Source organism: Paenibacillus uliginis N3/975 (assembly GCF_900177425.1).
Classification (GTDB): domain Bacteria; phylum Bacillota; class Bacilli; order Paenibacillales; family Paenibacillaceae; genus Paenibacillus_AQ; species Paenibacillus_AQ uliginis.
The window spans coordinates 1,978,438-2,036,108 of record NZ_LT840184.1; the positions used below are offsets into that span (position 1 = coordinate 1,978,438).

Below are 57,671 nucleotides of genomic sequence, written 5' to 3' on the forward strand. Positions count from 1 at the left end.
CATCCGTAGCTTTGTCTACATTAACGTAGCAGTTTCCGCCAACATTAAAGAATTGTTTTCCGGATAAAAGCGAGGTGATTTGTTCGGCAGTCATTCTTTTTTTTATATTATAATTTCTGCCGTGAAAGCTGACCAACCCGTGGGTTCCGGTTTTAAAGAACAGAATGTCCGTCTCGACCACGAAGTCCTCATACACATTTCTGGATTCTGGTGCGCACCTCATCATTCTGATTCCCCCTTATTCAATTATCATTATTTGATAACGCTTTCATTCTAACACGTTTTCCGGGTGCATAAAAGGGATTTTTAAAATTTAACAAAAAAGTACCCTATGCCTTTGACAGCATAGGGTACCTTTGAATATTACTTCGCTGAAGATTCACCCGTCTCACTAGCGGCTTTATCTTCTTTCTTTTCAAGACTGTTTGTAATTTTCGCTTTGTCTTTCAATTCTTGCATATATGCAACGGACTGTTCGTTCACTTTCGTAGAAACGAGCTGTTTGCGAATATCCTCTTTTTTATCTTCATACGTTGGGTTTGTTGCTTCTTTGCGGTCTGTCACTTTAATGACGTGGTATCCAAAGGAGCTTTTTACCGGTTCAGTGGTAATGTCACCCTTTTTCAGCTTAAAGGCTGCATCTTCAAAGGCTTTATCCATACCGGAGTCGCGTGCGAAGAAATCAAGGTCGCCCCCGGTTTCCTTCGTAGCGTCTTGGTTTTTCTCTTTGGCAATGGCCGCAAAGTCGGCACCGTCTTGCAACTGCTTAATGATCTTCTGGGCTTCCTCTTTCGTCTCGACGAGAATATGGGAAGCACGAACTTCCTCAGGTGTGGCAAAGCTGTCTTTATACTGGTCGTAAACTTCCTTTACCTCTTCATCTGTCACTTTCACTTTGTCGCCCATCAGTTGAGTCAACTCAAGCTGCATTTTAGTCTGGTCTTTCAGCACGTCCATGGTCATTCCACTGGAGCTCATAGCTGTATTGAAATCTTCCTCCGATGGGAACATGCTCTTTAAGGATTCGATTTCTTCATTAATTTGAGCATCTGTGATCTTGATGGATTTCTTGTCAAGCTCTTGCTTGAGCAGTTCCTCTGTGATGAGAGCCTCTAGGGTTTGCTCTCCACCAGCCTTAACAAGTGAGTCGTACAATTTATCTTTTGTAATGTCGACATTATTTATGGAGGCTACTGCTTCCTTGCCGCTATTCTTAGCAAATGGATTCACGATCAGGACGACAATCAGTGCGGCCGCCAATAACAGAGATGCGATCATCCACCCTTTGCTTCCGCCGCCGTTTCCGTTTCCTGATGTCGGGTCTTCGTTTACATCGTGAATGTCAGATGCGGATGGTTGGACCGCAACATCATCCAGTGGAATAAGTTCTTCCCGAGCAGGTTCCAAATCAGAAATTTCATCGGAATCTTTGTCTAGATCCGGCGTTTCCGGCAGGGTTTCATTCTCATCAGGTGTGACAGGATCTGGCGTTACATTGGGGTTCTGATCCTGGGCTTGTCCCATATCATCCTCCGGACGTCCGCTGTTCGTTGGCTGTAGATCATCATTTTCTTTCATTAAAATCATTGACTCCCTTCAACTGCTTCTAATAATGAGTTGTTATTATCTTTTATCACTTTACCAGATAAACAAACGCCTTACCTTAAGAAATGATAAAAATATTTGAAAATATAAACCAATATTTAGGATATATAGTTTTTTATAGCACTAGGATTCCGCTCAGTAATGAGATAAATGTATGGATGATCTTTGAGGGAGCGGAAACGAATAGACTTAATGCCGGCATTTTCATATAATGAAATTAACTAAAAAACGACTCTTTGTTGATTAGCCCCCGGGAGGTGCTTCATGCTGCGAGATCAGCATAGCATTTCCGGGGTTGTTGTATGTTGAAAGTATAGAAGATAACCGTCATGAAAGGATGATCCATCATATGAACCAACCTGAAAAAATTAAACTGACTTCTTATTCTTCAAAAGGGGGATGCGGCTGCAAAATCGGACCTGCGGATCTGGCCGAAGTTATTCGCACACTTCCGCCTACGGAACACAATCCGAATTTACTGGTCGGTTTGGATACAAGTGACGATGCAGGTGTATATCGTTTGACGGATGATCTTGCTATAGTACAAACCGTCGACTTCTTCACTCCGATCGTTGATGATCCGTATTCATTCGGTCAGGTTGCAGCAGCAAACGCGATCAGTGATATTTACGCAATGGGCGGCAAACCGCTTACAGCGTTAAACATTGTAGCATTTCCGATCTCGACACTGGACAAGCAAGTTCTCTCTGATATATTACGCGGAGCGGGAGATAAGCTGAAAGAAGCAGGGGTGACTCTTGTCGGAGGACATTCCATTGATGACAAAGAGCCGAAATTCGGCTTGGCCGTTACCGGTATCGTTCATCCAGACAAGGTTCGGACCAACGCAGGAGCGAAGCCTGGCGACGCACTTATCCTTACAAAGCCGATTGGTGTAGGTATTTTGACAAGCTCCATTAAGAAGGATCTGCTCAGTGAAGAAGAGATTGCTCGGGTGACTTCAGTAATGGCGGGGCTTAACAAGACAGCTGCTGAAATCATGGAGCACTATAATGTGCATTCTTGTACAGACGTAACAGGTTTCGGTCTGATGGGACATTCACTTGAAATGGCAAAAGGCAGCGGGGCAGGTATCAGAATCGTAAAAGACCAAGTGCCTGTACTTCCGCGTGTCCGTGAGATGGCCGAAGCTGGAGTGATTCCCGGCGGTACGAAAAATAACCACAATCACGTCAGCGATTCTGTAGATTTCCCTGAACAGATGGACCAAGTTGACCGCTGGATTTTGTGTGATGCAGTAACTTCAGGAGGTCTGCTGATTGCTGTTGAGGAGAGCGAAGCAGGAAAGCTGCTTCAAGAACTTTTGGATGCAGGCGTTGAGGCAGGCTTGATCGGACGTGTAACGGCCGATCATCCGGGAAGAATTGTTGTCGAATAACAACCAGAGTGGTCCTGCATGGATCAAAGGAGCGGAGCGTACGGATATGTTTCAAGACATCAGTGTAGAGGAACTGCTTGAACTTCAGAGCAGTAAAAAAATCAGTCTGATCGATGTTAGGTCTCCATCGGAGTTCAAGGAGTCAACCATACCAGGCAGCAGTAATATTCCGGTGTTTAATGATGAGGAAAGAGCGGAGATAGGGACCCTGTATAAACAGGTTAGTGTCGATGCGGCCAAAGAGCGCGGTCTGGAAATCATGTCTGCTAAGCTTCCAGCATTTGTGAAGGAATTTAAGGGCATTGAAGGCAATAAGGCGGTATTCTGCTGGAGGGGCGGTATGCGCAGCCGGACAGCAGCCACCGTGCTCTCCCTGATGGATATTCATGTGTACCGGTTGCAAGGCGGGATTAAAGCGTATCGTAAGCTGGTCGTCGAAACGCTGGAGCAGACGAAACTGGACTCAGAGGCTTTTGTGCTTCATGGATTCACCGGAACCGGCAAGACCGCTGTTCTGCAGCAACTGCAGCAGGAAGGGTATCCGGTCATTGACCTGGAAGGTTTATCGGGTCACCGTGGGTCGATCTTCGGACATATCGGTCTCAGCTCCCGCAATCAGAAGACATTTGACTCTCTGCTGCTTGAACGGTTAAAAGAAGTTGGAAGATCACCATATGTTCTAATTGAAGCGGAAAGCAAACGGGTCGGTAAGGTTGTCATCCCGGATTTCCTTATTGAGAAGAAGGAGGCCGGTACGGCCATCGTTATGGATATGCCTATGGAAGAACGCGTCTCGCAGATTATGAAGGATTATCGACCAGCCGAATTCAAAGATGAATATGTGGAGGCCTTCAAGCGGATCAAAGAGCGGATCCATACACCTGTCGCCGCAGAGATTGGACGCTGTCTTGCCGAAGACCGGTATCCGGAAGCTATACAATTGCTGCTGACACATTATTATGATCCGAAGTATGATCATTCTTCCCGTCATTATGACGAGAACACACAGATTGTCCTGCACGTCGGCAGCATCGAAGAAGGACTGCAGGCAGTTAAGGATATTTTGGATGGGCGGTTCTGATTCATCATCGATGTAAGCACATCTCCGACTATCGACTACAGATGAAGGGGGATATGACGTGATATCCTATGTCATTGTCATTGCTTTAGCGTTAATCGGAGGTGTAGCCACTGTCATGGTAGGCTTATCTCAGGAAAACAAGAAGTCTAGCCCGAAATATGAGGGCAGGACGAAAACGAACATGGTGAGACTTGTACTGCTCTATGTACTTGCTTTGGCCGCATTTGTGACCATTTGGGTTATATACAATTGACTTGTGAGGTTAGCTGCGAATCAACTTAAAAAAAGAGAGCCCTATTCATGATTCATGCGGGCTCTCTTTTTTCGTTATACTCGTAAAGCGATTCGGAGGAGCAGTCATCACCATACCATCGGAAAAGGTAACGGTTTTTTCTGATTCAGTCATGTTATAAACCACATAGGTCTTATGTCCGTTTTTATTGAACACAGCATATAGCGGATAATCTGAGGTAATATCCGGGTCTTGGGTGCCCAAGGTATGCAGATTGTGAATCCAGTGATACGCGTTTGCCTTTGAGTTACCTTGCTCCGGTACGATGGAACTCGCTTGTGCAGCGAACATATTTGCAGCTTCCGTAGGGTTTGAAATAGCCAAGTACATATACACGAGATCTTCCCATGCATTGAAGTCCGTTCCCTTGTTTTCATTAACCATAGTTTCATAATTCCTGCCGGCATAAGAAGGATACTGGGTCAGATAAAGAGAAGAACCCGTGATTGGCAGCCAATTCACTCCGTGAACCTCTTCCGGATTGGCAGTCCACATCGTTGAATCTCCGGTCGTTTTACCACCCCAGATGATGCTCGCGTTAGATCGTGTAAAGCCGGAAGAAGCATTCGTGCCAGCCGTATCAAACCAGTATTCATTAATAGCATTCATTTCTGTTGTATATAAATAGATGCCGAGATCCCGGGTATCTGTATCTCCGGTTGCTTCTCCCCACAAAATAAGCGCTGCCCAGGCGTTCATGGTCTCAGCAGAGGAACCGTTGTTGTTCCCATCACCGAATCTGCCATGACCCGAAGACCAGGAATGTCCTGCATAGGGATCAAAGTTGCGAAGAAACGGGAACAGCGGGTCGTTTCTGTCCATGCTCGCAATATCCCGAATCAGCAATTGAACCATGGGACCATACTGACTGTCGCTGGCCCACCTTTTGTCCGTCCTTGCGATTTCGGCAGCTGCTTTCAAAAAATATCCGTAGTGAATGTGATGATCATTCAGTTCTATATCCGTACCGTAACTTGCGGGATAACCAATGAGTGTGCCCCACTGGCTGTTGTAGTAGAACAACTCGGAGACATTGGGATTACCCGAGATATCGCTGGCTTTGAACCAATCCTCCAAACGTGACCTGATTTTACTTCGAAATCGTTCTGCGGCTATCGTATCTCCTATTTGTTCCGCAATCGGTACAAGAGCTGTCAGCTTGCCAAGATGCTTTCCAACCGAATATGTGTCAGGAGCGCCATAATAGTCTTCATCTTTAGCTTCTTCTATATATTGAGCGAGCTTGTCCCGATCGTAGGAACCTTTGTCCGGCAGAGAGGGAAGCACACCTGTAAACTTCATTTTTGTTTGAAAAGAGCTACCTTCACCCGTCTTCATTTCGCCGCGAACCGATGGATATATGTATGGAAGAAGATGAGTGCTGGATAAATGCTTCCATTGGTGGGGGTATAAGGCGAAAATGGTCCCGCTTCGGCTCCCTTCTTTTGGTTCCGTATCATATGTATACGTCGTTGTGACCTCACTGGTTAAAGGGTCATATGTCCAACTGACCTCGGTATCTGTAACATGTGAATAAGCATATTGTCTGTACTTTTCAAGAATTGCAGGTTTGTTATCCGGTAATGCGGCAATAGAGAAGTAGTCCTTGCCATGAAGCGAATTGGTGAGCTTACGGCTGCCAATACCGCTCCAAGTACTGCCTGTCGGTCCATAAAGCCCGTAATGGGCACCATCAATGGTTACCCCTATAGCTGAACTGGACGCATTTCCGTACCAGATTTCCGGAGTGGAGTGGAATGAAATTTGCGGATCTCCGTCTGTATAAGTGAAATATACAAATGGCGAACCGTGACCATATGTAACCTTCATTGACTTCGTCCCGGACTTGTACTCGGCTCTGACAAACCAATCGTTATAATCATCGACCTTGGCATCCGGAAAGGTGGCTACACCTGAATGTCCAACCGTAAAATCACGAGTATCATCCAACGTGCCCGAGATCGCAGTGTTGTCTGCTGATATTCGCGGGCTCGGATTAAAAATTTGTATGCCGCTTTCCTCGTTCTTTATCGCAAGAGGATGGGGGTATTGTGCTTCCGAATAGGTATCCCATGCAAGGCTACTCCACCAGTCATTCGTAGGCATTTTACCGGTCACCCTGGATGTTTTGTAAATGTCAGGCTGGGCTTCAGCGGCTCCAGGCGGAAGAACAGTAGTATAAGATCCAGCTCCGGTAAGCACTTCTCCTGTGTCTGCATGGGCCGAAGCGGTCAATGAAACACATATAACTGCTCCTAAAGCGGCAGTGATCCAGCGTTTGTATTGCATATAAACCTCCTAAAAAAGTTTTTCGATGAAGTTGGTGATAATAATTAGATTTTTACGAAAAAATAAACATATTGGAAAGAGCTGTACAACAGCTGGGGAACATGATACTATCTTGTTTCTGGTCCATATTATAAATGAGACAAGCATAGGGAGATGACATCATGAGTCACAACCATACATATTCTAATACCCGGATCAGACGGTATTGGATCTTATCTTTTCTTTCGTTTCTTGCTTTTGCAGGAGTAGCCGCCATGGTTGTGTTAGATAGAGTGTTCGGGTTCGACTCCTTTTTCATAGAGCTTGTCCGTGGATTTGAACAGCCTTCGATAACGGATATCGCCAAAGGCTTCTCATACATTGGTTCCACAGTTCCCATTATTGTGATTTGTGCCGCCGTATCTGTCTTGTTGTATGCGTTGCGGCTTCGGAGAGAAATAATGCTCTTCTTTACTGTAGTGTTGGGATCTCAAATATTGAATATGGTATTGAAAATGTCGTTTCGCCGAATAAGACCCGATATAAACCGTTTGGTAGAAGTAACCGGATATAGTTTTCCGAGCGGACATTCAATGGCCGCCTTTGCATTATACGGGATATTAACCTATTTGCTGTGGAAGAATTTAAATACCGTATTACGCAGAGTTTTTGTTCTGATTTTATTCAGTGTGATGATTTTGGGCATTGGACTAAGCCGAATTTATCTGGGAGTTCACTACCCAAGTGATGTGTTTGGTGGGTATTTGGCAAGTTGTTCATGGTTAATGTTCTCTATCGGTATGTACGAGTCTCTAAGAAGCAGAAACTGAATAACAGTGGAACCCCAAGGGTAATTACTTCGTATATGAGATGGGTTACTGCAAAAGGTCAGTTCTTATCCATTATACATGAATAGTGACGATAGAAATATGTTAAGGAGGGCTGTCGATGGCCTTCGGTGCAAGAATGTTTAAGACGGGATTGGCTGTAACTTTGGCCCTCTACCTGACGATGCTGCTCGGCATTACCTCGCCGGTCGGTGCTGCGATCGCTGCGATATTTGCAATGCAGCCTTCAATTTATCGGTCTTGGAAGTATTTCCTTGACCAATTGCAGACCAGCACGCTTGGTGCTATTATCGCGATGCTTGGAGGATATTTTCTTACCAATCAACCTATCTCCGTAGGACTTGTGTGTATTCTGGTTATTATGATCTGTATTAAATTGAATATGGGAGAGACGATCGGTCTGACGCTGGTCACAGTCATTTCGGTCATGGAAGCATCCGGACAGTGGGATTTTGCCATCAACCGGTTCTTTTTGACACTGATAGGTATCGTTTCAGCATTTCTGATTAATATTTTGGTCTTTCCCCCGAAGCCGAGAGAGCAATATTTCAAGCAAATCAACAGCGTATTCGGTAAAATGTCACTGCTGCTCCGAACCGCTATCTCCCACGAAATCAAGGACTCCGTTTACCGGGATGAATTGAACGGTCTGGAGGGGACGATTAAATCTCTGACTGACAAGTACAATTTGTTTGAGGAAGAGCAGAAAAAAATGAAGCGTGCAAAATTCAGCCACTCCAGACAGCTGGTTGTGTATAAGCATCTGCTAAGCTCGCTCCAAAAAGGGTATGAAGTGCTTAACGCCGTGGAGAATCACTATTTTCAGGTTCAGCGTAGTGAGGAAATTGATGAGCAGTTTGATGCGAATCTCGAACGGCTCATCAAATTCCATGAGCATATATTGTGGAAGTTTGAAGATATACTGAAGCCTAATGGGGATGAGGCCGAATGTATGGCAGAGCAAAACGAGGCTTTTATGGATCAGGTGATATGTGGGGCGGGTTTGCAGCCTGGGGGATTCCGGTTGACAATTGTTGCAGCGGCAATGTATGACTATGGCCATACATTAGAGCGGTTAAACAGAGTTGCGGATCACATCAGCCGCTTTGTAGAGGATAAGGATAACGGAGGAATACTAGCCTGGCTCAAGAAATAAGGGAAATAAAGACGGCGTTATACGAATCATAATGAAGTACGATTATATAAATAAACAGGTGGGTACCGTGAAGTCCAGCCTGTTTATTTATATGTAAACGCAAAAAAACCGGCTAGTTTAGCCGACTTCTGGGTAACCATATTGATTAATGTGGTGTAGACTGATAAAATAAATCTTGGTCTGATTGTACAGATATATCAACGATAAGTTTGTTTCAACCTAATTATATCACGAATTAAGCACGCTGTCAACCAGTAAATAGGGGGATGAAAAGATGGCTATCAGCGATCAGGATTGGAAAGCCGAACAAACGCGGGTAACGGATGTCACGGCTAAAATCAGCAGTAAAATTACTCAACTTGAGGCAGATGTCGGTTTAGTGCGTGGGGATGTCATTAACATGCGTAAAGAATTCTGGGATGAGGTGACCGTCAATTTCAGTAACCCTGATGATTTAGGTGAGACGTCAACCAACCTGCGGCAGCAGGCCCAGGTTCTTTCCGAAAGAGAGAGATCCCACCTCCAGTCCAGCAAAGCTTTGAAAAAATATAAGAAGCTCGTTTACTCACCTTACTTTGGGCGGATTGATTTTCGAGAAGAAGATATGAATCAGGAGGAGCCTATTTATCTAGGGATCGGCTCATTTATGGACGATGACTCGGAGACCTTTCTTGTGTATGATTGGCGTGCTCCGATTTCCAGCTTATATTATGATGGAGCACCGGGAATAACCCGGTATGAGACACCTTCCGGTACTGTAACGGGAGAGATGAGCCTGAAGCGGCAGTTTGTTATTCATGATGGAGTCATTGAGGTCCTATTTGACACAGGAGTGACCATTGGCGATGAGCTTCTGCAGCAGGTGCTCAGCCACAGCGCTGATGACCGTATGAAAAGCATCGTGGCTACGATTCAAAGAGAGCAGAATGCAGTCATTCGGAATGACAAGACACGTATGTTGATCGTTCAAGGTGCTGCCGGGAGCGGGAAAACCTCGGCTGCCCTTCAGAGAGTTGCTTATTTGTTGTATAAGTACCGGGAGGTGCTGCAGGCCGATCAGATGATACTGTTCTCGCCGAACCCCCTTTTTAACAGTTATGTTTCAACGGTTTTGCCAGAGCTCGGGGAAGAGAACATGCAGCAGACAACATTCCAATCTTATCTGGAGCATCGGCTCGGAAGGGAGTTCGAGCTGGAAGATGTGTTTACGCAGACCGAGATTTTGTTGAACGCACCAGATACACCGGCTCACCGGGCGCGGCTGGAGGGAATAGCTTATAAGTCTTCCGTGCCTTATCTGGATGTTATTCGTTCGTATAAAGACCTGTTAGAGAGAGAAGGCATGATGTTTAGGCCCGTTGTCTTTCAGGGCAGAGTCATCATAAGTGGCGATGAGATGACTGCTCAATTCTATGGTTATGACTCGGCAGTTAAACTCGCCGGAAGACTCGACTTAATGAGAGAGTGGATGCTGAAGCGTTTATCCGATTTTTCGAATGAAGAGAGAAAAGCTTCATGGGTTGAGGATCACATCGAGTTGATGGATCCGGATGATTATCACCGCGCTTATCAAACTATGAGGCGGAAACAGAGCAAGAAGGAAGTCAGCTTTAACGATTTTGATCAGGAGAGGGAGCTTCTCGGGCGCATGGTGGTCAGTGACCGTCTCAAACCTTTGCGACGTTGGATCAAGCGGTTCCGGTTTGTTGATGTTAAAGGGTTGTATCGAAAGCTGTTTGCGGACGAACGGTTGTTCAGACGTTTGGCCGGAAATGAAGCGGCTTTGCCTGGCAGTTGGACTGAAGTGTGTAGTCAGACGATGCAGAAGATCGAACATAAGGAACTATTTTATGAAGATGCAACTCCGTTTCTTTATTTGAAAGAGCTGCTACAAGGCTTCCGGACGAACACATCGATCCGCCATGTTATCGTGGATGAGGTGCAGGACTATTCAGCATTTCAGCTGGAGTTTCTTAAAAGGTTGTTCCCGCGTGCAAAAATGACGGTTCTAGGCGACCTCAATCAGGCCATTTATGCTCACGGTGAAGCGCTGGGAAGTTTGGAGAACCTGGTCAGCCTATACGGAAAAGAAGAGACAGAAGTGATCAACCTAACACGGAGTTACAGGTCCACTTACGAGATCGTTGAATTTACACGGAAGATGATTCCGGGGGGAGAGGTCATCGTTCCGTTTAACCGCCCTGGCGAGGAGCCTTGCGTTATTCCGGTGAAGACAGAAGCTGAATTGACGAAGTCGGTCATATCCGATATTCGCAGTCTTCATGACAAGGGATATCACTATGTGGCAGTCATTTGTAAGACGGAAGAGGAAAGTCGGCGTGTTCAAAAGCAGCTGTCGGCGGAAATTCCGGTAAGACTCATTACAAAGAACACGCCTGCATTTGAAAAAGGTACACTTGTCGTGCCGGCCTATTTGGCCAAAGGCGTGGAGTTTGATGCTGTGATTATATATAATGGATCGAATGAAGTGTACAGCAAAGAAAGTGAGCGGAAATTGTTTTATACTGCTTGCACGCGCGCGATGCATGAGCTTCACATTTACCACGTGGGTGAAAAGAGTACTTTTCTCCCCCAGAATTAATGTTAAATAAGGTTGTCCCAAAAAACAAAAGCAGGTCATCTGAGGATTCATTCCTGGGCGGCCTGCTTCGTTTTATGGCTCAGGATGTTTATGATTTGAATAAATAATAAATTTTTCCTTGAAAGCGAAATCACATATCAGAAAGTTCACAAAATCTTCACAATCACTTTGAACACACATTGAGGCTTTTAACTAACCTATTCATTTCACTGCTTATCCTGTCGAAAGATATATATGGATGGGAAACTTACATAAGGATAGGTGCTGTCAAATGAAAATTAGAACGAAATTAATAATCTCCTCAACCGTTGTAACTACGGTCATAACTTGCATGATCATAAGTGCATTTATTTCTTCAAAAGCAACGGAACGGAAATTCACATCGATCATCGAATTGGATCAGCAGATTGTCTACAATCTGAATGAAATGCAGTTGTATTTTGCGGGTATAGCGAATGATGAACGAGGATTTTTACTGTCTGGAGATCAGTTATTTATAGACGATCTGAGAAAGAAACAAGATTCTTTTGTTCAGTTATTAGAGGAGACGAAAAAGATGTCGGCTTCAGAGCCTGCCGAGTTAAAGAGGTTTCATCAGATCTCTATGGGATATTCCATTTACAATGATGCGGTAGAAGAAGTGTTAATCAAGGCAGGTCTTGGACAGAAAAAGCTCAATCCTTTTATCAATTATAAGGAGGCCTTTGGGCTTGAAAGGGAAATTCGCAAATCCTTTGAACCTGTGATAAAAGAATTCACGGAAGAAAAAGATAAAGAGATGGCAGAACGACAGGATGCAATCAGCAAACAGGCTAATATTCAAAACGGAATTATTCTGGTTGTTGGTATAGCCGTGGTTGTATATAACGCACTTCAGAGCTTTTTCCTAGTGCGATCGATTTCTCCCCTAAGTCGGATGCGTGAGCAACTCTTGAAGATTGCAGAAGGTGGAGGGGATCTGATAACGCAGGTCAGCATCCAGACGAAGGATGAGATCGGAGAAGTGGCTGGTGCCTACAACAAGCTGAATGAAGGATTCCGGGAAATTGTACTCCAGGTTCAAGATGCTGCCAGTCAGGTGGCGGATTCTACTGTGATGCTCAAATCCAGTTCAGAGGAGATCCGTCAGGCTACACAACACACCTCGGGTATTATGGAGGAGTTGGCGGCCGGGGTAGAAAATCAGCTTCAAGACACGGAGGCTACTTCAGCCGTTGTCTATGAAATGGCAGGTGGAATGAAGCAGATCGCAGAAACGGCGCAGGCAACCGCAGAGCTTTCTAGAAAAACGAATGAACTTGCGGGAGAAGGCGAACAGGCTATCATTCATACGATGCAGCAGATGGAAAATATACGCAGTAGTGTAAGTCAGTCAACTGAGGCTGTGAAGGAATTGGGCCAAAAAGCCGCAAGTATTGGAGCTATGGGTGACATGATTAAGGATGTGGCGGCCCAGACGAGCTTGCTTTCCCTGAATGCTTCGATCGAAGCAGCCCGGGCTGGTGAGCATGGAAGAGGTTTTGCTGTAGTTGCTTCAGAGGTGAAAAAGCTGGCTGAACAAACAACGGCATCATCAGAAGAAATCAGTCAGTTTGTTGAACAAATTCAACGTGACATCATGGATCTGACACTGGTAATGGAGAACGGGCTTCATTCCGTCATGGAAGGTATGAACGTTGCTAGGGGAGCTGAGGATGCTTTTCAAAATATCGAGCAATCGATTGGGGAGCTGAACGATCAAATCAACAGCGTAAGTGCAGCCACGGAACAGCTGAATTATGGCGCGGAGGGAATTGTTAAATCGGTTAGACGGATTTCTGAGATTACGGTAACAACGGCTGGAGGTACTCAAAGTGTCAGCGCTGCAACTGAAGAACAGCTGGCCTCGATGGAGGAAATCACAAACAGTATTCAGACGTTAAATGAACTTTCAAATCATCTGCAGCAACTCATGTCCGGTTTTAAAGTGTAATCAATTGTAAACCACCTTTTTGCCATGAATATTACGTGAGAAAGAACCCACAATATACAATGAAGCAAATGATGTTAAAGGTGGTCTTCTCATGGAAAACAAGAAATGGGACTTGGTTGCCCTAGCATCCATACCGTTAATCATGACGTTAGGCAATTCTATGCTAATTCCTATTCTGCCCCAAATTTCAAGAGCTTTGGGTATTAGCTCGTTTATGGTCAGTATGCTGATCACGGTTTATGCCGTTGTTGCCATACTGCTTATTCCCATAGCCGGGTATCTCTCAGACCGTTACGGGCGCAAAAAAATAATTATACCAAGCTTGATTATTGCTGCTGCAGGAGGCGGGGTTTCAGCGGTTGCCGCCTGGCTGATGGATGGAATGGGTGCTTACACCGTAATTTTGGCAGGAAGGCTGCTTCAGGGTGTAGGAGCGGCTGGTGCCTTTCCCATAGTGATTCCACTTGTAGGTGATATGTTTAAGGAAGAAGAAGGAGTTAGTAAAAGTTTAGGAATTATCGAAACATCGAATACGTTTGGTAAAGTTGTAAGTCCGATATTGGGAGCCTTTTTGGGAAGTATTATCTGGTATCTTCCGTTTATAGCGATACCCGCGTTATGCTTAATCTCTATTCTATTGGTCATATTTCTTGTGAAACCGCCTAAGCATAAGGAAAACAAACAGTCAGTCCGTGAATTTTTGAAAACCACGAAAGAGGTTCTTCATGAAAAGGGCCGATGGCTGTATGCGATTTTTGCAATTGGCGGTATTGCTATGTTTGGAGTGTTTGGAGTTCTCTTTTATTTGTCGGAGATTCTGGAATCAACGTATCAATTAAAGGGTGTCCTGAAAGGTCTTGTTCTGGCTATACCGCTCGCTGGGCTCTGCTTGGCTTCTTTTTTGGCAGGGAAATTTATAGGAAATAATAAGATAGTTATGAAGTGGACCGGTTTTACGGGAATGACACTGCTCACAGCCTCATTGATCATAACGGGATTCAGTGATCAGATATATTTTGTCATAAGTCTGATGACTCTTGGAAGTATTGGTATCGGGCTTACGCTTCCATGTATGGACACCCTTCTGACCGAGGGTGTGGAGAAAGAGCAGCGAGGAACGATTACATCACTTTACAGCAGTATGCGCTTCATCGGGGTCTCATTGGGGCCACCCGTTGTATCTCTTTTGCTTGGAGCCAATCATTGGGTACTGTTTATTGTGCTGGCCGCAGCGTCGGGGATCGGAGCGCTATTAACTTTCTTTGCCGTGAAGCCTGAGGAGCAAGAACAGGGTCATGGCGGAGGAAGCTCTCGGAGGATGCAGTTTAAAAAGCCACATGGATTGAGCAACAAAAACCTTGCCCGTAAGTAGCAAGGTTTTTGTTGTTCTATTTCGTGAGAAATGTTCATGTTCAACAAGCTGAACAATCAGATGGATTGATCTGCTTCGGTCGGGTTGATATTTGGTTTTCGGGAGACGGAACTTTTGATGAGAGCTGCCGCGTATATGATGATTAATAAAACCATGGCAATGGCAGAATAACGATACATAACGGTGTAGCTGGAGTATCGGGCAATCGCTCCTAGAATCATGGCACCGATGGCCACCCCGAAGTCTAAAGAATTTAAGAACATCCCATTGGCCATACCACGCTGCCGGGCAGGAACTTCCTGTATCATCCAGGTTTGCAGTGAAGGTTGCATGGAGCCGAAGCCAAGGCCGTAGCAAATGGCGGAAATCAGCAGACCTCCGGTCGAGGAAGCATAAGTAAGGAGCACAAGACCAGCCATCATAAACAAGGCTCCTGGAATTAATAGTGCTTTGTGTCCATAGCGGTCATACAATCGGCCTGAAACGGGACGGATCAGAATAATGGCAAGGGCATTAAACAGGAAAAAATATTGCGGATTGGACAAATGAACTTCATTTCCGTATACAGCGAGAAAACTTAGAAGACCACCGTAGGTGACAGATGTCAAGAAATTTAAAACGGAAGGGAGGAGCAAACGGCGTATGACGGAAGTTTTCCCGCCTTCCTGAATAGGTTCAGGTACCGGCTCTTTATGGTTTTTAGGTGTTCTCGAGGTAAGTAAAAAAGCTAACGGAAATATGAGAATGTTTATGGTTGATGTGATTATAACAAGCGGAGTGAATCCTCCGCCCTGTAGAAGAGTTAAACCAATCATAGGTCCAATGGACATGGCAAGGGTGGTAGACAAGCCGAAATAACCCATTCCTTCACCGAGGCGTTTAGCCGGTATTACATCAGAAGCCATCGTCGGGAAGGAAGTGCTGGTCATGCCGAAGCCGATGCCGAATAAAACGCGCATAAGCAGCAGAACACCAATGCCTGTGGCCCAGTAATAGCCAATAGTTGCAAGCAGGGATATAAAGAGGCCGATGTAAAGCAGCTGCCTGCGTTTTCCCTTTTCCAGAGCTTTACTGGAAAACAGCCGGGATGCAATGGCGCTAAAAGCAAATACGCTTGTGATGAGACTAACCTGTGTCGGGCTGGCCCCGAAGGCTTCCTTGGCATAAGCCGGCAGTGTGGTTAGAAGCATCTGAAGGGTGAGAAACAAGAACAGATTGCTTAGCATTAATGTGACGAATTCTTTGGTCCACAATTTGTTTGTTTTGATTAGGTCATTCATGGATTTTATCTCTCCTGTTATGTCTGATTTCGTTCGATGTTTACGTTCATACGAGAGATGATGTCCCAGAACAGTTCTATCTGCTTCGGATCAATACCTTCGGCAATAATACGGCTGCACTCCTGCTCTAAGGGAGTTGTGGATGCGATCAGCTCTTTGCCGGTTTCCGTAATATGCAGCAAAAAGGCTCTGCGGTCATGGGGTGAAACTTCTCTCCGAATGAGCCCTTTTTTTCCTAATAAATCGAGTATGCGTGTCGTAGTTGGCTGATCTTTATCGGCTCTTGCAGCAACTTCTTTTTGATTCAACCCTTCGCTGATTGCGATCTGGTTTAGCACAGACCACTGTTCAGGTGTAATATCAAAAGGCTTTAATTTGTGTGCAAACAGATTCGTCGCTCTACGGTAGGTGAAACCGAGCTGAAATCCGATCGAAGGATTGTATTCAGTATTGTTCAAGAAATAATTCACCGCTTTCAGTTATTTTTCAAAAAAATATTTGTCTAAACAATTATATTCATAACAAGTTATGATTGTCAATAAATTGCCTATGTTTATGTGATTAAATTGCCCATATTTATGCGATATTTATGTGATGAAAGAGAGATTTGTCCTAGAGTCAGTTTGATAGCTTATTTATAATTCTAAATCTCAATAGGAAAAAGGAGGAGAGACACTTGGGGGAAAGCAAGCGTAAAAAGTCTAATCATTCCGGTTCACAGCCAAAACCGTCAAAATCCGTAAAGCCATTGTCACAGCGTAAAAGGGTGTTCACTGGAATCATTTTGGGTCTCCTCGTTGTTGCGGCTATTACTACATTGTTTGTCCTGAATAATAAATCAGGCGGAGAAGAGAGCATGAAATACCCTGATCTCAACCAGGTCCAGGCCGGTGAAGTGCCGAAAGACTTTGATGTTGAGAATCAACCAGTTTTGGGGGACTCATCAGCGCCGTTTCAAATCGTAGAATTTTCGGATTATAAATGTCCTTACTGCAAAATGTGGACAGAAGAGGTATTTCCCCGATTGAAAACAGAGTATATTGATACAGGGAAAGCCAATTTTGTATATGTTGATATGGCGTTTCTCGGTCCGGACTCCATCCTTGCCGCTTTAGCTGGAGAGACACTGTATCAAATGGATCCGGCTTATTTCTGGAAGTATCATGAACTGATGACGGAACGACAAGGTGACGAAAGTAAGGAATGGGCGACCTATTCTTTTATTACTGATCTGGTAGAGCAAGAAATGCCTGAAGTGCCATTGGAACAATTTAAAGAAGATCTGAAGTCTGAAAAGTATATCAAGAACATCAAACGTGATTTGGATATCGCGAATAAGCAGGGGGTTCAAGGAACTCCGACGGTCTTTGTCAATGGTGTAAAGTTTGAAGATCCAACGTTTGAAGAAATACAGGCATATATCGAGAAAAACGGGAAGTAATGAAGGTTCGATTATTTTCCGGTAATGAAGCCAGACGCGAGAGAATGCGTCTGGCTTTTTGTCATGAAGAATAATGGGAAGAAAGTAGTGCTACCTAAAAATAAATCGTTATTGTAACGGATTTTTACAGGGTTTGGATCATAAATGTGGAATAAGGATGAGGGAGCGAATTACCTGTTTGAGTTTGTTTGCTCTCATTAAACACAGCCTTAACAATTAGGGGCTACTATAGAAATAAATCCATAAGACGATCAGGAGGAGTTCAACATGACACAAATTATCAACTTTGCACACCGGGGAGCATCTGGCGTATGCCCAGAGAACACGATGGCGGCATTCCGCAAGGCACTGGAGCTCGGAGCAACAGGAATCGAGACAGATGTCCAGATGACCAAGGATGGAAAGCTGGTTCTAATTCATGATGAAACGGTTCTCAGAACGACTGGTGAACAGGGATTTGTTAAAGATTACACGTTCGAAGAAATCCAGAAGCTCGATGCGGGTTCCTGGTTCAGTGAGGAATTCCGTGGAGAGCGGTTGCCTGCGCTTGAGGAACTACTTGAGCTGACAAAAGATCGGGGTACCATTGTAAACATTGAACTGAAAAACGGGAGCATCCAATATCCGGAGCTGGAAGAAAAGGTAATCGCCAGTATCCGAAGTTTCGGGATGGAGGATCGGGTTGTCATCTCCAGCTTTAATCATTATTCACTCGTAAAATGCAAGTCCATTGCCCCTGAAATCCGTACAGGTATTTTGTATGTTGAAGGACTGTACAAGGCTTGGGAATACGGCCAATCTGTAGGCGCCGATGCGCTGCATGCTCTAAAATATGCTGTGCTACCTGAATGGGTTGAGGAAGCCAAAGCATGCGGTATCGTGTACCATCCGTGGACTGTTAATGAACCGGAAGAAATGAAGCGTCTGATTGCGGCTAAAGTAGCCGGTATTATTACCGACTACCCGGATCGGCTTGACGGACTGCTTCGTACTGAAGGAGAGTGAATATGTGAAAAAAACGTGGCTGTTAGGATTCGGTTTTTTCAGTATCAGTATTACCTGGGCATTATATAACGCTTTTGTCCCCTTTTTTCTTGAGGACTACATATCGAGCGTTGCATGGATCGGTTTTTTTATGACCATCGATAATTATTTTGCTCTATTCTTACAGCCATGGATAGGCAGTCGCAGCGACCGGACTCATACCCGCTTCGGAAGAAGAATGCCATATCTGCTCATCGGCATGCCGCTAGGCGCCTTGTTTACAGCAATCATTCCATTTCACACCGGAATGGTAACTTTGATTCTATTTATGGTGCTGATGAATCTCGCTATGAGCCTTTATCGTTCTCCAACGGTTGCGCTCATGCCCGACATCACAGCCGAGAAAAACCGTACCCGGGCCAACGGTGTTATTAACTTTATGGGGGGCCTCGGTTCCATCATTGCATTTGGTGCCGGATCGGTATTGTTTAAAGCGCATCCTTCGTTCCCGTTCATTGCGGCGGCTTGCGTCACTCTGATCTCCATGTTTATTCTGATGCGCTTTATTAAAGAGAAGCGGGATGCACCGGGTTATGTCGCACAAGCCGAGGCCAAAACAAAAATATCGTTTAAGGGTCAGTTAAATCGTACAACGATTCTCCTGCTCTTAGCCATTTTCTTTTGGTTTGTCGCTTATCAAGGTGTGGAAACCCTTTTTACCTTGTACGGCAAAAATGAAATGGGACTGACGAAATCAGAAGCGTCGTTCTCGCTGACATTCTTTTCACTTGCTTTTGTACTATTTGCTATTCCAAGCGGGTGGCTCGGAAGCAAATTTGGGAAGAAGCGGGTAATATTTATCGGCGTTGCCGGACTCTTGGTCGTATTTGCATCCGTCCCGTTGATCGATTCATTGCTGGTGCTGCGGATATTGCTGACGATCGGAGGTTTGTTCTGGGCGTGTATCAACATTAACTCTTACCCATTCATCGTATCTACCGGATCGGAAGAGAGTATTGGTACACGCACTGGGATGTACTATCTTGTATCCTCACTTGCCGCCATTTCTTCACCGCCGCTGCTGGGTCAGCTTATTGATGCATTTGGATATTCAGTTCTGTTCTATTGTGCAGCGGGGAGTATGTTGATTGCACTGTTCTGTGTATCCATGATCCGCCATCCGGAGACGATGAATCGGTCTGGGCATGGGGACACAGCAGTTAACTCTTAAATCGGAGGGGAAGGATAATGAACCCCCCATATCGTAAAAAAACCACCGTTCTAATTTGAAGTGCACCCCTTAAAGTAGACATTTGAAAACCCATATGGGAAACCGATGATACTTTAGGGGGATTTTGAACATTTACGACATTATTATCGTCAAAACTTAAACGAAAGGAGTCTCCTGTGGAAACTTTTGCACAATCTGCATTTGTAATGGCGTTATTGATATGTGTCGGATGGCTATTTATCAAAACAACAAAACTGAATGAGAAACACAGCCTGAATAGTAAAATATTGCGTTGGACAGGTTATGGACTTATTGTGATGACTATTTTTCTTATTGTTTATGGAGTACTACAGAACTTCGCTGCGGAATCTCATAGTTATGGACACTAGGTTTAGCTTATTGAATTTAGTCACGAGCAAAAACATTTTACTATAGAGTGTAGAGATATAATTTTGAATTTCAAAACGATATTGATATTGAAAACAGGAATACGGGAGAATTTGTCGAGGCCGAGTAACGGTGACTTTAACGAAATAGCACCAAGGTATAATAATAAAAAAAATCCGATAAATATGCTGGCTATTGTTTAAAAATGACGAAACTCTTGGTACAATAGCGGAAGCAAAATATAAGGAGGCGTAATATGACACAAAAGATAAGAGTGGGGATTGTAGGATACGGAAACTTGGGCCGCGGGGTAGAGAAGGCCATAAAGCAGAATAGTGACTTCGAACTGAAAGCCGTATTTTCCAGACGTGATCCTGAAGGGGTATCCTCGGAAGCGAAAGCGGTACATATATCTGAACTGGATAGTTATAAAGAACAAATCGATGTACTGATCCTTTGCGGTGGTTCGGCTACTGATTTGCCGGAACAGGGTCCGGCCTTGGCAGGACTGTTTCATACAGTAGACAGTTTTGATACACACGCTAAAATTCCTTCTTATTACGAAAGTGTTGACGCATCCGCACGCAAGGGCGGTAAAATCAGCGTGATCTCAACAGGCTGGGATCCGGGATTGTTCTCCTTGAACAGATTGCTTGGAGAAGCAGTACTTCCAGAAGGAAACGAATATACTTTTTGGGGTAAGGGTGTAAGTCAGGGCCATTCTGATGCCATTCGCCGTGTTGCCGGCGTGAAGAATGGTGTGCAGTACACGATTCCTCGTGAAGAAGCTGTTCAGCGTGTACGCAGCGGTGAGAATCCGGAGCTCAGCACCCGCGACAAGCATCTTCGTGAATGCTATATCGTAGCTGAAGAAGGAGCGGATCAAGCTGCGATTGAGACTGAAATTAAAGAAATGCCGAACTATTTCGCTGATTATGATACGGTAGTAAACTTTATCAGTGAAGAAGAGCTGAAGCGCGACCATTCCAACATGCCACACGGGGGTACAGTGCTGCGCAGCGGCCGTACTGGAGAAAACAGCAAGCAGATTATCGAATTCGGTCTGAAGCTGGATAGCAATCCCGAATTTACCGCAAGTGTGCTCGTGGCTTATGCACGTGCCGCTTTTAAGTTGGGACAAGCTGGTGACGCCGGTGCGAAAACCGTGTTTGATATTCCATTCGGACTGTTGTCTCCGAAATCACCGGAGCAGCTTCGTAAGGAACTTTTATAATAGTAGGTATATAACGGATTTAATCTGCGCCCGTACCCTTCAAGGGGGACGGGCGTTTTTCTGGATGAGTGAACGATAATTTCATAGATTGTTTAGAGCTTGCAGACAAATGAAAAGCAACTCATAATGGAATAAAGATTGCAACAAGAAATGAGCCTATTTTGCGTTATAAGCTGGGGAGGGATGTTGTGCAGCTGCTGGCCATGCTAACGATGCTGATTGATCATGTTGGATTTGTCTTTTTTTCTGGACAGGAAATTTGGAGAATCATCGGGCGTATTGCATTTCCCCTTTATGTCTATGGTCTTGTTCAGGGTTATATCCACACTTCATCAAGGCCTCGCTATATGTTTCGTCTGGGTATGATCGCTTTATTGTCCCAAATTCCGTATCAGCTTGCGATCAATCCCTATGGATTGAATGTGGTCGTTTCACTGTTGGCCGGTGCGGTTGTGCTGCACATATTGGACCGCTCTGATTCCTTGCTGCTGTCCATCGGAATTGTCGCTGCCGCAAGTATCGTTATGGAGATGTTTCCCTTTGATTACGGCGCCTATGGTCTACTGCTCATTCTGATATTCAGGTACTCTCCGGCCTACTTACTTGTACCGTGGCATCTGATGCTGAATATGCTGTATCTTTTCTTAAATAGTTGGGAACTGCAGCTGTGGAGTTTGCTGCCGACCATACTGATTGCTTACGGCCCGCTCGTGTGGAAGCGGATTGAGTCGTTCCGCGTGCCTTCCTGGATATGGAGATCGTTTTATCCGCTGCATATGTTACTACTCGCCACAATACAGCTGTGGAAATAACTGGAATCGGAAGATATTACATGACTATAAAGCTTTAGCTGGAGCTGCATTTATTAAGGAGAGGATTTAATGCTAAAGGTTGGAATCGCGGTATGTCTGTTGTTGCTTGCTGTGGCAGGATATTTAGCTTTTCGGAATTCAAAATTGATTGCCGAAAAGAAGCAGGCAGCATACATTTCAGTGCCTTCCTCTGAATATACACTTTATATGACGAGGGAATTAACCGAAGAGGACCGAAGGACTATGGTGCCGCTTGGGATCATGGAATACCGTGACTTGAACGGAATAATGAAGGCTGTTTTGTGCAGAGTTACTCACGAAAGCAGCGGGGATTTGAAATTAGAAGAGGCAGGAACGATAATGATGAGACATATGATTCAGGCTCATCAAAGAGGAACGTTTATCGGTTATCGTTCGGAAGTGGAAGCTTTGCAGAGTGAGGATGAAATACGAATGGCGGATCGGCTCTCTGAAGCTGCCAATCGTTCAGAGGCGGCTGCAAGCCAAACGAAATAGGAACTGTTAAAATAACAATGCTGTGGATAGGGTCAACCTCCCCTCTGACGGGGTAATGAACAGGAATAAGGCCGAAAGGAGATTTTCCGTATGAAAACGATAACCATCGGAAAGACACTGATCTCCGTATTATCAGGCGATATTACGGCTTGGACGGGTGACATTATCGTAAACGCAGCGAATTCCGGCCTCTTGGGCGGTAACGGTGTTGACGGAGCCATTCACCGGATAGGCGGTCCTGAGATTATGGAGCAGTGCAAGGAAATCCGAAAGCTCCAGGGGGGATGTCCTCCAGGTCACGCAGTAATTACGGGTGCAGGAAATTTGGACGCCAAGCATGTTATCCACACCGTCGGTCCAATTTGGGAAGGCGGAGGCCGTGGTGAAGCACAAACCTTGGCAGATTGTTACCGAAGTAGTTTGCAGCTGGCGAATGAAGTGGGAGCACGAAGCATTGCGTTTCCCAATATTAGCACTGGTATTTACGGATATCCCAAATCGCCCGCTTGTGATGTTGCTTTGAAAGCGGTCTCTGAATTTCTCAGAGAAGATCGGCAGGATAACCGACTCGAGCAGATTGACTTTGTATGTTTCGAATCGGACAATACGGATTTGTATGTTCAGTGGTTGGAACACTATGTTTAACAGGCTGTCTACAACATTATTACGGGGCTTGCGGAGCGCAGCCCCGTTTGAAATTGTTAACTACATATGGTATTTGCCGTTGGGCTCATCCAGCACCCATTCCAGCATGGTGATCATATCATCAAGCCGCGAATGCTGCTGGTTTAAATTGCGACGCTCGACACTATCTTCAGGCAGGGAAGCTGCTCTGGACTGAAGCATTTTCTTTTGCATGGATAATTCGTTAATCTTGGATTGTATCTGATTCCCGGTACGCATATTCATTCCTCCGTAGGTATAATAGTCATGACTATTATACCTCCAGAAACGATATTCTTTAACAACAAAGGAGAAAGAACAGCATGAATATGAAAAAGAATGCCGCAGAAAAAGCAGTTGAATATATTCAGGATGGCATGAAGGTTGGTCTCGGTACCGGATCTACTGCCTATTGGGCCATCGTCCGAATCGGAGAACGTGTGAAGGAAGGGCTGTCCATTGAAGCGGTTGCTACGTCTAAGACTTCGGAAAAGCTGGCAATCGAGCACGGAATTACACTAACCCCCCTTCACCAAATCGGCAGACTTGACCTCACGATTGATGGCGCGGATGAGCTCGACCCGGAGCTTCGCTTGATCAAGGGTGGCGGAGGTGCTCTGCTTCGAGAGAAAATTACCGCCTTCCACAGTGATCGTCTTCTTATTGTGGCCGATGAGAGTAAGTCAGTTTCTTCATTGGGGAACTTTCCGCTGCCCGTTGAGATTGTACCTTTTGCGAGGGAGTGGACTTACGCTGCATTGGAGAGATTGGGCTGCAGCGTGCGGCTTCGGCTGGAAGAAGCGGGAAACTTGTATGTAACGGATAACGGCAATTACATTGCGGATTGTGAATTTGGTATAATAAACTCTCCTGAACAGCTGGAGCAGGAATTGAGGGGAATTCCGGGTGTTGTGGAACATGGCTTGTTCATCGGCATGGCAGACATAGCTTTTATCGGGCGTAGTGACGGGTCTGTGGATGTCATGGCAATAACAACAAAAAACAACTCGGGATAAATGATTTCGGAGGTTAAAAAAGCATGTCGGATAATCAGGAACATGAAGATTTGTCATTATACTTATTAGTAGTGCTTTCACGGGCATACAACTCCGTGATGGCTCACTCTAACCGGAGCATTCAAAGTCACGGGCTCAACTCAACTGAATTTGGCGTACTGGATGTGCTGTATCACAAAGGACCGCAGCCACTGCAAAAAATTGGCGAGAAGGTACTCATTTCTAGCGGAAATATTACGTATGTAGTGGACAAGCTCCAAAAAAAGAATTTGCTCATCAGAAGAGCATCGGCAGAGGATCGCCGTGTAATTTACGCTGAATTGACCGATGAGGGCAGGGAGCTGTTTGAACGTATATTCTCCGTACATAAAGAGAAGATTGCGCACGCGGTAAGCGGCCTGACGGATGAAGAGAAGCTGCAGGCGTCAGCTCTACTCAGGAAGCTCGGTACTACCTCACAGAAATTGCAGTAATATGAGATTGAGATACTATTTGGAATGGAGTTATGACGATGATAAAACAAATTTCTTCCCGTCTGGAGGATCTGGAGGTTAAGGAATTGCTTGCTTACTCCGTCTTTCCGGATCCGGAGAGGTTGGATCAAGCGGTAGAAGCTTACCGTAAACCTAATGGACTGGAATTGTACGGATATGAAGAAGAAGGAGTGCTTGTAGGCATCATTGGTGTCGACAAAGTAGAAGATGAAATGACTATTAAGCACATTGCAGTAACACCGGAAAATAGAGGTAAGGATTACGGTCGTGGCATGATTCTGGAACTGATGGTGCAGCAAAAACCGGCACGTGTTATTGCAGAGACAGATGAGGAAGCCGTAGGCTTTTACCGCAGCATTGGCTTTGAGATTTATAGTCTAGGAGAGATCTACCCCGGGGTTGAACGTTTCCGCTGCGTATATGAAGTGGAAGAGGAAGAAGAATAGTATGTTGATATGAATTTGGTAAAATGATGAATAAACTAATTTAAAGAGTTCACTGTTTTGTTAATTATAATTATTCTAAAACAACTTGACAATTTCAACTAATTATCTAATAATAATTATTATAAAGTGAGTTCAGAATATGTTATCTACAGCTTCTGAATATCTCTATTCACAAAAATACATCTAAAGGAGATTATAAATATGTCACTTATCGGAACAGAAGTACTACCATTCAAAGCATCCGCATTTCAAAAAGGTAATTTTATCGATGTTACAGAAGAAAATTTCAAAGGTAAATGGAGCGTAGTTTGCTTCTATCCAGCTGACTTTACATTCGTGTGCCCTACTGAGCTCGAAGATTTGCAGAACGAATACGAAACTTTAAAGAAACTTGGTGTTGAAGTATATTCCGTATCTACAGATACTCATTTCACACATAAAGCATGGCATGCAAGCTCTCCTGCAATTGGTAAGGTTGAGTACATTATGATTGGTGATCCTTCCCATGTGATTTCCCGCAACTTTGATGTATTGATCGAAGCTGAAGGTCTTGCAGATCGCGGTACATTCATTATTGATCCGGACGGCGTTATCCAAACCGTTGAGATTACTGCAGGTGGCATTGGCCGTGATGCAAGTGCTCTTATTAACAAGATTAAAGCGGCACAATATGTTCGCAACAATCCAGGTGAAGTGTGCCCAGCGAAATGGCAAGAAGGTGGAGAAACACTGAAGCCAAGCCTCGATCTCGTAGGCAAGATTTAAGGTGGCAAGATGACACTAGATCAAGAAATAAAAACTCAACTAGCACAATATCTCCAGCTCCTGGAAGGCGATGTGGTGCTAAAAGTTAGTGTAGGCGACGATGAAGCATCTCAAGAGATGCTGGCACTGGTTGATGAAATTGCCAGTATGTCTACAAAGATAACGGTGGAAAAGACACAGTTATCTAGAACTCCAAGCTTTAGTGTAAATCGTGTAGGTGAAGATACTGGAGTAACCTTTGCTGGAACTCCGCTCGGTCACGAGTTTACTTCATTAGTATTAGCTCTATTACAGGTTAGCGGAAGACCTCCAAAGGTTGAGCAAAGTGTAATCGATCAGATCAAGAGCATTCAAGGCGAATATAAGTTTGAATCTTATATCAGCCTGAGCTGCCATAATTGTCCTGATGTTGTACAGGCTCTGAACTTGATGAGTATCTTCAATCCTGGTATTACTCATACGATGATTGACGGTGCGGTATTCAAAGAAGAGGTAGAGAGCAAGGAAGTAATGGCTGTGCCAAGCGTTTACCTCAATGGTGAATTTTTCGACAGCGGTCGTATGACGGTTGAAGACATTCTTTCTAAGCTGGGTACTGGTCCGGACGCATCTGAGTTTGACAATAAGGATCCGTATGATGTACTTGTTGTTGGCGGTGGCCCAGCGGGTGCAAGTGCGGCGATTTACGCAGCGCGTAAAGGGATTCGCACAGGTATTGTTGCTGAACGATTTGGCGGTCAGGTCAATGACACGTTGAGCATTGAGAACTTTATCAGTGTGAAATATACAGAAGGTCCTAAGCTCGTAGCCAGTATTGAAGAGCAAGTGAAAGAGTACAACATCGATGTTATGAAATCACAGCGTGCTAAGCGTCTGGAGAAGAGAGATTTCATCGAAATTGAACTCGAAAACGGTGCTGTTCTAAAGAGTAAGACAGTAATCGTATCGACAGGCGCGCGTTGGCGGAATATCGGTGTACCTGGTGAAGCAGAGTTCAAGAACAAAGGGGTAGCTTACTGCCCGCACTGTGATGGTCCTTTGTTCACAGGCAAAGATGTCGCGGTTGTTGGCGGCGGTAATTCAGGTGTTGAGGCTGCGATTGATCTTGCAGGTATTGTGAGAAATGTAACGGTTCTAGAGTTTGCGCCAGAGCTCAAAGCGGATGCTGTATTGCAAGATCGTCTTTACAGCCTGCCTAACGTTACTGTACTTAAGAACGTGCAAACAAAAGAAATTACCGGAACGGACAAGGTTAATGGTATTTCCTACATCGATCGTGAGACAGAAGAAACTCATCATATCGAATTGCAGGGTGTGTTTGTACAGATCGGTCTTCTACCAAATACAGAATGGTTAGCTGACACGGTTGAACGAACTCGCATGGGTGAGATCGTTGTAAACAGCCATGGTGCTACTAACGTACCTGGAGTGTTTGCTGCCGGCGATTGTACGAATAGTGCATACAAGCAGATCATCATCTCCATGGGATCTGGCGCCACTGCAGCCTTAGGTGCTTTCGATTATCTGATCCGCAATTAATCGATATTGTTATGAAGAGCAATTGCTTAATCTCTTGGTAGGTAAGCGAACAGTAGCCCTCATTTTTCACAAAGTGTGGGCTATTGTTATGCTATCCCATTAAATAACTGAGATATTCTGTATTTAATAATCATATGAACTAACAGCTAGTGGCGCCGCGCTCGTTCTTAGTTTATTGGTTAAAACGTAGCACGTACATTATGCATTTGATTGCATATTTACGTACTGCGTTTTTTTCATTTTAACATGAAAAATTTACTGTTAGCTCCAAGTGGTAGTTCAAACAAACTTCCTTCAACAACGAACAAACCAACCTTTTCATAAAATTTGACAATTATTTCATAAGTGGATATAGTTTCATCATAAAATAGTTTGATTAGTGAACTAAATAGGACAGGGGTGAGCAACATCGATCTGAAACATGCCGAGAGCTGGATCAAACGTTATATAGAGGCAGATATGATGGTTAGCAGACGAATACTAGCGGATACCCGTGAAGGGATCGGCGTTGAGCTGACGCGCGAGCAGTATCAAGTGATGTGTCTGATCCATAATAATGAACGATGCACATCTACTTTTTTGGCGGATTTATTGTTTGTCGGCAAAAGCTCCATTACGGCGATTGTCAACAGATTGGTGGAACGGAATTGGATTGAGAGAGCACGTGATGAAGAAGACCGCAGAGTGGTCTATTTGACATTGACAGAAAATGGTCGCAGTATGCATCAACAGGCCGAGCTTCAGCTGCAGTCACTTGTGTCGTCGTATTTGACCCATTTTGACGAGGGGGAAGTGGAGCACTTTATAACATTGTATGAAAAGCTGGCCAGACTGATGCAGGAGCATGGAGGGGGGCTAGAGAATGAAAACGATACTTAAAGCCAGATGGGCTGTCGTCGTATTATGGTTGGCTGCTGCTGTTGTAATGCTGTTTACTGCTCCGTCGATGGGTGATCTGGTCCGGGAAAAAGGACAGCTGTCCGTTCCGGATGGATATTCTTCAACCCGAGCAGCCCAGATATTGAAAGAGATGAATACAGGCAAGGGTGGAGGGAATCTGGTTCAATCCGCCATGGTTTTTTATGACTCAAACGGTTTGGGGGAAGCTGGAAAGAGTAAGGTTAAGAAAGCTGTTTCCGACTTAAAAGCACAGCAGTATGTATTAGGTATTGATACGATTATGAATCCATTTGACGAACCTGCTCTTGAAGACAAGATGATATCCAAAGACGGCAAGACCATTATGATCGCTGTCTCAGCAGATATGGATAAGATGCCGGTTAAAGAACTGAGAACGAAAGTGCATGAAACACTTGGCGATATCGGAGTGGAATATTTTCTTACTGGTAATGAACTGATTAATGAAGATACGATTCAGGGCTCACAAGACGGACTCAAGAAGACGGAATACATAACGATTATATTTATTCTTGTGATTTTATTTGCCGTGTTCCGTTCTTTTGTTGCTCCGTTCGTTCCTTTACTGACCGTTGGTATCAGTTACCTGGTGTCCCAGGGCATCGTAGCCATTCTCGTGGACACGGTCGATTTTCCGCTGTCCACCTTTACGCAAATCTTTATGGTTGCGGTCATGTTCGGGATCGGTACAGACTATTGTATCCTGCTGATCAGTCGGTACAAGGAAGAGCTGATGTGTCAGGAAGATACTGTTTCAGCGATCGTGGAAACCTATCGAACAGCCGGTAAAACGGTATTTTTCTCGGGCCTTGCCGTTTTTATTGGGTTCCTGTCCATCGGACTATCGCAGTTTATCCTTTACCGGTCTGCGGTAGCTGTAGCGATCGGCATCGCGGTTATGCTCGCAGCGCTGTATACGGTGGTGCCTTTTTTCATGGCGGTGCTTGGCAATAAGCTGTTCTGGCCTTCAAAAGGCTCGTTGGAGCATAAAGAGAGTCGGATATGGGGCCTTACGGGTTCCTTCTCGCTCAAGCGTCCATTGGCAGCGCTACTGATTGTTGCCGTCATTTGCGCACCATTTCTGTTCACGTATAATGGGCAGCTGTCGTTTAACAGTATGGAAGAAATCAGTGAAGATTATGAATCCGTTAAAGGCTTTAACCTCATAGAAGCGGGCTTCGGTGCAGGTCAATCCATGCCGGCAACGGTCGTCATCAAAAATGATGACAGGATGGATACAGGCGAATATATGGCTTTGACGGAAAAAATATCACGTGAGCTGCTGAAGGTTAATGACGTAGACTCTGTCCGAAGCTTGTCTCGTCCGACTGGAGATGAAATCCAGGATTTCCAGATCTCCGAACAGGTCGGTACTTTGAATGAAGGGCTGGATCAGACGACGGACGGTTTATCAGAAATTCAAAAGGGACTGTCCGAGGCCAGCAGACAATTAAGTCAAAATGGTCCTAAACTTAGAGAAGCGGCAGAAAGCAGCGGCAAACTGACTCAAGGTACTGCTGAACTGAAGCAAGGGATCGGGGAGCTAGGTAATGCACTCAAGCAAATTCAGGACGGCGTACAGAGTGGCTCTATTGGGGCTGGTGAGCTTAAGAAAGGTCTTCAAACGGCAAAACAAAGTGCCCAGCAGCTTGCGACCGCCAATAACGAGCTGCTTAAAGGTTACCGGCAGGCAGCTCAAGGGGTAGGTGCTTTGAGCACCGCGATGACTGAAATTCAAGGGCAGCTTAGCGGCGTTGCCGTAGTCCTGAGCGGACTGGAGGCTTCCTTTAAACGTTTGGAGGCATCCCGACCGGAACTTCTTCAGGATGCGGATTACTTAACGATACGCGGTACTGTCGGTGAGGCAGGTAAAGGTGCCTCTCAGCTTGCTGCAGGGCTGACCCAAATGCAGCAGCAGACTAAACAAGCAGCAGACGGCTTGAATAAAGCCAATAAAGGCTTTGCAGCTGCGGCATCCGGTCAACAGGCACTCGCCAATGGCTTTGACCAGTTGATTTCCGGCATGAACGCATTACAAAAAGGGCTTCAACAAGCGGCAAGCGGCCAAGGCCAAGTCGTAGGCAAACTTCCTTCGATTCAATCCGGTATGGAGCAACTGCAGGGAGGACAGGAGCAAATTCAGGAAGCTTTTGGCCAATTGTCAGGCCAGATTTCTCAGCTGACAGATGGCCTGAATCAAAGCGTTGATGGACTTGCGAAGATCAGCGGAGGACTGGATACAGCACAAGATTATCTTGCACAAATTCAAGCAGCGCCAGATAAAGAATTAAGTGGGTTCTTTATTCCACAGGAGGCACTTGACCATAAGGATATGCAGCGGGCTTTTGACAATTACTTGTCACCGGACCGGAAAATTATGACTATCGATGTTGTTTTTGAAGGGAATCCATATGCTGCCGATACATTAGACAGTGTGAAAGAAATAGAAAATACGGTGACTCGTGCAGTAAAAGGTACGAAGTTGGAAAATGCCGAACGGGCAATCAGCGGTGTAACTAGCACATTTTCGGATTTGAAAATGATTTCGGATGAGGATTATAATCGGACAGTCATCCTGATGATGACAGGAATACTGCTGATTCTGATCGTTCTGCTGCGGTCCATCATTATGCCGATCTATCTTTTATTCTCACTGATCATTACGTACTATGTGTCACTTGGAATGACCGAATTTGTTTTTGTTGATCTGTTGGGATACTCGGGCATAAGTTGGGCGACTCCGTTCTTTGGATTCGTTATGCTTACGGCACTTGGTGTGGATTACAGCATCTTCTTGATGGACCGTTTTAACGAGAACAAAACGATGGATGTACAGGATGCAATACTCCATGCCATGAGAAACATGGGTACGGTCATCTTATCAGCAGTCTTGATCCTGGGCGGTACCTTTGCAGCCATGTATCCATCAGGCGTCCTGTCTATGATGCAGATAGCGACGGTTGTACTAACCGGTCTTGTGCTCTACGCATTGGTGTTCCTGCCGTTCTTTGTGCCCGTGATGGTAAAAATGTTCGGTAAAGGCAATTGGTGGCCATTTAGCGGGCCTAAATCACAGTCTGATGATCATCAACAAAACTTAAATATGTAACTCCCAATCAACTCCCCCAGCCAAGGTTTTTCGTTTCAAACGAGGCTACTTCCCGTTTCGGATATCGAGGATTAATCATATGATATCTAACATGAGCAGGGGGAGGTGAATGGGGTGGTGTACCATTACACCGCTGTTGGCGACTCCCTGACCTTCGGGATTGGGGCTGTGCCTGGCAGCGGTTTTGTGCCGTTATACAGGTGGATGTCCGAGGTACATCTTCAGCAGTTTGTAGCTTATGACAATTTGGGGATCAACGGGTTAACTTCAGAGGAGCTATATGAACGGGTGATGAGAGATTCAAGGTTCCGGAGTCGGTTAAAAGAAGCGAGTATCATTACCATCTCTATTGGAGGGAATGATCTGATCCGTGCCGTAAAGTCATCAGGAGGTCATCCAGACAAAGCGAAGCTGGATATAGCTCTAATTCGTTGTCAGCAAAATATGTCCGGCATTCTCGGCGCCATTCGTAAATTAAAGACAGGCAGCAGACAGCCATACATTATCAGGGCAGTGGGCTTGTACAATCCGTATCCTTCCTGGGGAGATGCAGCAGAATATGTTATACGCTTTAACAGGTACTTGATAGGATTGGGAGATGGGGGATATTTTCGGGTAGCCGATGTATATTCCCGGTTTGCAGGCCGGGAGCAAGAGATGCTCTCTATTGATGGCGTCCATCCAAACACGAAAGGACATCGTGTTATTGCGGAGCAGCTGAACCAGCTTGGGTACAAGCCTTTAAAGTAGAGGTAAGTACACAGCGAATCACCGCATATTTGCATAAGAAAAACCGGCTCCTTGAACCTTGAAGGTGCCGGTTTTGTGAATTGGTAAAAAAATCTGTTCATGCGGATTTATAAGATGCTTTTTAAAAGGCTTTGAACAGCCCACTTTCGTTCCTGTCGCTTCTTATACTTTGGCAATGACTTGTACACTTCCACGGATTCCTTGAAGGCCTGTTTCGCGTCTTCGTTTCTTCCAAGATCCTTGTACATGGATCCGAGTAAGTAATAAGCTTCGCTGGAGGAGGAATGTGCAGCTTGAAATTGTTGAACGTAGGAGATTGCTTTTTCACGATCACTGGTTTTATAAGCCCCCGCCAACCTTAAATAAGGCCGTCCGTATTTTACTCTGGGATTCATCTCGAGTGCTTTTAAAATATATTGCTCACCTTGCGGAATGTTCCCGGTGTTCAGGTGACAGGTCCCCAGATCATCCCAATATTCCGCGGAATCTTCAGAGCTGGCATGAATGGATTCAAGTAGTTCCAAAGCTTCCTTGTATTTATGGCGTTCGATGAGCAGTCTGGCAAGTTCGTGCCGTGAAGATACATCACTTGGACTGTTCGCAATTATGGTACGAAGTTTGGAGATGCCGCGCATTCGTTTTAAAGGGCGGGTGAAGCTCGGAAACATACCGACAAATCGGCGGTCCAATAAATAAACGATAAGAAGTATGACCAGTATGGCTATGACCGGGTTGCCCAAAATTCTCCATAATAAAAGAAATCCAATAAAGTTACCCATTTTTATCCTCCATTTATTAATTCGTTACACATTGGATAAAGCATTCCGCATGCTGAGAATAAAATGGGACTGGTCCAGCGGATTAACACCCCGGCGTTCGCGTGTGACGTTACTTCCGGGCGGACATTGTTCATAGCCGGCAAATGAAGTAGTCCACACGCCCCGACCGCCGGTTAAAGAGCGGACTTGAATAGGGAAATCGAGTGATTCGGCTGCCGGTACAAGCCCCTCTACGATACACCGGCCTCCGGAGATGACCGGGCTGTCGAATGTGGCCCTCATTTGGACGAGGTCGCTGAGCATACGTCCGCCATTCTCCTCAGGAACAGTCAGCCGGAAGCGGAGCATAGGTTCGAGCAGTATCGTTCCGGAAGCTGCCAGCCCGTTCATCACCGCCATCGGTGTGGCAATGACAAAATCGAGGGGATGCGTATGCCACACATGGTGCTCGCCTTCTACGAGTGTGATCTTAAGATCGGTTACTTCCCAGCCGAATAGTCCTTGGCGAAGGGCTTCCGGTACTCGTCTTGCGACCTCATTCTGATAACTCTGGAGAAGATTCTCATTCCGGACAATGGAACTGTACTCTAGACCGCTGCCGCGGGGAAGGGGTTCCATGTCGAAGCGCAGCACCGCCCAGCAAGGTTTCGGCATCGTGTAAGCAACAAATCCCTGGGCTGCCGATGCCAGCGTTTCTTTGTAAATGACCGAAGGCGGATCAAAAACGACCTCAAGGTGGTATCGGTTTAAAAGTATGTTTTCCAATATCTCCAGCTGAATGGTTCCCATCACTTTCAGATGAAGCTCCCGTTCAACCGGCATCCATTGAAAATCCAGCAACGGATCTTCATCTGTAAGCTCCTGAAGTGCTTCTGCTAATTCCTGATATCGTGAAACTTCCTTGCTTCGGACCTGCACCGTTAGTAGCGGAACCGCCATCTCAGGGGAGGCAGGAACACCTTCCGTGTTTCCGAGGATGTCTCCAATCCGGGTCTGTACCAGGCCATATACAGCCGCAATGTCGCCTGCTGCCGCCTGGCCGGTGTCTACCAGTTTACCGCCGCTATCCATTTTGCGGATCTGGGTGATTTTCTCGGTGATGTTTCTGGTGGAGTTAAAGAGGGAGTCGCGGTTTTTCAAAATACCGTTATAGAGGCGTACATATGCAGTCCGGCCCATATTTGAGTCACGCTCGATTTTATATACGACGCCCGATAGCTCAGCACCTTCATTGCCGCCGGCTTCCGGCAGGTATTCGGTTATATGATCCAGCAGTTCACGGATACCGATGCCTCGTTGAGAAGCTCCGAAACAGACGGGAAAGGATTGACCAATAAGGGTATATTCTTTAAGTTTATTTCGAATGTCTTCTTTCGGAAGAGTGCCGTTTTCAACGTAACGATCCAGCAGGTCTTCGTCGAGTCCGGCAGCCAGCTCCGTTGCATAATGCAGGCTGGTCTCGACAGCAGGGTTGCTGCTGTCACTATCGCTCCAGATAGAGGACACGCTATGAAAAGTTTCTCCTTCACCAAGTGGTGAGTTTACAGGAAAGATGTCAGGGGAGAGTACACGCCGGATTTCATCCATCAGACTCTTGGTGTCGACACCTGTCCTATCCATTTTATTTATGTAGATCAAGGTTGGAATCCCGAGCGAACGCAAGGTCTGCCAGACGGTTTCGGTCTGGGATTGAATACCTTCGGCTGCGGAGATGATAAGTACAGCACCATCCATGACCCTAAGCGGCCGCTCTACCTCGGACAGAAAGTCGACGTGTCCCGGTGTATCGATCAGGTTGAGCCTTGTGCCGTTCCATTCCAGCGAGGCTGAGGCGGATTTTACCGATATGCCCCGTTCGCGTTCCACCTCCAACCGATCGGTTTGGGCGGTACCATCATTAACGCTGCCCAGCTTGCGTATAGCCCCGCTGTAAAACAGCAAATGTTCGGTGGTTGTCGTCTTTCCGGCATCGACATGAGCGAAGATACCAACATTACGAATCGGGGTCTTGTGCATCTGTTTAGGCTCCTACGAATTGTTGTTTTAAGAGGTTGTTCAAAAAGTCCGCTTTTGATCACGAAGTGAATCAGGAAGTGGGCTCGGCATCGAATCTTGAATTTAGCCGGTCCTTCCGGTGCTCACGTACCCAAAACGTACGCTCCGCTCCTCAGTCCCTAGCTTCTTCCAACCTTCTCGGTGCTGAAAACCGACCTTTTTGAACACGCACTTTAATATACTAAATAAGTATATCACACTTATTATCGTTCTCAGCAGCATGATGAATCTCCAGAAGGAACGTAAAGAATCATTAGGCAGAACAGAAAATGATTTTTCTGGACTGCCTTTTGTTTTTAAGTATGCTTAGGTTATGTGGAAGCAAGATATTTTAGGGGGAATCAAGCATGAATGAACGTTTTTTAAGACAACTGGATTTTATTCGTGAAGTAGATAAGCTGAAAAATATCGTTAGACAATCGTATATTACCGACGGTACAAGACGGGAGAACGATGCGGAGCATTCTTGGCATATTGCGCTTATGGCAGCAGTGCTTGAGGAGTATGCTGTAGGAGGAATCAAACCGGATCTTCTGCGTGTTCTTCGAATGCTGCTGATCCATGATCTGGTCGAAATTGATGCGGGTGATACTTTTGCGTATGACGTTCAGGGAAGTGTGGGGAAGTTTGAGCGTGAACGAGTCGCAGCGGAGCGGATATTCAGTATTTTGCCTGAAGATCAGGGTAAGGATATGATGGCGTTGTGGCTCGAATTTGAGGAAGGCTCCTCTCGGGATGCACAATTCGCCTGTGCGATGGATCGGCTTCAGCCTTTGCTGCACAATTATGCGACTGAAGGGAAGTCATGGCGCGAACATGGCGTGACCTCCGCACAAGTATTATCGCGAATTGAATCTATATCTTCCTCTGTGCCTGGCATTTGTGAGTGGGCGAAAGAGTTGATCGACGATGCGGTACGCAGAGGATATTTGCAGCCCTAATTGTAAACGCATAAAGGCTAGTAAGATAAAGTCAACATATATTGAAAAAACGCCTGATTAAGCCGATATATATCGGTAGAGGTGATATCAATGGCGAAAAAGGGACAGATTTTTCATTATTACAGTCTGGAGACTAAAAAGAAGGCAGTCGCCATGCGGCTGGATGGAATGACAAAAAAAGAAGTTGCAGAAGCCTTGGAGATATCTGATATCGGTCGGCTGAAGGTGTGGATGCGGAAATATCGGGAACATGGAGAAGAAGGGCTCATCGATCGGCGCAGACGTTCTGAGTTACCTGACAAGAATTCTGTGAATGAAGCGGTAGAGTAATTATGCAGATGTATAGACAGTCATATGGATCAGCGCGTCCGATGGATATATCGGCACGCTTTTTTTTATGAGATAAGAAAGTATAAACTTCGGAGTAAATAGCAACCTTATCTCGCAAGAAAGACTACTGTTAAGAGCGGTCTGTCTTCTTTGAGCTACGTCGGCGCTAAAGCTGATAGGCGAATTCATCAATCTTATGATCAAAAGGCGCTCGCCTAGTTCGTTTTGAGGGAAAAGGCATAACATGTGGTATGTTCAAAAGAGGAGGGATTAATGTGAGCGGAGTAGCTGGAGGTTACGGTGGATACGGAATGGGCTCTTCTGTAGGTGCCATTTTGGTATTGTTCATTCTGTTGGTGATTATTACACGCGCATTTATCTAATCCTTGATACAGATCCATGACAGGCGAGCCGCGCCAAACTGAGACGAATAGTGACCGTCAATATAAAACCCTGCCATTATATAGGCAGGGTTTTTTTATGAAACTCATTTGCCACTAAAAAAAGAACAAAATCCCTGTAGAAAACCTTTAATCTACAGGGATTTTGTTCAGGAACCTCCGAGGAGGTTCCTTCATGGGAGAGGAGAAACCGGACGAAGAGCTTATGGGGAAACGTAAGTCTTCTCCGCGGTTGTCTACGACATACGTTGATGTCGATAGTTCAAGGATGCCCCTCACAGATGGAAATATACCTGTTTATTGAAAAAATTTGAAGGCGGGTATGATTCATTTTTCATATGCGGGGTGATTGTGTTACGATAATCTCATAAAATGCCTTTTCAAAATATAAGCAAGTATAAGAATTCACTTATACTTGGCTTATATTTCTCGCAGAAACGCCGTCGTCATTTGAGAGGTACGACGAAGTCGTTTCTGTTTGTCGGCATTCAACATTTAGACATGGAACGGGTGAGATTTGTAGTGAGAGTAGTAGCGGGAAGAGCCAAAGGCAGGCCGCTGAAAAGCGTGCCGGGCATGGGTACCCGTCCGACGACGGATAAAGTGAAAGAAGCGATCTTCAGCATGATTGGTCCGTATTTTGATGGAGGGACCGTTCTGGATTTGTTTGCCGGTACAGGCGGACTTGGAATTGAGGCGCTGAGCCGGGGAATGGAGCGGGCTGTATTTATCGATATGGAACCGAAGAGCATTGATACGATCAAGGCTAACCTGAAATCGACGGGCTTTGAACCCTGTGCTGAAATATATCGTAATGAAGCGGGAAGGGCAATAAAAGCATTGGAAAAGAGGAAGTATATCTTCGACCTCGTGTTCCTGGACCCTCCTTATCGAATGAAAAACGGTGATGTCCTGATGACTGAGATGGCAACCCGGGGGCTGCTAAGTGCAGGAGCCTTATTGGTGCTGGAATACGAGTCAAGCTATTCGTATACCGAGGGAATTAACGGCTTCTGCCATTTGCGAACAGCCAAATATGGTGAGACCACTGTATCGATATATGAGTATGAACAACTTGAAAGCGAGTCGGAGAAATCCGGCGAGGAGGAATAACATCAATGAAAAGACAGCAGAAAAGTACATATCGTGTTGCCGTTTATCCAGGCAGTTTTGATCCTGTAACGATGGGGCATATGGATATTATCACAAGGGCATCAAAACAGTTTGATCTTTTGATCGTAGCCGTGCTTAACAACTTAAGCAAAAACCCCCTCTTTACCTTAGAGGAACGAAAAGAATTGCTCAGCCAAGTCACATCGCATTTGCCGAATGTGGAGGTGGACGGCTTCCGGGATTTGCTAGCTAACTATGTCCGTGAAAAAAATGCCCAAGTTATTGTACGCGGAATCCGGTCGGTTACTGATTTTGAATACGAGCTGACGCTGGCATCCACAAACCATAAGCTGAATCCTGACGCAGAAACGATATTCATGATGACCAATCCGAAGTATTCCTATCTCAGCTCCAGTCTTGTTAAAGAAATTGCCCACTTCAATGGGGACACGACCGATTTGGTGAGCCCGGAGGTTGATAAGGCGCTCCGTCAGAAGTTAACGGGAATGTCGGGAAATAAAACGGGAGCCGATCCAAAATAAGCACATTAAGATAAGAGCGGTTAAAATTTGCCACTTCAGAACTACATGAAAACCGCCCCATAGGTTAAATATGTGCTCATCTTGCAGAGGTTCTTGCGGTACAACACCGAATGCCGGAAGCACTGCGGAAGTAATGGAACCGACGGGTTTCCAAAAGATGATAGCAAGGCAGAAGGCGTAAGCTGCATGCAGAAGTCTTTTTCCAGCGAACACCGTCCATTTCGTGCTGCCTATTGCAAGAGCCGAAAGGCTCTGAAGGTGTGCACTGATACCGCTCCATGCGAGCATGGCTGACAGAATTGCCAATTGGAATGAAGAGGATGAAAAAGTGCCTTCACTAATGATCTGGGCTCCAATATGAATTTCCAGCAGGCCTGCTGTGTAGGAAGGAGCATACGGAAACAAATAAGTGGACAACACTTTAACGATGACCGCAAAAATCATTATAAAGCCGCCGGTCATCATTAGCGTCTGGACCGAACGTGTAACGGAATCACCAAGCAGCTTGCCGAAGCTGCGTCCATCACGCGTACGTGCCTCGGAAGCTGCATTTGCTGCACGAAGCAGTAATGAGGCGTTTTTTGTCTGTTTTATGACTTTATTTGATCCTGCTGGGTGTTCAAGTTCCGCTCGGTCCAGACCTCTTCGCTTGAGTGAGTACGTCCATGCTGCCAGCAAACCGGCAGACCAGTGAACAATCAGCAGGAAATATCCGGCCGCAGGCTGATGAAGAAGTCCGGTGCCGATCACGACCATGATGGTCATCGGGTTGCAGAAATGCGATAGAGCGGCGAGTCTTCCGGCTTCTTGGGCACCGAGATCTCCTTGTTTCACCATACTGGCAGTAACCTGGGACCCTGCCGGGAAGCCTGCAATCATTCCGGTAATCAGCACCGCGCCCCCGCTACCTGACACTTTGAATATTTTTCGCATGAAGGGATCCAGAAGAATACCGACACCGTGAGCCCAGCCATAGGCAATAATAATCTCTACAAGGACAAGAAAAGGGAGCAGGGCGGGGAATACAATGTTCCACCACAGTTTTAAAGCTTGAAGAGAGGTTTGAAACGCAGATTCAGGAGCGCTGACGACAGCCAGTACCAGCAGAAAAGCTGCGGCTCCAAGAAGAACGGTGGTCCACAGGCTGGAAGACCGGTTGACGGCATTAGCTTTATTCATAAGGATTCTCCTCTCCGCGTAAACATGGCTAGTACCATTTTATGCAGAGGAGACAACCGTCAGACCATATGCGGTGTCAGGAGTGGCGAGAGACATGCCAGAGGGAAGGGAAAACCATGAAAAAAACCGTTAAACCAAGTGGATTACGAGTACTTTTATATCTTGTGCTTGTTGGAATTTTGCTGTATGTGGTTGTGTACATGCCCACACCTTACATGGTGTATCAGCCGGGTAGCGCTGAGGAAATAAGACCGATGATTTCTGTTGAAAAAGGTGACCCAGCTGAAGAGGGTACTTTTATGCTGACAACGGTCTCGGCGAGTTATGCCAATACGGCACTACTGATTATGGCTGCGTTTAATTCAAATGCGGAAGTGGTGCAAAAAGAAGAGAAGCTTGGTAACCAAAGTAAAGAGGAGTATGCGGCTACCCAGGTATATTACATGAATTCCTCCCAGTCTCTGGCGATGGAAGCAGCTTATCATGCGGCTGGTATTGATTACAGCATTATCCCGGCTTACATGTTTGTCATTTCGGTTCCGAAGGATTCGGCGAATAAGGAGTTTTTTCATCCTGGCGACAAGCTTCTGTCCGTGGATGGGAATCCGGCTTCAGACAATGCCAAGCTAGCAGAGCTGATGTCTTCCAAAAAGGTCGGAGACGTTGTTGAAGTGAAACTAGAGCGTGGCGGTAAACCTGTAACTGAACAGGTGCGTTTGGTCGCGATTAAGGACGACAAAACCGGATCCGAACGGCCCGGTTTAGGCGTAATCATCGCCACAATGCAGAAGATCGAACCAGACAATCCGGATGATCGTATAACCTTCACCGACACCAAGATCGGTGGTCCTTCAGCTGGTCTTATGTTTACGATGGAGATTTACAATCAACTCACACCTGGGGATTTGAGTAAAGGCTACCGTGTGGCCGGAACCGGAACCATCGATAAAGAGGGAACGGTAGGGCCGATCGGTGGAGTGAAACACAAAATCGTGGCCGCCCATCGGGAAGGGGCGGAGCTATTCTTCGTTCCGCGCAAAAATTACGACGAAGCGAAGGCCAAAGCAGACCGCATTGGTACCGCCATGAAACTGGTCCCGGTTGACAAGCTGCAGGATGCAGTCGATTACATGAACAATCTGCCTCCTAAAGGGTAACCGGAGGCAGAAAATAATCGCTGAACATCGCTGATACGGAAGGTTTCGGGCATGCGTTAGCATAAATGGCTGCTGCTTCGAGATCCCGCGCCAGATGGGGATGATTGAAGGTGGACGGTCTCACGATCACCGGGAGTGAGGCTGTCTCTTTCATTTTCTTAAGCAGTGCTCGTCCTGTTGCGCTGAATCCGAGGATACGGATATAGCCCGGTCCTTCTTCGAGTTGCTTACGCGTCATCTCGGATTTGTTGTGATGAAGCAAAATGTGCAAAAGCATACGCTGGAGCTTAGTTCGGGTATAGCGCTTGGTCTTTAACGCGTCCAGCAAAGATTCCACAGTTGGCTCCGCAAGCTGGGGGAGAAGCCGATGAATCCGGTGCTCTAAACCTTCGGTAACTTCGTGATACAACTCCAGCTTAGCGACATCTTGTGTAAAAAGAGCATGGAACATCGGCTGACGGAACCTTTCCCAGTCCATGGGTCCAAGTCCTTCAGCGAATTCCCGGTGAAGAATATCAAGGGTATAATCCGGGACGTACGAAGCTACTGAATCAAGCCCGCTTTCCAGAATCAGCTTCCGGACGGAAGTTGCGCTAGCTATGGACGGGGCAGCAGGTACTAAATCGTGATACTGCGCACTGTCCCGTGGAATTGTATAAGGAACGATCTGGCTGCCGAGTCGTTTAAGTGCTATCAAGTAATGCAGACCCAGCGAGTTGTTGGGCTGAGATAGCAGCTGTGTTAAAGTATGTATGGATGTTTCTGAAGCACCGGTTACGGCTGCGGCCGCAGCGGCATATGCGGATGGGAAATTGCTCCCGGACGACATGCGCTTTGCAATTTCCTGACGGAGCTCTCCGCTTTCCTCGGCAAGCCTTTCAGCAAGCGGAAGGATATCCTGGAGTGTTCCGCTTTCAGAGCCGAAGGAAAGGCAGTCCACGACCCCGGTTGCATTCAGAAGAGCACAAGCACCGTATGCGAACCATTCTGCAGGCTGCACAGCATAGGTTGTTGGCAGCTCGATGACAAGATCAACACCCATTCGTAAAGCCATTTCTGTACGGGCCCGCTTATTAACGAGCGCAGGTTCTCCACGCTGCAGGAATGGACCGCTCATGACCGCAACTACGGCTTCGGCACCCGTTATTTCTTTGGATCTTGTATAATGAAGCACATGGCCGTTGTGCAGCGGGTTGTACTCCACGATAATTCCAACAGTTTTCACCAATACCAACTCCTTGTGCTAAAAATATATCATAATTCTTTGATTGTTCTGCAAGAATAATTGAAGGTACACGGCCATGTCAGTACTATACTGCAATAACAAGTTCAGCGTGGAAACTTGCAGGAATTGCTGTTGACAAAAGTCTCTATAAATCGGTATAATAATCTTTGTTTGTTTGGAGTGATGGATATGCTTATTCAATTTCGAAAATTGACAACCAGCGATCAACCGTTACAGTTCCATCAAACCGTGGATGTAAGCCGTGCTGTTAAAGGCCGGAAGGAGATTGTCGCCGTAACACCGCTTGAAGTGGACCTAAAGGCGACTCCATCCGTCACGGGCTCGGTAGACGTTCGTGGACGGTTACAAGGTCAGCTTGAGATAAAATGCTCTCGCTGTCTTAAGTCGGTTACTGAACAACTGGACATCCCTTTTCATGAAGTATTCCAGCCGGTAGAGAATCCTGACGATGTTCAGGATGGAGATGAAGACATCACGTACGTGAAAGGCGAGAGTGTGGATCTCGCTCAGTATGTGGAAGAAGCATTGGTGCTCTACTTGCCGCTGGCCCCGGTTTGCAGTGAGGATTGTAAGGGACTTTGCCCAAGCTGTGGTAAAGATCTGAACCAAGACTCCTGCGATTGCGACACAGAAGTGATCGACCCGAGGCTGGCCGGGCTGAAGGACTTTTTTAAATGATGATGGATATGACATCCCGTGAAAGCGGGTTGAACTGATAAGGAGGTGGGAACATGGCAGTACCTCAACGTAGAACGTCCAAAACACGTCGTGATAAGCGTCGTACTCATTTTAAACTGGCTGTGCCAGGTATGGTGAAATGCGAACAGTGCGGAGAAATGAAACTTGCTCACCGCGTATGTAAAGTGTGCGGAACGTACAAAGCAAGAGAGATCATCAAACAATAGTTTTTAACAAGTAGTACTTCATCTCTGGTGAGGTGCTATTTTTTTTGTCTGATTGCCCCTTTCTTTTTATACCAACATGATTTATACTACACATTAGTACCAGGTTCTAATATTAAGGTTTAACTTTTACATATATTATGAGAATGGCGCCCTTACGGCAGAAGGAGTTGTATCATCATCGAACGTCTAACCAAAAAAGACCGGCACCAGAGTTTGATTCAGCTGATTGATGATAACCCTTTTGTCACGGACCGTGAGCTGACGCGCCAGCTTAAAGTGAGCATACAGACGATTCGCCTCGACCGGATGGAACTCGGCATTCCGGAGCTTCGAGAGCGGATGAAACAGATGGCGGAGCACTCATACGATCAGGTCCGTTCACTGTCACTGGATGAGGTGGTCGGTGATGTGGTGGATTTGCAGTTGGACAAGAGCGGCATATCGATATTTGAGATTCGGGAAGAGCATGTATTCAGCAAGACGCTGATTGCGAGAGGACATTATGTTTTTGCTCAGGCTAACTCATTGGCAGTCGCGGTTATCAATGATGAAATTGCGCTGACTTCCTCAGCAGATATCCGTTTTTTACGGCAGGTTCGGCTTGGAGAGAAGTGTATCGCAAAAGCTTATGTGCGTTCAAACGCAGGACAGAAGGGCAAGGCTAAAGTTGAAGTGTTCACTTATGTCGGTGATGAAATGGTGTTCCAGGGTAATTTCATCGTATACCGGTCGACAGGAGAGGAACAGAGCCAAGCAAAGGAGGATACAACATGAGAATTGCTATAGACGCCATGGGCGGTGACAACGCTCCGCAGAGCACGGTGGAAGGAGCGGTAGCTGCAGCACAGGAATGGAAAGACACCGAGATCATTCTTGTCGGCGATCAGAGCCGGATGGCGCCGTTTCTCAAGGAGCGGCCCTCGAACCTGACACTGCGCCACACGAGTGAGATCATTGAGGCAGAGGACGAGCCCGTTAAGGCAGTGCGCCGCAAGAAGGATGCCTCGATGGTTGTTGCCGGAAGAATGATCCGTGAGGGTGAAGCGGAAGCTATGATTTCGGCAGGAAATACGGGTGCACTGATGACAACCGGATTGCTCGTTGTGGGACGGATGCAGGGTATTGAACGTCCTGCGCTGGCACCGATGATTCCTACACTAGATGGTAAAGGTGTACTGGCATTGGATTTGGGTGCGAATATGGATTCCAAGCCGGAGCATTTGCAGCAGTATGCACTGATGGGAAGCCTGTATCGTGAAAAGGTTCACGGAGTATCCAAGCCTCGTGTAGGCTTGCTGAATGTCGGAACGGAACCAGGCAAAGGCAACGAATTGACGAAGCATGCATACCCTCTGCTTGAACAACTGCCGATCCATTTTGTTGGCAATGTGGAGGCTCGTGATGTAATGAACGGCGTTTGCGACGTACTGGTTTGCGACGGATTCGCGGGAAACATCCTGTTGAAATCGATCGAAGGAACCGCGGGAGCGCTATTCTCACTGCTTAAGGAACAGTTCAGTCAGTCATTGAAGACAAAATTGGCAGCCGCCATGATGATGCCACAGCTAAAAAATCTAAAGTCGATCATGGATTACAAAGAGCACGGAGGGGCACCTCTCCTTGGATTAAGCGGTCTTGTGGTCAAGAGCCACGGCTCAGCAGACGGCAACGCAATTAAAAATGCGGTTCGACAAGCCCGAGTAGCCATGCAAAATCGTTTGGTCGAAAGCATTTCAAACGAAATTAGCGGGAAGTGAGTGAGAATATGAACAACAATTTACGTTCGGTTGGTATTATTGGTACTGGCAAATATGTCCCTGAGAAAATTTTAACGAACAGTGATTTGGAAAAAATGGTGGAAACGAGCGATGAGTGGATCGTCTCCCGCACAGGCATCAAGGAGCGGCATATCGCGTCTCCGGAACAGGCCACTTCGGATCTGGCCTACGAAGCTGCTGTAAAGGCATTGGAGTCAGCTGGAATGACGGGTCAGGACCTGGACCTGATCATCGTCGCTACCGTAACGCCCGACATGTCTTTTCCTTCCACGGCTTGCCTGCTTCAGGATCGTCTTGGCGCGAAAAAAGCGGCAGCTTTTGACTTGTCGGCTGCCTGCTCAGGATTCGTCTATGGGCTGGCGACAGCAACGAATTTCTTGCAGACAGGAATGTACAATAATGCGCTCGTGATTGGTGCAGACTGTCTGTCTCGAATTACAGATTACTCGGACCGTAATACCTGCGTTTTGTTCGGTGATGGCGCAGGTGCGGTCATCCTTGGTGAAGTGCCGCAAGGACGCGGCTTCCAAGCCTTTGACCTCGGAGCAGAGGGCGCTGGTGGTGCTCATTTGTATCTCGAAGCAGGCGGCTCTCGCTTGCCTGCTTCAGCGGATACACTTGAAGCAAATAAACATTTTATCTATATGAACGGACGTGAAGTGTTCAAATTCGCTGTTCGGGTCATGAGCTCTGCAACAGAGACGGTATTGTCCAAAGCGGGTGTAACCAAAGAAAATATCGACCTGTTCATTCCTCACCAGGCGAATGTCCGAATTATTCAATCCGCCAAGGAGCGTTTAAATCTTCCGGATGAAAAAGTTATGATCAATGTTGATAAATATGCCAACACTTCAGCAGCTTCGGTTCCGCTGGCTCTGGTAGAGGCGTACGAAGAGGGCCGTATCAAGGAAGGCGATACCGTCGTTATGGTTGGTTTTGGCGGGGGTCTGACTTGGGGAGCATCCGTTCTTAAATGGTAATTTTAAATTAAATTGAATCAGCTGAGAGGAGCCGTACATTTGGGCAAAATAGCATTTGTGTTTCCCGGACAGGGTGCACAGTCGATAGGTATGGCTAAAGATGTGTTTGAAGAGGTTTCCTCTTCCCAGCGCGTCATTGAGACCGTCGACGAAAGTCTTGGATTTTCGCTTAGCTCTATTATGTTTGAAGGTCCCGATCAGGAGCTGAAGCAAACCTACAACACACAGCCTGCACTACTTGCTGCAAGCGTGGCATATTTGGAGGCCTTCCGCGAAAAGGGTATCACTCCCGATTATGTGGCCGGTCACAGCCTTGGTGAGTACAGTGCACTGGTAGCTGCAGGAGTTTTGTCTTTAGAGGAGGCAGCGGTGATTGTCCGTGCACGCGGCGAGTATATGGAGCAAGCTGTACCAGGCGGACAAGGTGCCATGGCTGCTGTCCTAGGAGCCGACCGTGAAGCGTTAAGCAATCTGTGCTGCAGTATTTCAGAGGATGGAACACCTGTTGAGCTTGCTAACATGAACTGTCCGGGACAGATCGTCATTTCCGGTTCCGCAGAAGGTGTGGGCGCTGCTGCAGAACGTGTGAAAGAAGCAGGTGGCAAACGGGCTATTCCGCTGGAAGTCAGCGGTCCTTTCCACTCATCTCTGATGAAAGAGGCAGCTGATCGTCTCGCTGGGAAGCTGAAAAATGTTAAGTTGTCTACTCCGGCTGTGCCTGTTGTAGCCAACGTGACTGCTCTTCCGGTCAGCGACGTTGAAGAAATCCGGAAACTGCTGGTGGAACAGGTCTATTCCCCGGTTTTATGGCAGGACAGTGTGGAATGGATGATCAGTCAAGGCGTCGATACCTTTGTAGAGATCGGGCCGGGCAATGTTCTTACCGGATTAATCAAGAAAATTGATAAAAGTGTGAAGCTTATCAATATTAACAGCCTAAGCAGCATTAAAGAGCTTTAGACTCTTTAAGTTTGTGTTCAAAAAATTGTTTGAACAGCCTCTAATGAGTTGAAGCAGCAGTTAGATGGGTAAACTCGAGGAAAGGAGGTACATTCATGATCGAAGCTTTAAAAGGGCAAACGGCTCTAGTTACAGGCGCTTCCCGCGGTATCGGGCGCAGTATTGCACTCGCATTAGCGGGCATGGGGGCTAATGTCGCTGTGAATTATTCCGGTAATGAGGCTGCCGCCAATGAAGTTGTAGCTGAAATACGGGCCAAAGGCGTAGAGGCGATTGCCTTGAAAGCCAATGTCGGAATCAGTACCGAAGCTGATGCTCTCGTTAAGCAAGTAATCGATGCATGGGGCAGAATTGATATTCTGGTGAATAATGCGGGGATTACTAGAGATAATTTAATCATGCGGATGAAAGAAGAAGAATTCGATCAAGTGATCGAAACGAATCTGAAGGGTGTGTTTAACTGTCTCAAAGCGGTAACCCGTCCGATGATGAAGCAGCGTTATGGGCGCATCATTAATATTTCATCTGTTGTAGGAGCGCTCGGTAATCCGGGACAAGCCAACTATGTTGCAGCGAAGGCAGGAGTCATCGGTCTGACGAAATCGGCAGCACGTGAGCTTGCTTCTCGTGGAATTACAGTAAACGCGGTTGCGCCTGGATTTATTGATACAGACATGACGCGGGAGCTGCCGGAAGACATGCGTGAAAAGCTTATGGGAGATATCCCGCTTGCACGTCTTGGAAAGCCGGAAGAGATCGCAGATGTCGTTACTTTCCTGGCCTCTTCCGGAGCGTCTTATATGACAGGGCAGGTCCTGCATGTAGACGGCGGGATGTATATGTAAGGACGGTTTCGTCATGACAGCAAATCCGTCGCAATAAATAACGTTTTCAATTGCCTTCTATGGCAATTTGAAATCATATCTCGTATAATTACCAAAGAGGAGGTGAGCCGGATGTCCGATGTATTGGAACGCGTGAAACGCATCGTCGTCGACCGCCTGGGTGCTGACGAAGCCGACGTAACATTAGAAGCATCTTTCAAAGATGACCTTGGAGCTGATTCTCTCGATGTAGTAGAATTGGTGATGGAATTGGAAGATGAGTTTGATATGGAGATCTCTGATGAAGATGCAGAGAAAATTACGACCGTAGGTGAAGTTGTTAAGTACATACAATCTCATACCTAAGTCTTAAAGTTGAGTCCCGTTCTTGTTGTAAGGCGGGACTTCTCCACTTTCAAGAAAATGATTTTCATGTATTAAATCAATTTGATAGATAATTGCTGCCTTGAACTTTCTGCAGTCTTTGGAAAGGTAGGGGCAGTCCATATAGAGGTGAGTCTGTTTGAATCAAAGAGTGGTTGTAACAGGAATGGGTGTCATGACCTCCTTGGGTCAAGACCTCGAAACATTTTGGAATAGTCTGATGAGTGGTAAATCCGGTGTGTCGCATGTTGAAGCCTTTGATGTCAGTGGCTATACGACACAGATTGCCGCATCAGTAAAGGATTTTAATCCGGAAGATTACATGGATCGCAAGGAAGCTCGCAAGATGGACCGTTTTGTCCAGTTTGCGGTTGCAGCAGGCAGTAAAGCGCTTGAAAACAGCGGAATTAAGATTGGTGTTAACGCTGAAGCAGAACGTGTCGGTGTATCGATTGGCTCCGGCATTGGCGGATTGGGAACATGGGAAGACCAGCATAACATATTGCTGGAAAAGGGCCCTAAGCGTGTAAGTCCGTTTTTCATTCCGATGATGATCGCTAATATGGCTTCTGGTCAAATGTCGATTAATTTGGGTGCCAAAGGACCGAACACAACTCAGGTGACCGCCTGTGCTACCGGCAGCCACTCTATCGGTGATTCTTTCCGTTTGATCCAGCGCGGAGATGCTGACGTAATGGTGTGCGGTGGTGCTGAAGCTACCATCCGTCCAACAGGCATGGCCGGTTTCTGCGCGATGCGTGCGATGTCAACCCGTAATGATGAGCCTGAGAAGGCAAGCCGTCCGTTTGATACTGGGCGTGACGGATTCGTAATGGGTGAAGGTGCTGGGGTGCTGATACTGGAATCTTTGGAGCATGCACAGAAGCGCGGTGCCAAAATTTACGCTGAGGTTATCGGTTATGGATTAAGTGCTGATGCCTACCACATTACCGAGCCTAATCCGGATGGCGCAGCACGTTGTATGAAGATGGCTATTCGAGATGCAGGTATTACTCCGGAAGACATTGATTACATCAATGCTCATGGAACATCCACACCGGTTGGCGACCGTTCGGAGACCAAGGCAGTCAAGATGGCGTTGGGCGATCATGCTTATAAAGTTGCGGTGAGCTCCACCAAATCGATGACAGGCCATTTGCTTGGTGCTGCAGGCGGTGTGGAAGCCGTTATTTGTGCACTGAGCCTTGGAAACCAGACGATCGTTCCTACGATTAATCTTGAGGATCAGGATCCAGAATGCGATCTTGATTATGTGCCAAATAAACCAAGAAAAGCCGAATTGAACGTCGTTATGTCCAATTCGTTTGGATTTGGGGGCCACAACGCCACCATTATTCTGAAAAAATACGCCGAGTAAGGGGACAGTGTGTTGAGTGGAGATCTGAAGCAGTTACAGCATAAACTTCAAATCCAGTTTCGTAACGGGATGCTGCTGAAGCAGGCCTTTACCCACGCCTCATATGTCAACGAACATCGTTTTAGCCAGAGTCAGGATAACGAGCGTCTGGAATTTCTGGGTGACGCCGTACTGGAACTCACGGTGAGTGAGTTCTTGTACGACCTTTACCCAGATCGTCCAGAAGGGGAACTGACAAAACTCCGGGCCGCAATCGTTTGCGAGCCCTCGTTGGTCAAATTTGCTGAAAGACTGGATTTTGGCCGTTATGTGCTCTTAGGCAAGGGAGAAGAAATGACGGGCGGACGAACCCGCCCGGCTCTTCTTGCCGACGTGTTCGAATCTTTTGTGGGGGCGCTCTATCTCGATCAAGGGTTAGAGGCAGTTCGTTCATTTTTGAGTGATCATGTATTCCGATCGGTCACAGTGAACGGCCGGCCTCAAATGAGCGATTATAAGACCGAGCTTCAAGAACTAACACAGCATCACGGTATGGGTACGCTGGAATATCGTATCGTTGAAGAGCGGGGACCTGCGCATGAACGTGAGTTTGTCTCTGAGGTATTTATGGGAAGCGAATGTCTTGGACGCGGCAGTGGCCGATCCAAGAAAGAAGCCGAGCAGCAGGCAGCGGCAGTAGCCTTAAAGCAGCTGAAGCGCGCTAACGCCTAAGCTTCGCCGATGTGAGGACAAACAAAGAGCAAAGATCAGTCAAGAGGACAACCGGAAACCCGAGTTCACGACTGTTTTTTGCTCTTTTTCGTTGTCCTTCCCTTAGAAGATGAAAGGAACTTCATGTTAAGAGAAGCTTCCTTACATACAGGGATTAACGGCAGCTTGAGGTTATTCGATATGGTACAATAACGGTAGAGGTGATTTGGAATATATGTTTTTGAAACGGATAGAATTAGCGGGTTTCAAATCGTTTGCCGACAAGACGGAAATGGAGTTCGTTCGGGGAATTACTGCAGTCGTCGGCCCAAATGGAAGTGGTAAGAGTAATATCTCTGACGGCATCCGCTGGGTTTTGGGTGAACAAAGTGCGAAATCACTTCGTGGCGGCAAGATGGAAGATATCATTTTTGCCGGAAGTGATGCCCGTAAGGCTGTAAATTATGGTGAAGTATCCTTGACTCTGGATAATGAAGACCATGTGCTCCCGCTTGATTTTAATGAAGTGACTGTAACCCGTCGTGTACATCGCAGCGGTGATAGTGAATATTTAATTAACAAACAGTCATGCCGACTGAAAGATATAACTGAATTGTTTATGGATACTGGTATCGGTAAAGAGGCTTATTCCATTATCGGACAAGGCCGGATTGAAGAGATTTTAAGTACTCGTTCCGAGGATCGCCGGGGTATATTTGAGGAAGCTTCGGGTATTGTGAAATACAAGTCCCGTAAGCGGGAATCTGTACGCAGGCTGGATGAGACGGAGCAGAACTTGCTTCGTATCCATGATCTTGTAACTGAGCTTGAGGACCAGATTGGACCATTGAAGGATCAATCGGAGAAGGCAATACGTTATAAGGAACTTAAAGAGTTGTTGAAGCGCCAAGAAATATCGTTGTATGTGTATCAGATCGAACAGATACATGGCGCATGGAGTGAGGCGAACGCCAAGCTAGAGCAGCTGAAGGAAGAACAGCTGGCGTTGTCTACGGTGGTGTCTGCACATGATGCCAAACTGGAGAACGATCGTTCAGCACTACGTCAGCTGGAAGAGGAAGTTGAAACAATCCAGAGCCAGTTGCTGCAGTACAGTGAATCATTCGAAAAAAATGAGGGTTACGGTGAAGTTCTAAAGGAGCGTCGCCGCAATCTGGAGCGGACTCGCGATCAGTTATCCCAGAACGTAGAATCTGGAGATACTCGCCTGAACGACCGGCAGGAAGAACTGGCCGCAATGAAGGTCAAGCTTGGCGCTCTGCAGAAAGAGCTGGCTGAACTGAGAGATAATCTTTCTGCAGAGGAAGCAAAGCTGGTGGGCGTTACTGGCGGAATTAGCCAGCAGCAAGAAGAGAGTTTGAAAGGTAACCTTCTGGAGCTAATGAACCGGATGGCCCAGGCTCGCAATGAAATCCGTTATGCGGATCAGCAGCAGGAGGCGTTAGGACGCCGGATGAACCGGGCTGAAGAGGAGTCCGGCAAATGGGAAGGTCAGAAAGAGGAACTGCTCAGCCGCAAAGAGCAAATCGACCGTAATGTTGAACGGTTCGGCAAGGAGATTGCTGAACTTCGCAACGGATATATTACGGAGAGCGAGCGATACAATTCGCTACAGAAGCTGCTGGAGGAAAGTCAGAACGCACTTCGCAAATGGGAACAGAAGCGGGAAGCGCAAATTTCCCGTCGTGATACGATGAAAGAAATGCAAGATGATTTCGACGGCTTTATGTTGGGTGTTAAAGAAGTGCTCAAAGCATCCCGTAAGTCTGTCCTGCATGGGGTTCACGGAGCAGTTGCTGAGCTGATCCGTGTCCCGGAAAAACTGGAATTGGCTATGGAAACGGCACTCGGTGCATCTGTACAGCACATCGTTATGGATAATGAAGCTGTCTCACGGCAAGCTATATCGTTTCTGAAGCAGCGTCAGCTGGGTCGTGCCACATTCCTGCCACTCGACGTTATTCGTCCACGTCAGGTTTCGGCTTCAGACCGCTCAATGGCTGAAGGGGAAGCTGGTTTCGTTGGGTTCGGGTCAGAGCTGGTTCAATATGATCAGAAATACAGTAGCATCGTTGGCAGCTTGCTCGGTAATGTAGTGATTGCGGAGACGCTAGAGCAGGCTAACAAAATTGCTGCCCGGTTCCAGTACCGCTACCGTGTTGTAACTCTGGAAGGAGACGTGGTCAATGCCGGCGGTTCTATGACAGGCGGTAGCCATCATAAGAAGAGCAACAACCTTCTGGGACGTAAGCGCCAACTGGACCAGTTGGATCAGGAAATTACGGAGACGGAGAAACAGATCGGGAAGCTGCAACAGGGAGTTGAGCAGGTTAGAGGTCAGATGGTCGAGTCCCAGGACAAGCTTGATGAGCTGCGAAAATCCGGTGACGATAAACGAATAGAAGAGCAGCAAGCATCGGGTGACCGGAAACAGCTGGAGCATGAACTTCGTCATGTTTTGGAGCAGGCAGAGCTGGCAGGTCAGGAAAAGACAAGTTACGAGCAGGAAGCCAAGGAGATTCAGGAGAGTCGCGCTCGTGCAGAAAAGCTGCTTTCTGAGCTGGAGGCTGAGGAAAAGGCGACACATCAGGCTATACAGGCTGCAGAGTTCGCCCGTAAGGCGAACGAATCCGCTAAAGACGAGCTTCAGACACAGCTGACTACGCTCAAGGTTCGGGAGGGTAAGCTTGATCAGGAAACCTTCTCATTAGAAGAGCAGTTGAAACGACTGCAGTCTGATGTGAACAACCACGAGAAAGAGCAGCGACAGAACCGGACGATGCTATCCTCCGTAGTGGCGGAATTGGAACAGAACGCTGCAGAGAGTGTAAAGCAGATCGAGGATCTGAACCATTTCAAATTGAAGAAGGACGAGGCCTCACAACAACTTGAGTTTAAACGGGCATCACGTGCACAGCTCAGTCGAAAGCTAGAGCTGGAGGAAAGTGAGACGAAGGAACAGCGAACTCAGCTGAGATCTGTTGAGGACCAGCTCCGTCAGACCGAAATTGGTGTAAACCGTCTGGATGTGGAACTGGAGAACATTTTGAAAAAATTGAGCGAGGATTACGAGCTGAGTTATGAGCTCGCGAAACATCGTTATCCCGTGCCTGAGGATGTGCCGACTGTACAGAATGAAGTGCGTGACCTGAAGCGCAGTATATCGGCACTGGGTGATGTCAATCTGGGAGCGATCGAGGAATACCAGCGTGTTAACGAACGCTACCAATTCCTCAGTGAGCAGAAGGCTGACCTGGTGGAAGCGAAGACAACACTGTATCAGGTCATCAAAGAGATGGATGATGAGATGTCCAAGCGCTTTAAAACGACCTTTGATGCGATTCGCAAAGAATTTGGCACGGTGTTTACGAAACTGTTCGGCGGAGGACGGGCAGACCTGATTCTCCTAGATCCGGAGCGTTTGCTTGAGACAGGCATTGATATCGTGGCTCAGCCTCCAGGAAAGAAGCTTCAGAATCTTCAGCTGCTCTCCGGCGGAGAACGGGCACTGACCGCAATGGCGCTGTTATTTGCGATATTGCAGGTTAAACCGGTGCCGTTCTGTGTTTTGGATGAGGTGGAAGCAGCCTTGGATGAAGCAAACGTCGTCCGATTTGCACAGTATTTACGTGAATTCTCGGAGCAAACCCAATTCATTGTTGTCACACACCGCAAAGGTACGATGGAAGAAGCAGATGTATTATACGGTGTGACGATGGAAGAAGGCGGTGTGTCGAAGCTTGTCTCTGTCAAGCTTGAGAGCGAGGAAGCAGTAATTGCTTAAATATATACAATCACATGGAGGAAACATATGAGCTTTTTTAAGAAACTTAAAGAGAGCATTTCGAGCAAAACAGAAAGTGTAACAAAACAATTCCGCGACGGTCTGGAGAAAACCCGTAAAGGGCTTGTGGAAAAGGTTTCCGATTTGGTGATCCGCCGCAAAAAGATTGACGAGGAGTTTTATGAAGAGCTCGAGGAGATTCTTATCGGCGCCGACGTTGGCGTAAACACGGTAATGAATTTGATGGATGAACTGCGTGACGAAGTGAAAAAACGGCGTATTGAAGATGCTACTGATCTTCAGCCGGTCTTGTCCGAGAAATTGATGGGTTTGCTTCGAGGTGACAACAATAATGAGCTCAGAATGAATCCAGACGGGATTACCGTCATATTATTCGTAGGTGTTAATGGGGTTGGCAAGACGACTACCATTGGTAAGTTGGCACACCGTTTCAAGCAGGAAGGCAAAAAAGTGCTTCTTGCCGCTGGTGATACGTTCCGTGCCGGAGCGATCGAGCAGCTGGAAGTGTGGGGAGAGCGTGTCGGGGTTGAGGTCATTAAGCAGCAACCGGGCTCCGATCCGGCGGCAGTGATGTTTGATGCGGTACAAGCCGCGAAGCAGCGTCAAGCGGATGTTCTGTTATGTGATACAGCGGGACGCCTCCAGAACAAGACGAACCTTATGGATGAGCTGAATAAAATTTTCCGTGTTATCCAGCGTGAAATTCCAAGTGCTCCCCATGAGGTGCTAATGGTACTGGATGCTACAACAGGCCAAAATGCATTGAGCCAGGCAAAACTGTTTGGCGAGAAAAGCGGGGTAACCGGCCTCGTACTGACGAAGCTGGACGGTACGGCTAAAGGCGGTATTGTTGTAGCCATCCGCCAAGAGCTGAATCTGCCGGTTAAACTGGTGGGTCTCGGTGAGAAAATGGGCGATTTGCAAACCTTTGATTCCGAACAGTTTGTACATGCACTATTTGCCGGACTGATTAAGGAAGAAGAGGGCAAGGAAGATTCCGTGTAACGCAATTTATTGATATAGACGAAAAAGAGGATCTACTTGTGTAGGTTCTCTTTTTCGTTCCTCTCTTTTAATATCACCGCCGATAGTTATTTTTTATGAGGAGACAATACGGATAAATTCAACCGATTGCAGCGGAATCGTCGCTGTGTCGGTGGGGGGGCCGTGAATGGTAGGAGGGATTTTCAGAGAGAGAGTCGATTCATCAAAGTCTATTAACGTTCCGACAACGATATCACCAGACACGGTTACTTCCACCTCAGATCCGAGAAAGCCTTTAAGCCAATCGACATAGCGCATAACTTATACACCACCTTTCTAAATCAGCATGAGCATTAATGAACAGAGTTTATTTTTGAGAATGGAATCAGCACGAGGTCTCCCGAAGGCTCGCGAAGCTGGACACCATCATCTGCGGTTGCGATAACTATGCCCTCAAGCGTGACAAACATCGTGCTGACTCGAACCCTTTGGCTCGTCCGATTTCCGAAGAAATCAATAAATGACGGGATGATCGTAAGACCGGTCAACAGTTGATTTTCAAGGGATTGGACCCGGTCGGTTAGCAATTCAGTCTGTAGGCTGAGAACTTCCACTTGACGAGTTAATTTTTTTGCTCTGGTGAAGAAACACATAGGCATAGCCAGATACCTCCTTTCTTTATGAAATAGTGACCTTACAATTCATAACCTTACGGCGAGCGTCCGAATGATCACATCAACGGACACCGCCGTTCCGTCCATTGGATGCAAGGGTGGTTTGTATAACCTGATTGGCTTGGATGCCTCGCTCCACCCAGCGGTTCTGCTGCGCATATGCCATTCGTGCAAGTTTTTTGTCCTGATTATCGGGATTGCTCAGCATATGAGAGAGTTTGTAGATGAAATCGTCGTGAGTAGTGGCTGTTGTTACATGTGGCTCCATTAAGATGCATTCAGGCAAAGCTGTGGACAGCACTCTCACACCTGCTGCCATATACTCATAAGCTTTAATAGGGTTCGTGGCCAACGTAATGGGATGATATTGAAACGGAATAAGTGCTACATCGATGTGAGGCAGATAGCGTTTCAGTTCATCATGCGGCTTTTCGCCAAGAATATGCACATTCGGCAGGTTTTTGTAGTCCCTTGAACTGCCGTATGGAGCGCCGATCGAAACAAACTGTACATGAGGGAATACAGAAGCCAGCGTTGCGAACAATGTATGGTCCACCCAATAAGCCCAAGCTCCGATATAAGCTACAACGGGTCCAGTCGGGAGGTCGGCAGGTCTGTCTTGAACTGGAATTTGGAAGAAAGACGCATCTACACCATTTGGAATCAGCGTAATAGGCTTGGTAGGATAAGCCAGATTCAACCGGGCTTGAATGACTTCTGAGGTGCATACAAGATGATCGGCACTATCTACCATCTTAGGCTCATATTTGGCCCAGTGTGGAAACTCATCACAACAGTCGTAAATGACAGTATCAGGATTAAATAATGTGTTGATCCGTGTCCGCATTTTCGACCAAGTGGTCCATACGACGATGGGGTGCTCTTTTCGCAGCTGGGGCAGTTTTCGGTATAAAAATGTTTTGGTATCTGTAAACAGATACACATTTTTTTCGATTTCCCTGAATTCCTGATTCACCGGTGCCAGATTTTCAAAGAATACCTGATGTCCGAGAGCGCCCAGCTGTGTCATCAGCTGCTGTGGACGTTGCTTCATATAAGACCAGTTCATAGTTTTGGGGTAGATTACTACAGCCAAAGGCTATTCCTCCTTTCAACGTTCTACGACATTATATGCATTGATAGCTTTATAGATTGGATGAATGGAGGACTTGTTCAAAGAAAGTTTGAAACTATCATCGTCTATGAAACTGCAATTTTGAGAATGAAGGTGATGCTGCTTCTCGGCTGGATTTGAATGACAGAAGCGCTTATAATGAGGAATAAAGATTAGTACGAAAGGAAGTTGGTTGTGGCGAATACTTATACTTATCCCCGCAGGGAAGAAATAGCCAACGCAATTACTCATGGTATTGGCGCAGCGCTCAGTGTAGCCGCTCTCGTGCTGCTGATTGTCTTCTCCAGTATCGAAGGAACTGTCTGGCATGTGGTGAGCTTTACGATTTATGGAACAACCATGCTGCTTCTGTACCTGAATTCCACACTGGTTCACAGTTTTAAGGAAGGGAAAGCGAAGGATGTGTTTGAGTTCCTTGACCACTCTTCCATCTACTTGTTTATCGCCGGAACCTATACTCCATTTTTGTTGGTGGCGGTTCGTGGAACTCTTGGATGGAGCTTGTTCGGGGTCATCTGGGGCATCGCTTTGTTCGGGGTTATATTTAAAGCCTTCTTCGTCAAAAAATTTCTTTTCATGTCCACGGTGTTTTACATCGCAATGGGGTGGCTGATTGTCATTGCGTGGAATCCGTTGACTGCGGTTATCGCTCCGCAAGGCATAAATTTATTAGTTGGTGGTGGTTTGCTGTATACGCTAGGCACCATTTTTTATGTATGGAGAGGTTTTCCGTTCCATCATGCGATCTGGCATCTGTTCGTACTGGCAGGCAGTGTGCTGCACTTTTTCGCAGTACTGATCTACCTGCTGCCAATTCGCTGATTGCTTGAAAAATATAAGACAATAAAATGAGAAGGATGACAAGGAGAAAAGCTTGACATCCTTCTATGTTTTTTGTATGATAATGTTCGTTAAGTGAACTGTAAAGTGTTTTTCCTTGACGAGGGGGTGCCCTTAAATGAGTCAGGAGAACCGACTCGAGAAGACGAACCGTATTAATCTGCTGTTCGATTTCTACGAACGACTGCTTACAGAGAAGCAGCAGACGTTTTTAAAGCACTATTTTCATGAGGATTTCTCCTTGGGTGAAATTGCGAGTGAGTTTGAAATTAGCCGTCAGGCTGTTTATGAGCACATCAAGCGTGCAGAACAGGTGCTGGAGACTTATGAAGAGAAGCTCGGTCTTCTGAAGAAGCACGAGGAGCGTCTCCATGAGCTTGAAAAGCTGAG

Annotated in this window: 57 protein-coding genes (2 of these 57 only partly in view); 44 read left to right on the forward strand and 13 right to left on the reverse strand. The window is 46.4% G+C overall.

From position 1 onward, the window contains the following. On the reverse strand, positions 1–226 hold the 5' portion of the coding sequence (locus B9N86_RS09345; protein WP_208918779.1) for a LytTR family DNA-binding domain-containing protein. The gene continues 122 nt to the left of window position 1, outside the view; the window shows 226 of its 348 coding nt (coding positions 1–226); the start codon lies at positions 224–226; its stop codon lies off the left edge, out of view. A 137-nt stretch (positions 227–363) separates the two neighbouring features. After that, positions 364–1,578, reverse strand: coding sequence for a peptidyl-prolyl cis-trans isomerase (locus B9N86_RS09350; RefSeq protein ID WP_208918780.1), 1,215 nt, complete (start codon positions 1,576–1,578; stop codon positions 364–366). Positions 1,579–1,954: 376 nt separating this feature from the next. On the opposite strand from B9N86_RS09350, the gene selD reads away from it, so the two are divergent. The 3 genes from selD to B9N86_RS09365 are packed head-to-tail and all read left to right on the forward strand — an operon-like array spanning position 1,955 to position 4,338. Continuing rightward, positions 1,955–3,004, forward strand: a complete 1,050-nt coding sequence (gene selD, locus B9N86_RS09355) for a selenide, water dikinase SelD (RefSeq protein ID WP_208918781.1) — start codon at positions 1,955–1,957, stop codon at positions 3,002–3,004. Between the two features lie 46 nt (positions 3,005–3,050). Next, positions 3,051–4,085 (forward strand): tRNA 2-selenouridine(34) synthase MnmH, encoded by a 1,035-nt coding sequence (gene mnmH, locus B9N86_RS09360; protein WP_208920183.1) that lies wholly within the window; start codon positions 3,051–3,053, stop codon positions 4,083–4,085. A gap of 58 nt (positions 4,086–4,143) precedes the next feature. After that, complete coding sequence (locus tag B9N86_RS09365; RefSeq protein WP_208918782.1) at positions 4,144–4,338, forward strand: hypothetical protein; 195 nt, start codon at positions 4,144–4,146, stop codon at positions 4,336–4,338. Positions 4,339–4,383: 45 nt separating this feature from the next. Here B9N86_RS09365 and B9N86_RS09370 read toward each other — a convergent pair whose 3' ends face one another. Next, complete coding sequence (locus tag B9N86_RS09370; RefSeq protein WP_208918783.1) at positions 4,384–6,666, reverse strand: glycosyl hydrolase; 2,283 nt, start codon at positions 6,664–6,666, stop codon at positions 4,384–4,386. Positions 6,667–6,827: 161 nt separating this feature from the next. Here B9N86_RS09370 and B9N86_RS09375 point away from each other — a divergent pair, with 161 nt between their 5' ends. From B9N86_RS09375 to bcbE, 5 genes are all read left to right on the forward strand, one after another. After that, the gene (locus tag B9N86_RS09375; protein WP_208918784.1) at positions 6,828–7,475 is read left to right on the forward strand and encodes a phosphatase PAP2 family protein; all 648 of its coding nucleotides are present in this window, start codon (positions 6,828–6,830) and stop codon (positions 7,473–7,475) included. A gap of 118 nt (positions 7,476–7,593) precedes the next feature. Then, on the forward strand, positions 7,594–8,649 hold the full coding sequence (locus B9N86_RS09380; protein WP_208918785.1) for an FUSC family protein: 1,056 nt from the start codon (positions 7,594–7,596) through the stop codon (positions 8,647–8,649). A 274-nt stretch (positions 8,650–8,923) separates the two neighbouring features. Further along, on the forward strand, positions 8,924–11,251 hold the full coding sequence (gene helD, locus B9N86_RS09385) for an RNA polymerase recycling motor HelD (RefSeq protein ID WP_208918786.1): 2,328 nt from the start codon (positions 8,924–8,926) through the stop codon (positions 11,249–11,251). Between the two features lie 271 nt (positions 11,252–11,522). Continuing rightward, the gene (locus tag B9N86_RS09390) at positions 11,523–13,223 is read left to right on the forward strand and encodes a methyl-accepting chemotaxis protein (protein ID WP_208918787.1); all 1,701 of its coding nucleotides are present in this window, start codon (positions 11,523–11,525) and stop codon (positions 13,221–13,223) included. A gap of 91 nt (positions 13,224–13,314) precedes the next feature. Then, on the forward strand, positions 13,315–14,595 hold the full coding sequence (bcbE, locus tag B9N86_RS09395; protein WP_208918788.1) for a bacillibactin exporter BcbE: 1,281 nt from the start codon (positions 13,315–13,317) through the stop codon (positions 14,593–14,595). A gap of 56 nt (positions 14,596–14,651) precedes the next feature. Here bcbE and B9N86_RS09400 read toward each other — a convergent pair whose 3' ends face one another. Both B9N86_RS09400 and B9N86_RS09405 read right to left on the reverse strand, forming a co-directional pair. Then, positions 14,652–15,875, reverse strand: a complete 1,224-nt coding sequence (locus tag B9N86_RS09400) for an MFS transporter (RefSeq protein WP_208918789.1) — start codon at positions 15,873–15,875, stop codon at positions 14,652–14,654. Between the two features lie 17 nt (positions 15,876–15,892). Next, on the reverse strand, positions 15,893–16,333 hold the full coding sequence (locus tag B9N86_RS09405; protein ID WP_208918790.1) for a MarR family winged helix-turn-helix transcriptional regulator: 441 nt from the start codon (positions 16,331–16,333) through the stop codon (positions 15,893–15,895). A gap of 218 nt (positions 16,334–16,551) precedes the next feature. On the opposite strand from B9N86_RS09405, the gene B9N86_RS09410 reads away from it, so the two are divergent. From B9N86_RS09410 to B9N86_RS09440, 7 genes are all read left to right on the forward strand, one after another. Further along, complete coding sequence (locus B9N86_RS09410) at positions 16,552–17,316, forward strand: DsbA family protein (protein ID WP_208918791.1); 765 nt, start codon at positions 16,552–16,554, stop codon at positions 17,314–17,316. Between the two features lie 267 nt (positions 17,317–17,583). Beyond that, positions 17,584–18,321 carry a glycerophosphodiester phosphodiesterase gene (locus B9N86_RS09415; RefSeq protein ID WP_208918792.1) on the forward strand — a complete coding sequence of 246 codons (738 nt, stop codon included), beginning with the start codon at positions 17,584–17,586 and terminating at the stop codon, positions 18,319–18,321. A gap of 4 nt (positions 18,322–18,325) precedes the next feature. Then, entirely contained in the window at positions 18,326–19,531 is a 1,206-nt protein-coding gene (locus tag B9N86_RS09420) for an SLC45 family MFS transporter (protein WP_208918793.1), read from the forward strand. 643 nt (positions 19,532–20,174) lie between these two features. Beyond that, positions 20,175–21,152, forward strand: coding sequence for a diaminopimelate dehydrogenase (locus B9N86_RS09425; protein ID WP_208918794.1), 978 nt, complete (start codon positions 20,175–20,177; stop codon positions 21,150–21,152). Between the two features lie 188 nt (positions 21,153–21,340). Then, a complete protein-coding gene (locus B9N86_RS09430) occupies positions 21,341–21,964 on the forward strand; it encodes a TraX family protein (RefSeq protein ID WP_208920184.1) in 624 nt (207 codons plus the stop codon). Between the two features lie 69 nt (positions 21,965–22,033). After that, the gene (locus B9N86_RS09435) at positions 22,034–22,480 is read left to right on the forward strand and encodes a hypothetical protein (protein ID WP_208918795.1); all 447 of its coding nucleotides are present in this window, start codon (positions 22,034–22,036) and stop codon (positions 22,478–22,480) included. Positions 22,481–22,570: 90 nt separating this feature from the next. Beyond that, on the forward strand, positions 22,571–23,125 hold the full coding sequence (locus B9N86_RS09440) for an O-acetyl-ADP-ribose deacetylase (protein ID WP_208918796.1): 555 nt from the start codon (positions 22,571–22,573) through the stop codon (positions 23,123–23,125). A gap of 60 nt (positions 23,126–23,185) precedes the next feature. On the opposite strand, the gene B9N86_RS09445 is transcribed toward B9N86_RS09440, so the two are convergent. Then, complete coding sequence (locus B9N86_RS09445; protein WP_208918797.1) at positions 23,186–23,383, reverse strand: hypothetical protein; 198 nt, start codon at positions 23,381–23,383, stop codon at positions 23,186–23,188. Positions 23,384–23,466: 83 nt separating this feature from the next. Here B9N86_RS09445 and rpiA point away from each other — a divergent pair, with 83 nt between their 5' ends. The 8 genes from rpiA (at position 23,467) to B9N86_RS09485 (ending at position 32,180) form a co-directional block, all read left to right on the forward strand. Continuing rightward, entirely contained in the window at positions 23,467–24,159 is a 693-nt protein-coding gene (gene rpiA / locus B9N86_RS09450; RefSeq protein ID WP_208918798.1) for a ribose-5-phosphate isomerase RpiA, read from the forward strand. 23 nt (positions 24,160–24,182) lie between these two features. Then, positions 24,183–24,632, forward strand: a complete 450-nt coding sequence (locus B9N86_RS09455; RefSeq protein ID WP_208918799.1) for a MarR family winged helix-turn-helix transcriptional regulator — start codon at positions 24,183–24,185, stop codon at positions 24,630–24,632. Between the two features lie 38 nt (positions 24,633–24,670). Next, positions 24,671–25,099 carry a GNAT family N-acetyltransferase gene (locus tag B9N86_RS09460; RefSeq protein ID WP_208918800.1) on the forward strand — a complete coding sequence of 143 codons (429 nt, stop codon included), beginning with the start codon at positions 24,671–24,673 and terminating at the stop codon, positions 25,097–25,099. Between the two features lie 201 nt (positions 25,100–25,300). After that, the gene (gene ahpC, locus B9N86_RS09465; RefSeq protein WP_208918801.1) at positions 25,301–25,864 is read left to right on the forward strand and encodes an alkyl hydroperoxide reductase subunit C; all 564 of its coding nucleotides are present in this window, start codon (positions 25,301–25,303) and stop codon (positions 25,862–25,864) included. Between the two features lie 9 nt (positions 25,865–25,873). Beyond that, positions 25,874–27,403, forward strand: a complete 1,530-nt coding sequence (gene ahpF, locus B9N86_RS09470) for an alkyl hydroperoxide reductase subunit F (protein WP_208918802.1) — start codon at positions 25,874–25,876, stop codon at positions 27,401–27,403. A gap of 399 nt (positions 27,404–27,802) precedes the next feature. After that, entirely contained in the window at positions 27,803–28,282 is a 480-nt protein-coding gene (locus B9N86_RS09475; RefSeq protein ID WP_241929810.1) for a MarR family winged helix-turn-helix transcriptional regulator, read from the forward strand. Next, complete coding sequence (locus B9N86_RS09480) at positions 28,266–31,430, forward strand: MMPL family transporter (protein WP_208918803.1); 3,165 nt, start codon at positions 28,266–28,268, stop codon at positions 31,428–31,430. Before B9N86_RS09475 ends, B9N86_RS09480 begins: the two co-directional genes overlap by 17 nt. 114 nt (positions 31,431–31,544) lie before the next feature. Continuing rightward, entirely contained in the window at positions 31,545–32,180 is a 636-nt protein-coding gene (locus B9N86_RS09485) for a GDSL-type esterase/lipase family protein (protein WP_208918804.1), read from the forward strand. A gap of 107 nt (positions 32,181–32,287) precedes the next feature. Here the strand turns inward: B9N86_RS09485 and B9N86_RS09490 are convergent, their stop codons facing one another. Both B9N86_RS09490 and B9N86_RS09495 read right to left on the reverse strand, forming a co-directional pair. Then, complete coding sequence (locus B9N86_RS09490; RefSeq protein WP_208918805.1) at positions 32,288–32,959, reverse strand: tetratricopeptide repeat protein; 672 nt, start codon at positions 32,957–32,959, stop codon at positions 32,288–32,290. 24 nt (positions 32,960–32,983) lie between these two features. Next, positions 32,984–34,975 (reverse strand): elongation factor G, encoded by a 1,992-nt coding sequence (locus tag B9N86_RS09495; RefSeq protein WP_208918806.1) that lies wholly within the window; start codon positions 34,973–34,975, stop codon positions 32,984–32,986. A gap of 386 nt (positions 34,976–35,361) precedes the next feature. Between B9N86_RS09495 and B9N86_RS09500 the strand changes: the two genes are divergently transcribed. The 6 genes from B9N86_RS09500 (at position 35,362) to coaD (ending at position 38,341) form a co-directional block, all read left to right on the forward strand. Beyond that, positions 35,362–35,955, forward strand: coding sequence for an HD domain-containing protein (locus B9N86_RS09500; RefSeq protein ID WP_208918807.1), 594 nt, complete (start codon positions 35,362–35,364; stop codon positions 35,953–35,955). Positions 35,956–36,045: 90 nt separating this feature from the next. Further along, the gene (locus B9N86_RS09505) at positions 36,046–36,285 is read left to right on the forward strand and encodes a helix-turn-helix domain-containing protein (RefSeq protein WP_208918808.1); all 240 of its coding nucleotides are present in this window, start codon (positions 36,046–36,048) and stop codon (positions 36,283–36,285) included. Positions 36,286–36,560: 275 nt separating this feature from the next. Beyond that, on the forward strand, positions 36,561–36,668 hold the full coding sequence (locus tag B9N86_RS09510) for a YjcZ family sporulation protein (RefSeq protein WP_280174982.1): 108 nt from the start codon (positions 36,561–36,563) through the stop codon (positions 36,666–36,668). Positions 36,669–36,861: 193 nt separating this feature from the next. Then, positions 36,862–36,990 (forward strand): hypothetical protein, encoded by a 129-nt coding sequence (locus B9N86_RS30615; protein ID WP_277883674.1) that lies wholly within the window; start codon positions 36,862–36,864, stop codon positions 36,988–36,990. A 218-nt stretch (positions 36,991–37,208) separates the two neighbouring features. Then, entirely contained in the window at positions 37,209–37,799 is a 591-nt protein-coding gene (gene rsmD, locus B9N86_RS09515) for a 16S rRNA (guanine(966)-N(2))-methyltransferase RsmD (RefSeq protein ID WP_208920186.1), read from the forward strand. Positions 37,800–37,804: 5 nt separating this feature from the next. Continuing rightward, positions 37,805–38,341 carry a pantetheine-phosphate adenylyltransferase gene (gene coaD / locus B9N86_RS09520; protein ID WP_208918810.1) on the forward strand — a complete coding sequence of 179 codons (537 nt, stop codon included), beginning with the start codon at positions 37,805–37,807 and terminating at the stop codon, positions 38,339–38,341. Here the strand turns inward: coaD and B9N86_RS09525 are convergent. Further along, entirely contained in the window at positions 38,297–39,520 is a 1,224-nt protein-coding gene (locus B9N86_RS09525) for a nucleoside recognition domain-containing protein (RefSeq protein WP_208918811.1), read from the reverse strand. The two genes, coaD and B9N86_RS09525, sit on opposite strands and share 45 nt — an antisense overlap. A gap of 116 nt (positions 39,521–39,636) precedes the next feature. Between B9N86_RS09525 and B9N86_RS09530 the strand changes: the two genes are divergently transcribed. Next, entirely contained in the window at positions 39,637–40,677 is a 1,041-nt protein-coding gene (locus B9N86_RS09530) for a SepM family pheromone-processing serine protease (RefSeq protein ID WP_208918812.1), read from the forward strand. On the opposite strand, the gene B9N86_RS09535 is transcribed toward B9N86_RS09530, so the two are convergent. Continuing rightward, entirely contained in the window at positions 40,667–41,902 is a 1,236-nt protein-coding gene (locus B9N86_RS09535) for a nucleotidyltransferase (RefSeq protein WP_208918813.1), read from the reverse strand. The genes B9N86_RS09530 and B9N86_RS09535 overlap by 11 nt on opposite strands. 189 nt (positions 41,903–42,091) lie before the next feature. Between B9N86_RS09535 and B9N86_RS09540 the strand changes: the two genes are divergently transcribed. The 12 genes from B9N86_RS09540 to ftsY all read left to right on the forward strand — a co-directional run bounded on the left by B9N86_RS09540 (position 42,092) and on the right by ftsY (position 54,653). Next, complete coding sequence (locus B9N86_RS09540; protein WP_208918814.1) at positions 42,092–42,601, forward strand: YceD family protein; 510 nt, start codon at positions 42,092–42,094, stop codon at positions 42,599–42,601. A gap of 53 nt (positions 42,602–42,654) precedes the next feature. Next, a complete protein-coding gene (gene rpmF, locus B9N86_RS09545) occupies positions 42,655–42,828 on the forward strand; it encodes a 50S ribosomal protein L32 (RefSeq protein WP_208918815.1) in 174 nt (57 codons plus the stop codon). A 171-nt stretch (positions 42,829–42,999) separates the two neighbouring features. Next, entirely contained in the window at positions 43,000–43,602 is a 603-nt protein-coding gene (fapR, locus tag B9N86_RS09550) for a transcription factor FapR (protein ID WP_208920187.1), read from the forward strand. After that, positions 43,599–44,585 carry a phosphate acyltransferase PlsX gene (gene plsX, locus B9N86_RS09555; protein WP_208918816.1) on the forward strand — a complete coding sequence of 329 codons (987 nt, stop codon included), beginning with the start codon at positions 43,599–43,601 and terminating at the stop codon, positions 44,583–44,585. Before fapR ends, plsX begins: the two co-directional genes overlap by 4 nt. An 8-nt stretch (positions 44,586–44,593) precedes the next feature. After that, entirely contained in the window at positions 44,594–45,586 is a 993-nt protein-coding gene (locus tag B9N86_RS09560) for a beta-ketoacyl-ACP synthase III (RefSeq protein ID WP_208918817.1), read from the forward strand. A 39-nt stretch (positions 45,587–45,625) separates the two neighbouring features. Beyond that, a complete protein-coding gene (gene fabD, locus B9N86_RS09565) occupies positions 45,626–46,546 on the forward strand; it encodes an ACP S-malonyltransferase (protein WP_208920188.1) in 921 nt (306 codons plus the stop codon). A gap of 95 nt (positions 46,547–46,641) precedes the next feature. Further along, on the forward strand, positions 46,642–47,391 hold the full coding sequence (fabG, locus tag B9N86_RS09570) for a 3-oxoacyl-[acyl-carrier-protein] reductase (protein WP_208918818.1): 750 nt from the start codon (positions 46,642–46,644) through the stop codon (positions 47,389–47,391). Between the two features lie 111 nt (positions 47,392–47,502). After that, positions 47,503–47,736, forward strand: a complete 234-nt coding sequence (gene acpP, locus B9N86_RS09575) for an acyl carrier protein (RefSeq protein WP_046677908.1) — start codon at positions 47,503–47,505, stop codon at positions 47,734–47,736. Between the two features lie 157 nt (positions 47,737–47,893). Further along, positions 47,894–49,132 carry a beta-ketoacyl-ACP synthase II gene (fabF, locus tag B9N86_RS09580; RefSeq protein ID WP_208918819.1) on the forward strand — a complete coding sequence of 413 codons (1,239 nt, stop codon included), beginning with the start codon at positions 47,894–47,896 and terminating at the stop codon, positions 49,130–49,132. Positions 49,133–49,144: 12 nt separating this feature from the next. Then, positions 49,145–49,843 carry a ribonuclease III gene (gene rnc / locus B9N86_RS09585; protein WP_208918820.1) on the forward strand — a complete coding sequence of 233 codons (699 nt, stop codon included), beginning with the start codon at positions 49,145–49,147 and terminating at the stop codon, positions 49,841–49,843. Positions 49,844–50,057: 214 nt separating this feature from the next. Continuing rightward, positions 50,058–53,627, forward strand: coding sequence for a chromosome segregation protein SMC (gene smc / locus B9N86_RS09590; RefSeq protein WP_208918821.1), 3,570 nt, complete (start codon positions 50,058–50,060; stop codon positions 53,625–53,627). Between the two features lie 27 nt (positions 53,628–53,654). After that, positions 53,655–54,653 (forward strand): signal recognition particle-docking protein FtsY, encoded by a 999-nt coding sequence (gene ftsY, locus B9N86_RS09595; RefSeq protein WP_208918822.1) that lies wholly within the window; start codon positions 53,655–53,657, stop codon positions 54,651–54,653. Positions 54,654–54,746: 93 nt separating this feature from the next. On the opposite strand, the gene B9N86_RS09600 is transcribed toward ftsY, so the two are convergent. The 3 genes from B9N86_RS09600 to B9N86_RS09610 form a co-directional block, all read right to left on the reverse strand. Next, positions 54,747–54,950, reverse strand: a complete 204-nt coding sequence (locus tag B9N86_RS09600; protein ID WP_208918823.1) for a hypothetical protein — start codon at positions 54,948–54,950, stop codon at positions 54,747–54,749. Between the two features lie 35 nt (positions 54,951–54,985). Then, positions 54,986–55,291, reverse strand: a complete 306-nt coding sequence (locus tag B9N86_RS09605; protein ID WP_208918824.1) for a hypothetical protein — start codon at positions 55,289–55,291, stop codon at positions 54,986–54,988. Positions 55,292–55,367: 76 nt separating this feature from the next. Further along, positions 55,368–56,402 (reverse strand): glycosyltransferase, encoded by a 1,035-nt coding sequence (locus B9N86_RS09610; protein ID WP_208918825.1) that lies wholly within the window; start codon positions 56,400–56,402, stop codon positions 55,368–55,370. A 213-nt stretch (positions 56,403–56,615) separates the two neighbouring features. On the opposite strand from B9N86_RS09610, the gene trhA reads away from it, so the two are divergent. Together trhA and B9N86_RS09620 are read left to right on the forward strand one after the other, a co-directional pair. Beyond that, positions 56,616–57,263 carry a PAQR family membrane homeostasis protein TrhA gene (gene trhA, locus B9N86_RS09615; protein WP_208918826.1) on the forward strand — a complete coding sequence of 216 codons (648 nt, stop codon included), beginning with the start codon at positions 56,616–56,618 and terminating at the stop codon, positions 57,261–57,263. Positions 57,264–57,399: 136 nt separating this feature from the next. Continuing rightward, on the forward strand, positions 57,400–57,671 hold the 5' portion of the coding sequence (locus B9N86_RS09620; protein ID WP_208918827.1) for a putative DNA-binding protein. 85 nt of this gene lie beyond the right edge of the window; 272 of the gene's 357 nt are visible here — the first part of the coding sequence; it begins with the start codon at positions 57,400–57,402; the stop codon falls past the right edge of the window.

Coding starts and splice junctions, on each gene's coding strand:
- acpP (WP_046677908.1), top strand. CDS start 47,503: ATGTCCGATGTATTGGAACGCGTGAAACGCATCGTCGTCGACCGCCTG.
- B9N86_RS09415 (WP_208918792.1), top strand. CDS start 17,584: ATGACACAAATTATCAACTTTGCACACCGGGGAGCATCTGGCGTATGC.
- B9N86_RS09525 (WP_208918811.1), bottom strand. CDS start 39,520: ATGAATAAAGCTAATGCCGTCAACCGGTCTTCCAGCCTGTGGACCACC.
- rpiA (WP_208918798.1), top strand. CDS start 23,467: ATGAATATGAAAAAGAATGCCGCAGAAAAAGCAGTTGAATATATTCAG.
- smc (WP_208918821.1), top strand. CDS start 50,058: ATGTTTTTGAAACGGATAGAATTAGCGGGTTTCAAATCGTTTGCCGAC.
- B9N86_RS09530 (WP_208918812.1), top strand. CDS start 39,637: ATGAAAAAAACCGTTAAACCAAGTGGATTACGAGTACTTTTATATCTT.
- B9N86_RS09495 (WP_208918806.1), bottom strand. CDS start 34,975: ATGCACAAGACCCCGATTCGTAATGTTGGTATCTTCGCTCATGTCGAT.
- helD (WP_208918786.1), top strand. CDS start 8,924: ATGGCTATCAGCGATCAGGATTGGAAAGCCGAACAAACGCGGGTAACG.
- B9N86_RS09390 (WP_208918787.1), top strand. CDS start 11,523: ATGAAAATTAGAACGAAATTAATAATCTCCTCAACCGTTGTAACTACG.
- bcbE (WP_208918788.1), top strand. CDS start 13,315: ATGGAAAACAAGAAATGGGACTTGGTTGCCCTAGCATCCATACCGTTA.
- B9N86_RS09400 (WP_208918789.1), bottom strand. CDS start 15,875: ATGAATGACCTAATCAAAACAAACAAATTGTGGACCAAAGAATTCGTC.
- coaD (WP_208918810.1), top strand. CDS start 37,805: ATGAAAAGACAGCAGAAAAGTACATATCGTGTTGCCGTTTATCCAGGC.
- B9N86_RS09505 (WP_208918808.1), top strand. CDS start 36,046: ATGGCGAAAAAGGGACAGATTTTTCATTATTACAGTCTGGAGACTAAA.
- B9N86_RS09350 (WP_208918780.1), bottom strand. CDS start 1,578: ATGAAAGAAAATGATGATCTACAGCCAACGAACAGCGGACGTCCGGAG.
- B9N86_RS30615 (WP_277883674.1), top strand. CDS start 36,862: ATGGGAGAGGAGAAACCGGACGAAGAGCTTATGGGGAAACGTAAGTCT.
- B9N86_RS09490 (WP_208918805.1), bottom strand. CDS start 32,959: ATGGGTAACTTTATTGGATTTCTTTTATTATGGAGAATTTTGGGCAAC.
- ahpC (WP_208918801.1), top strand. CDS start 25,301: ATGTCACTTATCGGAACAGAAGTACTACCATTCAAAGCATCCGCATTT.
- selD (WP_208918781.1), top strand. CDS start 1,955: ATGAACCAACCTGAAAAAATTAAACTGACTTCTTATTCTTCAAAAGGG.
- B9N86_RS09375 (WP_208918784.1), top strand. CDS start 6,828: ATGAGTCACAACCATACATATTCTAATACCCGGATCAGACGGTATTGG.
- B9N86_RS09380 (WP_208918785.1), top strand. CDS start 7,594: ATGGCCTTCGGTGCAAGAATGTTTAAGACGGGATTGGCTGTAACTTTG.
- B9N86_RS09560 (WP_208918817.1), top strand. CDS start 44,594: ATGAACAACAATTTACGTTCGGTTGGTATTATTGGTACTGGCAAATAT.
- ahpF (WP_208918802.1), top strand. CDS start 25,874: ATGACACTAGATCAAGAAATAAAAACTCAACTAGCACAATATCTCCAG.
- B9N86_RS09480 (WP_208918803.1), top strand. CDS start 28,266: ATGAAAACGATACTTAAAGCCAGATGGGCTGTCGTCGTATTATGGTTG.
- plsX (WP_208918816.1), top strand. CDS start 43,599: ATGAGAATTGCTATAGACGCCATGGGCGGTGACAACGCTCCGCAGAGC.
- mnmH (WP_208920183.1), top strand. CDS start 3,051: ATGTTTCAAGACATCAGTGTAGAGGAACTGCTTGAACTTCAGAGCAGT.
- B9N86_RS09440 (WP_208918796.1), top strand. CDS start 22,571: ATGAAAACGATAACCATCGGAAAGACACTGATCTCCGTATTATCAGGC.
- B9N86_RS09435 (WP_208918795.1), top strand. CDS start 22,034: ATGCTAAAGGTTGGAATCGCGGTATGTCTGTTGTTGCTTGCTGTGGCA.
- B9N86_RS09605 (WP_208918824.1), bottom strand. CDS start 55,291: ATGCCTATGTGTTTCTTCACCAGAGCAAAAAAATTAACTCGTCAAGTG.
- B9N86_RS09425 (WP_208918794.1), top strand. CDS start 20,175: ATGACACAAAAGATAAGAGTGGGGATTGTAGGATACGGAAACTTGGGC.
- rpmF (WP_208918815.1), top strand. CDS start 42,655: ATGGCAGTACCTCAACGTAGAACGTCCAAAACACGTCGTGATAAGCGT.
- B9N86_RS09500 (WP_208918807.1), top strand. CDS start 35,362: ATGAATGAACGTTTTTTAAGACAACTGGATTTTATTCGTGAAGTAGAT.
- B9N86_RS09600 (WP_208918823.1), bottom strand. CDS start 54,950: ATGCGCTATGTCGATTGGCTTAAAGGCTTTCTCGGATCTGAGGTGGAA.
- B9N86_RS09445 (WP_208918797.1), bottom strand. CDS start 23,383: ATGCGTACCGGGAATCAGATACAATCCAAGATTAACGAATTATCCATG.
- B9N86_RS09455 (WP_208918799.1), top strand. CDS start 24,183: ATGTCGGATAATCAGGAACATGAAGATTTGTCATTATACTTATTAGTA.
- B9N86_RS09460 (WP_208918800.1), top strand. CDS start 24,671: ATGATAAAACAAATTTCTTCCCGTCTGGAGGATCTGGAGGTTAAGGAA.
- ftsY (WP_208918822.1), top strand. CDS start 53,655: ATGAGCTTTTTTAAGAAACTTAAAGAGAGCATTTCGAGCAAAACAGAA.
- fabG (WP_208918818.1), top strand. CDS start 46,642: ATGATCGAAGCTTTAAAAGGGCAAACGGCTCTAGTTACAGGCGCTTCC.
- B9N86_RS09370 (WP_208918783.1), bottom strand. CDS start 6,666: ATGCAATACAAACGCTGGATCACTGCCGCTTTAGGAGCAGTTATATGT.
- B9N86_RS09540 (WP_208918814.1), top strand. CDS start 42,092: ATGCTTATTCAATTTCGAAAATTGACAACCAGCGATCAACCGTTACAG.